Genomic DNA, 46,293 nt, shown 5'->3' with positions numbered 1-46,293 from the left:
TTCAGTCCGCAGCAGGTCATTCGCTATTAAGGGCTCCCTTTTCCTCCCTCACCTCTTCAAGCCGAAGATCGTGATGCATCTCGAACACCTCACGGGCCTCTTCCTCTTACCTGTCCCCGTCCTTTCTGTCCCTTTTGTCCTTCCCAAACCAGCCCGCAACCTCTCAAAACCCTGCGCCCCCGCCAAAAGGCCAAATCCCACCCAACCACTCCGCCTCCGCCAAACGATCCACTTGACCAAAACAAATCATCCCCCAAGTTAAACACCTGTTTATAAACACATGTCTAACTCTGCCCCCAGTCGCGAACGTGATGCTGAAGCCCGCAAGGAGCGGCTGCTCCAGGCCGCGACGCAGGTCTTCGCCAAGGACGGCTTCGCCAAGGGCAGCCTCCGGCAGATCTGCCTGAAGGCCCGCGCCAACCTCGCGGCGGTGAAGTACTACTTCGGCGACAAGCAGAGCCTTTACCGCGAGGTCCTCCTGGAAAACCATCGCCGTGCCCTGGAGCATGAGCCGCGCGTGCAGTTCGATACCACCCGCCCGCCTGAGGAAGTCCTGCGCGAATGGATCCATTTCTGCCTGCGCTTCATCCTGCTGAAGCGCAGCCGCCATCCCATGCTCGGCCAGCTCATGGCCCATGAGATGCGCGAGCCCACCCCCTGCCTCGACCAGTTCCTGAAACTCGTCGTCCGCCCCTTCCATGAGGAGCTCCGCCGCATCATCGCCGCCGTTTTGCGCAAGCCGAAGCCCGACACGCAGTGCGAGATCCTCGCGCACCACATCATCGGCCTCTGCATCCATTTCGATCACGGTCGCGTCATCATCGACCGCCTTGGCTCACCGGTCCCGAAGACCGAGCCCGAGATCGAAAACCTCGCCGCCGGCATCGCCGACTTCGCCCTGCACGGACTCGCCGGTCTGCGGGCCAATGCCGCCAAAAAGTAATCCCCCCAAAGTTAGTTATGAGCCCCCCCGCCCCCCTGGCTGCCACCGCCGCCGCCGCTGCCCTCCTGCTCGGCCTTACCCTCACCGCCTGTCACAAGCCGCCACCGGCTGAGAACATCACCCCGCCTGCGCCTGCGAAGCCCATCGACGTCACCTCCGCGAAGGTCGAGTCACGCGACATGCCACGCTACCTCCGCGTCACCGGCCAGCTCCAGGCCGCCTGGGATGCCATGGTCGCTTCCGATGCCGCAGGCAAGGTCGAGTCCACCCCCGTCGAACGCGGTGCCGTAGTGAAAGCCGGCGATGTGTTGGTGAAGCTGGATGAGCGCGTCTCGCAGATCAATCTGCGTGAGGCCGAGTCCTCCGTGGCTCTCGCCAAGGCCCAGGCTGATCTCTCCGGCAGCGAGTATGAGCGCAACCAGCCTCTCGCCGCCGCCAAGGCCATCGCTCAAGCCGACCTCAACCGCCTGCGCACTGACACCGCCGCCAAGGATGCCCAGCTCGCCGCAGCCGAGGCACGTCGCGACATGGCGCAAAAATCCCTGAAGGATGCCGTCATCCTCTCACCCTTCGCCGGCACCGTCGCCGAGCGCCTCGTCTCCCCCGGTGAATACGTGCAGCCCGGCAAGGCCGTCGCTCGCGTGGTGGACACCCACACGCTTCGCCTCCTGCTCAATGTTCCCGAGGCCGCCGTCGGCCGCGTGAAGGCCGGCCAGACCGTCGAGTTCACCGTCTCGGCCTATCCAAAAGTAACGTTTCAAGGCAAGATCAACTTCATCGGCGCCGCCGTGCGCGAAGCCTCGCGCGATCTCCTCGTCGAGGCCGAGGTCGACAACCAAGACGGCCGCCTGAAGCCCGGCCTCTTCGCCGAAGCCCGCCTGACAACGGGTGAGGAAAAGACCCTCGCCGTGCCTGCCGCAGCCCTTCGCATCGATGGCACGAAGCGCCGTCTCTACGTCATCAAAAACAACCAGCTCGAAGAGCGTCTCGTCGACATCGGCGAGAACGAAAAAGACTGGGTCGAGATCCGCCAGGGCGGCGTCTCGGAAGGTGAGGCCGTGGTGCTCAAGCCCGGTCCTGACGCCGCGGATGGCGTGCCTGTCGTCGCGAAGCCTTAACCTCCACTCATCACCCCCCATGCAGTGGCTCGCCGCCGTCTCCGTCAAACGTCCCGTCTTCGCCAGCGTCATCGTGCTGGTGTTCGTCGTCGTGGGTGTGCTGGGTTACACCCGCCTGCCCGTGGACCGCTTCCCGAAAGTGGACTTCCCCACCGTGGCCATCACCACCCGTCTCGTCGGCGCCACGCCGCAGGAGATCGAAACCCAGATCACGGACAAGATCGAGGAAGCCGTGAACACGGTGAGCGGCATCGACCAGCTCCGCTCCGTCTCCACGGACAGCATCTCCCAGGTCTACGTCGCCTTCCTCCTCGAGAAGAATGTCGATGTCGCCGCGCAGGAAGTACGTGACCGCGTGAACCGCATCCTCTCCACGCTGCCGGATGATGCCGACACACCCATCGTCGAAAAACTCGACCCCGATGCCACGCCCATCCTCAGCATTGCCGTGGTCGCGGACGCACCCACGCGAGATATCACCGAGTATGCGGACAAGGTGCTGCGCCGTCGTTTGGAAAGCGTGCCCGGCGTGGGCCAGGTCACCTTGTTAGGCGGCCAGAAACGCCAGATCAATGTCTGGCTGGACCCCATCCGCCTGCAGTCTTTCAACCTCACCGCGCTGGACGTGCAGCGCGCGCTGAAGATGGAGAACGTACAGATCCCCTCCGGCATGGTGAAGAACGCCGCGCATGAGGCCGGACTGCGCATCGTCGGCAAGGCGGAAAGCCTTAATGACATCCAGCGCCTCGTCATCCGCGAGACCGAGGGCAATATCGTCCGCATGAGTGATGTCGCGCGTGTGGAGGACAGCGCGGAGGAGCTGCAAACCGTGGCCCGTCTCAATGGCGTGCCCACCGTCACGCTCTCGCTGCGCAAGCAGTCCGGTGAAAACACCATCGCCGTCGTCGATGCCGTCACGGAGCGCATCAACGAAGTAAAACCCTTCCTGCCCAAAGGCTATGAAGTAAAGATCGTTCGGGACAACTCCCTCGTCATCCGCACCAGTACCGATGCGGTGAAGGAGCACTTGGTGCTCGGCTCGCTCTTCGCGGCCATCGTCGTGCTCTTCTTCCTTGGCAACATCCGCGCCACCTTCATCTCAGCGCTCGCCATTCCCACCTCCATCATCGCCAGCTTCGGCGTCATGTGGGCCGGTGACATCACGCTGAACTCCATCAGCCTCATCGCCCTCGCGCTCGCCGTGGGCATCGTGATCGATGACGCCATCATCGTCGTGGAAAACATCTTCCGTCATATCGATGAGAAGAAGGCCACGCCCTTCCAGGCTGCCATTGATGGCACGAAGGAGATCGGCATGGCCGTCATGGCCACCACGCTCTCCCTGCTCGCCGTGTTCGTCCCCGTCGCCTTCCTCAGCGGCATCGTTGGCAAGTTCCTCAGCAGTTTTGGTTATACCATGGCCTTCGCCATCGTGGTGTCGCTCATCGTCAGCTTCACGCTCACCCCCAGCCTTGCGGCGCGCATGCTCAGCGTCACCAAGCCGAACTGGCTGGAACGCAGCATGGAGAAGCTGGTGAACATTTTCTACCATCCGCTGGAAGCTCTCTACATGGCCGTGCTGCGCTTCTCCATGCGCCACCGCTGGCTCATCGTGCTGCTCAGCTTCGGCGCGTTGTATGCCGTCGGGCCATTGATGGGGAAGGTCCAAAAGGCCCTGCTTCCCGCGAATGAAGAAGCGCAGTTTCAGGTGAACCTGCGCACGCCGGAAGGCACCAGCCTCGCCGCCACAGACATCACCGCGGAGCGCGTGGCCCGCGAGCTTCGCGGCGTCCCCGGCGTGTCCTACACGCTCATGAGCATTGGCGATAACGACCAGCGCTCCCAGAACCAGGCCAGCATCTACGTCCGCCTCATTGATCCCGCTCAGCGCGTGGAAACACAGCAGGCGATGATGGACTTCGTGCGCAAGGAAATCGTGCCCAAATACCCCGCCGAGCTGCGTATGAACGTGCAGGAGGTGCCCGCCTTCAATACCGGCCAGTCCAGCGCGCAGATCCAATATCTCGTCGGCGGTCCTGACCTCGACCGCATCGCCCAGGCCGTGACCGCTTCGATGCCTGAGATCCGCAAAATTCCCGGCATCCGTGATGTCGACAGCACTCTCGTCACCGGCAAGCCGGAGATCCGCGCCGTGGTGGATCGCAGCAAGGCCGGACAGCTCGGCGTGAATATCGCCGATCTCTCCGTCGCCCTGCGCCTGCTTGTCGGTGGCGATGACGTCTCCACCTATGACGAGGGCGGCGAGCAGTATGACATCCATCTGCGCTCCGAAGAAGCTTACCGCAACAGCTCCGAAGCCCTGCAGCTCCTCTCTGTGCCCTCTTTGAAAGGCCCGCCAGTCCCTCTCTCAAATCTCGTCACACTCTCGCCACGCGAAGGCCCTTCGCAGATCGATCGCGCGAACCGCCGTCGTCAGGTCACCATCACCGCCAACCCCGCGCCCGGCGTCGGTGAATCCGAGATCATGAGCGCCGTCGAGGCCGTCTTGAAGAAGCAAAACCTTCCTCCCGAATACGCCATGGGTCCCGAAGGCCGCTCGAAGGAATTGAAGAAGGCCGGTGTCGCCTTCATCACCGCCTTCGCCATGGCCTTCATCTTCATGTACCTCATCCTGGCCGCGCAGTTTGAGTCCTGGGTGCATCCCTTCACCATCCTCATCGCCCTGCCGCTCACGTTGCCCTTTGCGATTTTGTCACTCATTTTGTTCGGCCAGTCACTGAACATCTTCTCCACCCTCGGCGTGCTTGTGCTCTTCGGTGTGGTGAAGAAAAACGGCATCTTGCAGATCGACCACACCATCCAGCTCCGAGGCAAGGGCATGACCCGGATCGAGGCCATCCTGCAAGCGAACAAGGACCGTCTCCGCCCCATCCTCATGACCACCGCCGCCTTCGTGGCCGGCATGATCCCGCTCATGCTTTCCAAAGGCATCGGCGCCGCCTTCAACACCGCCACCGCCGGCGTCATCATCGGCGGCCAGACCCTTTCCCTGCTGCTCACCCTCCTCGCCACGCCCGTGTTCTACTCGCTCTTTGACGATGCCATCACCTGGCGCCAGCGCCGCGCGGAAAAGAAGGCCGCCCGGCGTGCCGCGCGCGAAACAGCCCTGACCACGGCCACTGCCTGATCTCCTGCGTATGTCCCGCTTCCTGCTCATCCCCCTCACGCTCACTCTCAGCGCCTGCCTCTCCGGCCCGAACTACGAGCGCCCGGACCTCACCCAGGTCGCGCCCGCCTCATGGCGCTGGCAGCCCGCCGTGCCCAAAGATGAACTGCCCAAAGGCGACTGGTGGCTGGCCTTCAAGGACTCCGAGCTCACCCGTCTGGAAGAGCGCGCCCTAACCAATAATCAAGGCTTGAAAGCCGCCATTGCAAGGGTGGATCAATCCCGCGCCGCCGCCCGTGGCACCGCCGCCGATTTCTTCCCGGATGTCCGCGCGGTCTCCACGACACGCCGCGAACGCACCTCCGGCAATCTGCCCACCCCGGTGCCCGTCAGCATCCCCTCCTCGCAGATCAATACCTTCCGCAATGTGCTCGACCTCAGCTACGAGATCGACTTCTGGGGCAAGGTCCGCCGCACCTATGAATCTGCCCGCGCTCAGTCCGAGGCCAGCATCGCTGACTACCACGGCGTCATGCTCACCCTAACCAGTGATGTGGCATCCAGCTACTTCTTGCTCCGCGCTTACGATTCAGAGATCGCCGCGCTCCGCGAGACCAACGACCTGCGCACCCGCTCTCTCGGCCTCATCGAGCAGCGCTTCAAAGCCGGCACCATCCCCGAGGTCGACCTCGCCCGCGCCCGCACCGAGCTCGCTTCCGGCAAAGCCGAGCTCGTGGATGTGAGACGCAACCGCCAGGAAACTGCCGACAACCTCGCCATCCTCTGCGGTGAGCCTGCCAGCACCTTCACCATCGCCGAGCGCCCCATCTCCGGCTCACCTCCACGCGTCCCCGCCGGCATCCCTGCCGATGTGCTCGAGCGCCGCCCCGACGTCGCCGCCGCCGAGCGCCTCGTCGTTTCCAAAAATGCCGAGATCGGAGTCGCGAAGAGCTATTACTTCCCCTCCGTTAAACTCACCGCCGATGGCGGCTTCCTCACCAAGGAAACCAGCAGCCTCTTCAAAGCCGACAGCAAGGTCTGGTCCATCGGCCCCGAGATCAGCCTCCCCATTACTGGTTATGCCTTGATCGGCGCCCGCGTCCGTCAAGCCAAGGCCGCACGTGAAGAAGCCATCGCCAACTACCGTCAGGCCGTGCTCGCCGCCGTGAAAGACGTCGAGACCAGCCTTACCCAGATCCGCAGTCGCCGCGAGCAAGCCGCCGCCCAGAGCGAGGCCCTCGCCGCCGCCAACCAGTCCACTGGATTGATCCGCTCCCTCTACGAAAGCGGCAGCCTCAGCTACCTCGAGCTCCTCGATGCCGAGCGCACCCTCCTCCAGCTCCAGCGCCAGACTGCCCAGATCAACGCCCAGCGCTTCATCGCCTCCGTCCGCCTCATCAAATCCATGGGCGGCGGCTGGTAATAACAAAAGAAGTAAAAAGAGAGCTCCGCATCGCCCCCAAAGCCAAGCCCCACGCTCCCACGCCTTCACCTCGAAGACCCAAGCTTGCGCTGAGATGAGCACCTGCCACACTCGCGCACTTTATGTCCACCATCGTCGTCGCCCAGAAAAACGGCATCGCCTGCATCGGCGCTGACACCATGAGCTCCCTCGGCTCCGTCCGCCAGAAAGCCCACCACATCGTCAACAAGACCAAGATCACCAAGATCGGCGATACCCACATCGGCCTCACCGGCACCTCCTCCAGCCTCGTGGTGATGAACAGCTACTTCGCCAATCCCGAGCGCCCGCGCGATTTTTCCAGCACCTCCGCCATCTTTGAGACCTTCCGCCATGCGCATCATTGGATGAAGGCCGAGTACTTCATGTCCACCATGCCGGACAAAGGCGAGGAATACGAGACCACGCAGTTTTACGGCCTCGTCGCCAATCCCCACGGCATCTTCGCCCTCTACTCCTACCGCACCGCCCAGCAGTTCCACCGCTTCTGGGCCGCCGGCTCCGGCCGCGACTTCGCCCTCGGCGCCATGCAGACCGTCTACGATCACTACCAGGACGTGACCGACATCGTCAAAGCCGGCCTCTACGCCGCCGCCGAGTTCGATGGCTCCACCGCCGGCCCCTTCGAGATCTACACCTGCCCCCTCGCCCAAGTCGCCGAAGCCACCCCCTTCAAAGCCGTGAAGGCGACGAAGACCTCGAAGGCTACCAAGTCCACCGCGAAGAAAAAGCCCGCCCGGAAGTCGCGATAGCGTCCTGGAGTGCGGTGGCAGAGATGCACGGGCCACCGTGCATCGTCGACACCGCTCTCGTGCGCACCCCAAGCTCGCATGTGACCAAAACATGCCTTCGCACAACCGCGCCCTTCGACTGACCACAACACCGTCCAAAATCCCGCCACGTCGATTTTCCACTTTTCAGGTTTGTCGAATGGCGGGTTATTTGCTGTCTTCACGTCTTTCCCGACCTCATGCCTCCCGTCCGACCGTCCACGCCTCTTCTCTGGTTGCGTTGGGTGACCTGTCTCATCGCCCTGGGAGCCATCCTCTGGTTCGTCTTCAAAGACCTCGCCCCGCGCATCGACGACTCGGACCCTCTGAAGCTCACCATGGTGGAGGCCGCCAATCTGGAGCTCACCACGCAGACCTACCACGATCTGCAGCCCGACTTCACTCAGAGCTTCTCCGAGCCGCTGAACCGCATGATCCCGCACCGCACGGACGGTCTCGTGCAGCCGCTCTGGCCCTGGATCGCCGCCTGGATGCATGACCCGCAAAACGTCGGCGCCACCCTGCACGGCACCGGCATGTTCCGCCTCGGCCTCACCCTCGGCTTCCTGGCCGTGCTCGGCTTCGTTGCCGCGCGTTCCTTCTCGCTTCCCACCGCTCTTTGGGTCGTGCTCATGGCCGCCTTTCACGGGTTTGTCCCCGTGCTGCCCTTCTTCACCGGCGAGGTGTTCTTTCACATCGCCCTGCTCGCCTTCTGGCTGGGCTGCCTCTACTCGCTGCAAAGAAACTCCCTCTGGGTTTACGGCATCATCGGCATCACCGGAGCCCTCGCCTGGCTGGTGGAGGACCGTGTCGTCCTGCCCGTGCTGGTTGTCTTTGTCCTCGTCAGCTCCCTCCGCGCCATCTGGGGCTGGGTGGCCGCCCACTTCAGCAAGGTGCGCGGCATCTCCCTGTGGCGATGGCGCAACCATTGGTTAGGCCTGACTCTGCTAGCGGCCATGTTCTTCTTCGTCTCCGGTCCGCGTCTGGCCGAGTCCCATGAGCTGTTCGGCCAGGCTTTTTACAGCCATGTCGATCACGTCCGCTGGCTGGACACGCCGGAGGAGGCGCAAAAATGGATCGAGCAGCACCCGAATGCCGCCGCGTTGGCTCGCGTGCCCGTGCTGGAAATGCCCACCCCCGCCAGCGCGCTCGGCACCATCACCAGCGAGCAGCTCGCCACACGTCTTGTCCGCGGGGCAGCACTCGTCAGCCGCCAGCTCGGCTCCGCCCTGCCCCAGCTCCTGGCCATGCTCGGCCTGCTCATCCTCGTCACCCTCCTGACCTTGACCTGCTGCCCGAAAGCCGCCCATGCTGGCGAGCGCCTGCATCCAGAAACAGCCACCTCCGTGCTCTTCGTCACGGCCTCCATCACCATCTGCGGCGTCATCGCCCTCTGGGATGCCTCCGTGCTTCCCGTGAGGCACCTTCACGGCCTCGTCATGCTGCTCGCTCTCAGCCTCGCCTGGGGTGCCGAGAGCGTGCTGCGCCGTGCCAGACGTCGTGGGGTGAAACGTTGGATCGTCATCGCCTACGGGGTCGCCATGACCGGCATGGGCCTCTGGGTCGCCGCCTCGGCCCGCGCATGGTGGTGAGCATGGCATGAGCCTGCTTGACTCTAACCCCCGGCGGATGAACACCTAACGCAGTTCTCGCCCCCCGCTCAAACCGCCACATGGCCGCCCCCAAGCCCACCTTCATCCTCTGCTTCGATTTCGACGGCACCCTGATCAACCCCGAGGGAGATCCTGTGTTCCATCCCGTCCTCGGGCAGATGATCCAGCAGCTTCGGTCCCAAGGCGCCGCCTGGGTCATCAACACCGGCCGCAGCCTCCCGCAGACGATCAAGGGCCTCGCCCAGCATGGCATCTTCATGCAGCCGGACTACATCATCGCCCAGGAGTGCGATATCTACCGCCCCGGCATCTTCAAACAGTGGCGCGACTTCGGTTCCTGGAATCGTCAGGCCCGCAAAGCCCACGAACGCTTCGTCAAAGACCACCAGCCCTCCCTCACCGCCATCCGCGAACTGGTGGAGAAGCAGACCAAAGGCGAGTTCCTCTCTGGCGACTATGGCGAGCTCGGCATCGTCGGCAGCACCGAGGAGGAACTGGACATGATCTGCGCGTTTATCGATACCCACGCGCGTCAGTTCCCCGACATCGGCTACCACCGCAATGGCGTCTACCTGCGCTTCTCCCACAGCGGTTACAGCAAAGGGACCGCTCTCTCAGAGCTCGCCCGCATGCTCGGCATGGATGCCAGCCGCTGCTTCGCCGCGGGTGATAATCACAACGACCTCTCCATGCTCAATCCGCTCCACGCGCGCATGATCGCCACGCCTGGAAACGGCCTGCCTCCCGTGAAAGAGCACGTCCTTCGTCACGGCGGCTTCGTCGCCACCAAGCCCGCCAGCGAAGGCATGATCGAGGCCCTCGGCCACTACTTCGGCGCCCGCGCCTGAGGTTAGATTTGGTTGCCACGGCTTGGCGAGCCGGAGGCTCGATGGCCGGTAGCCGGTGGTGAAGCGCAACCGCGAAGCGGTGGAGCGAGAACCACCGGAGGACGATGCGAACACGTTAGTTCAAGCACGCATCCCGGAGGGATGCTGGCAGTCCGCGAGCATCTGGCCACGGGTGAAATCGCCACTTCTGGCGGGCCTCACGCATCATCAAACAGATGCCGGTTCTTCCAGAAATAACTAAACCCTGACACCACCGTCAGCACCGTCGTGATGCCCACGATCGTCGCCCCCACCCACCAATGCGCGGGAGATGGCTCCAGCCACGGCCGCAGGAAGCCAAACAGCGTCTCCGCCGAAGCTGCGCTGAGCAGGAAATATAGCACCGTCAGGATCTGCCAGAGCATCTTGTGTTTGCCCAGCCTCTCCGCGGCCAGCACCACACCCTTCTGCACCGCGATCAGCCGGATGCCCGTCACAAAAAATTCGCGTCCCAGAATCGCGATCGCAATCCACGCCTTCATCTCCGTGCGCTCCACCAGCAGGATGAAAGCCGCCGCGATCAGCACCTTGTCCGCCAGCGGATCAAAGAGCTTCCCGAAGTTCGTCACGATGTTCCGTGCCCGCGCGATCTTGCCATCCAGATAATCCGTGAACGACGCCACCGAAAAGACCAGCAGCGCCGCCGTCATCGAATGCGCCCACGGGATGTAAAAACACACCACAAACACGCCTGTCAAAAAAAGGCGGGCGACGGTGAGCTTGTTCGGCAGGTTCATGCGCGGTTGGGTGGGTGGTCAAACCTGTCTAGCTAGAGAAACGCCTGCCTGTCAAATCTCGGCTGCGCTTTGTGGCGAAAACATCACCTTCTTTGCCCCCACCTTAGATTTGCTGCCTGCGGTGAACCTTGGCTTGGAGCCTCAAGGAAGCGATCCTCCTAAGCTTTCCTCAAATCGTGATGCTCAGCCACTCTCAAAGCGCCAAGGGCGCGTCTCATCAAAGCCTGGGATTTCAACCCCAGGCCCCCGCAGCCGCACCACCGGGAAGCGCTGAAAGCGCGTCTCATGCACACCAAAGGTCGCCCACTCACGCGATCATCACGCATCTACTTCACCAGCAGATAATGCTTCGTCTTCCCATGTCGTTGCTTGTTCGTCAGCGGCGGCAGGTTCAGGTAGAAAAGCTGCCGCAGCGCCTTGCCGTGCTGCTTCAGTACCTTCCCGCACTCCTCCTGCAGCGCCTGCCAGCGCCGCCACGAATGCGTCGGCGCATGAATGATATGCCGCAGCAGGCTCAGCCACTCGATGTAAGCGCGCGAGATATCTCCCTCCGCCACGTCCTGCGGCATCTTGTCACGAGCGCTCTGGTCAGGATGCAGCAGCGCATCCAGCAGCTCCGCCGTGCCATCGCCATAGTCCGGCGGCAGGCCGTTCTCCAGATAGCCCTGATGATTGATGAATCCATACGTGTTCCGGCTCACTGCGCCGAGCCGCTCTGAATCACAGGTCATCGGCATGTCAAACTTCGTCCCGCCGCGCAGGTTCGCCAGATGCCGCACCAGATCATCGATGGGATAACCATCTTCCTCGAGCGCCGCCGCGATCGTCAGACCCTCGCCACCTTGGAAGAAGGAAAAAATTTCCCCGCGCCGCGTCGGCGCCCCATTCTCATCGATCAGGCCTAACGATCTCCACGCATGAATCGGCGACCCCGCACGCGGCTGCCGGTCCGTAGAACGAATCTCCAGATTCGTTCCCGCCGGATCATGCACTCCCGTTTCATTCCGCACCACCTGAGTCCTCTCCTGCACGCGAAACAGCGGCACGCCTAACGAATCACGTTGTACAGGCACCGAGAGCTCGCTCAAGTCAAAGACCGCAAAAACAAGCCCTTCCTTCTCCACCGTACGCACCAGCGCCGGCAGCCCCTGCGTCTCCTGATCAAAGCCGCTTTGATACGATGCGCGCAAAGCCTCTGCGAGCTCCTGCCCATGCAGTACCTCGATCTCCTCCACCGGCATCACCTCCAGCTTCCTCGGCAGCTTCAGCATCTTCCTCAAGCTCTTCGTAGGCCTAACAGAAAGTAGCACAGGCGTACCGCCTGTGAAGTGTGGCGCAGGCGTCTCGCCTGCTTCAGCCTCCACCTTCATCCCCAAAGGAATCTCCACCCCATAAAAAACCTTCCCGTTCCCTCCGGATCCCGGCCCCACCTTCCCCACGCGCCCGATCCCATGCGCAAAATGCGCCACAAAACCCGACACGCTCAACGCCGGAGCAATCTTCTCCACGCTCGCCACCCAGGCCTGTCCCAGCGGCAGCCATTCCGGCGGAAGGCTCGGCTTGCGCTCCCACTCACCGCGTGAGTTTAGCATCTGCTTCTCCGTCGCTTCCAGACCAAAGAGCGCCTTCGCTTCCTGCAATCCGCCTTGCAGCGCGCCTTCCGGGATCTCGGCTTCGAGCCCCAGCAGCGGCGGCACCTTGGCGAACAAACGTTGCGCAAATTTTTCCGCTTCCTCAAATGGGTTCTGCTGAGTCACCGCCGCATGCTTCATCACCCGCAGAAAGATCGGCCAGGCCAGAAGATTGCTGCGATGCAGCCTCGCCGGCCGCGCATCATGCAGCGACGGACTCTGCCGCGTCGTCACCACATAACCACGCTCATCCAATCCACGACGTCCCGCGCGCCCATACATCTGCAGCAGCTCATCGGGCGCCAGCTTGTGCTCGCTCTTGCCATCATGAAAGGTCGTCGCCGCCACATGCACACTGCGCACGGAGAAATTGATCCCCGCCGCCAGCCCCATCGTCGCTGCGATCACGCGCAGCTGTCCCGCCTTTGCCAGCGGCTCAATCACACCTGCACGTGCCGCATACGAAAGCCCGCTGTGATGATAGGCGATGCGCTTCTCCAGCAGATTCGCCAGATCCTTGCCACACACGGCTCTTTGCTCCGGCGTCAGATCCAGCGGATCCCCCGGCGGCAGATCACTCGCCAGCCTGCGCGCGATGTTCTCCGCTTCCTTGCGTCTCGGTGAAAAGATCAGCAGCGGTGCCAGGTCCGCTAGCATCACCGCCGAGGCAAACTTCGGCCAGAACTGCTCAAAGTGCCGCGCCATGCGCTGCGGCAGGGACTCCCACGGCATCTCATCCAGTGGCACTGGACGTTCCTTCGTCATCACCACCTCCGCCTCTCGTCCGAGACGTCGCATCCAGGTCACCACATCCTCCGGGTTCGCTACGGATCCACTTAGCAGCAAAAGACGCGTCTCCATCGGTGCCAGCGCAATCGCCGCTTCATAGTGCGAGCCACGCTGCCCGTCCCCGATCATCTGATATTCATCGATCACCAAAATGGCCGGTCCTTCACCGCGCACCAGCCTTTCCAGCTGTGTCTCCAGAGTCGCCACCAGCACCGGCGCGCTCACATTCTCGGACACATCTCCGGTGGCGATGCCCACATCCCACTTCGCCTCTTTCCACTCGGCATACTTGTCATTCGCCAGCGCCCGCGTCGGCACCGTATAAACGGCCTGCCCGTCCAGCGAGCGCGACTGATGCAGCAGCTCAAAGATGTACGTCTTCCCCGCCCCCGTCGGCGCGCTTACCACCACATCCACCCCCTCGCGGAGCAGGTTCACCGCCTGGTGCTGCCAGACGTCAGGAAGCTTGAGGTTGTTGATGGAAGGTAGCACGGGGAGAAATGACGAATGTCGAATTCCGAATGACGAACTAAGTCTGGTTACGAATGCCGGCGCTCCAACGCAAGACAGACTGTTACAATGCACGCGCCGATCATCTCAAAACCAAGGTTTCCGTTCAGGACCTCTGTGCTCCTCTGTGTCCTCTGTGGTGAAATCAACGGACATCCCGCCGTCAGACTGAGTCATCGCGAAACTGTTCCTTGGCAGTCGGCGTTCTTTGTGAGTAGCATTTAACCTCATGAGAATCCTCGCCACCACCCTGCTCGGCCTCGTTCTGGCTTCATCTCTCCACGCCGCCAGCCTCAAGGAACCGCTCGCGGACATCCGCGCCGTGGACAAGGAAGGCGCCGGCAATGAAAAAGCCACCGCCGCCTGGCAGCAGATCACCAAGGCCGATCCTGCCGCACTGCCAGAGATCCTCGCCGCCATGAACGGTGCCAATCCGCTCGCCGAAAACTGGCTGCGCGCCGCCGTCGGTGTCATCGCGGACCAGGCCATCGAAGCCAAAAAACTTCCTGTGGAGGCCGTGCAGGCCTTCCTCATGGACACCAAGAACAGCCCCGAGCCTCGTGTCGTCGCCTTTGATGTCCTGCAGCGCGCGAAGCCCGAGCTCGCCGAAGAAATCACCCCACAACTCCTCGAAGACCCGAGCAGCGAGCTCCGCCGCCATCCCGTGGCCAAGCTCACCAGCATGGGTGATGAAGCCCTGGCTCAGGACAAAAAAAACGCCGCCCTCACCGCCTACCAACAGGCCATGAAAGGCGCGCGCGATGAAGACCAGATCAAGGACCTCGCCAAGAAACTAAAAGACCTCGGCAGCCCCGTCGATCTTCCCACGCACTTCGGCTTCATCCGTAGCTGGAAGCTCATCGCCCCCTTCACCAATGTGGAGCGCAAAGGCTACGACACCGAGTTCCCGCCGGAGAAAGAGATCAAGCTCGACGCCACCTACCCCGGCAAGAATGCCGAGGCCAAATGGGTCGACTTCACCAGCACAGACGAATACGGCCAGATAGACTTCAACAAGCCCTTCACCATGCTGAAAGAGGTCACCGGCTATGCCTACACCGAGTTTGACTCCGCAGAGGAGCGCGACGCGCAGATCCGCCTGGGTTGCAAAAACGGCTGGAAGGTCTGGCTCAATGGCCAGCTCCTCTTCGCCCGTGATGAATACCACCGCGGCGCCAAGCTCGACCAATACAAACTTCCTGTTAGGCTGAAGAAGGGCAAAAACCAGATTCTCGTCAAATGCTGCCAGAACGAGCAGACCGAGCAATGGACCGTCGAATGGCAGTTCCAGCTCCGCCTCTGCGACGCCACCGGCACCGCCATCGTGGCAAAGAAGTAATCCATTCATCCCGCTTGAACCATGAAGCTCTCGTTCGCCCTCCTTTCGTCATTCGTCATTCTGCATTCGTCATTGGCCCTCGCCGCAGGCTGGCCGCAGTTCCGCGGCCCAAATGCCTCCGCCGTTTCCACGGAGGCAAATGCCCCAGGTCCGAAGCTCGACATCGCCTGGAAGGTCGATCTTCCAGGCCGTGGCCTCAGCAGCCCCATCATCGTCGGTGACAAAGTCTTCGTCACCTGCGCCAGCGGACCCGACCAGGCCTCACTGCACGTCTCCTGCTTCAGCGCCAAGGATGGCAAAAAGCTCTGGGAGCGTGTGATGAAAGCCACCGGCCGCACCATGGCGCACAACAAGACCAGCGTCGCCGCACCCACGCCCTGCAGTGATGGCGAGCGCGTCTTCGCACTCTATTCCTCGAACGATCTTTTCGCCTTCGACCTCGAAGGCAACCTGCTCTGGCTCCGTGGTCTCACTTTTGATTACGCCAATGCCAGCAACAGCCTCGGCATGTCCTCCTCCCCTGTCGTGGTGGGAGACACGCTCGTCGTGCAGGCGGAGAATGACAGCGAATCCCTCGCCTTCGGCATCGATGTCGCCACCGGCAAGAACCGCTGGAAAAAAGAGCGCCCGAAAGCCGCCAACTGGACCAGCGCCGTCGTCTTCAAGGAAGTCGTGGCCCTACAGTCCAGCAAAGGCCTCACTGGCTTGAATCCCCGCACCGGCGAGATCGAATGGGATTACACCGATGGTGCCGCCACCATCCCCAGCGCCGCCGTCACCCAGAACGCCATCTATGTGCCTTCCAATGGCGTCACCGCTCTCACCCCCGAGAAAGGCTCCGTCTCCCAGATCTGGCGCGCCGAAGGCCTGAAACCCGGCACCGGCAGCCCGCTGGTGCTTGGTGACTCGCTTTACGTGCTCAACGGGGCCGGTGTGCTGCTCAAAGCCAGCCTGACCAATGGTGACGAAGCCTGGAAGCTCCGCCTCAAAGGCCCCTTCAGTGGCTCCCCCGTCGCCGCTGGCAAATACATCTACATCGCCAGCGAGCGCGGTGACTTCCAGGTCGTCGACACCACCGCCAAGGAAGGCGAAGTCGTCCACACCCTCCCTCTCAAAGAGACCGTCCTCTGCACCCCCGCCATCAGCGATGGCGCCGTCTACCTCCGCAGTGACAAAACTCTCTGGAAGCTAAAATAAGAAGGCTCCAACGCCTCCGATCAGCGCGCCAGCAAAGTAGCCATCACACTCCGTGTGATGAGCTGTGGACGATTCAAGCACGCCCCCGTCATCGAATTCAAAAGGTCTGCTCGAATCAGCGGAGCTTTCTCGGTTTGGCTGAGGCTTGGTGTGGGAAGGGGGCTTCTCGGCGGAGATAGTGGTGTGAGGCCATGCGCTTTCGCACGAATGTCCTGGAGGGGAGGCTCGAGGGCGGCGGAGTTGGCCGGGTCGTCAGATCATCACACGGAGTATGATGGCTACTTTAGGGAGCCCACTCCCTAAGCATCGCCAGCCCCTCGCGAAACCGCGGCGCCAGCGCCAGGCAATCCAGCAAATGCTTCTTCGCCGCGCCTGCATCCGTCTCCCTCAAAAGCTGCGCTAACCGGAAGTGTGTCATCGCCGACCCACCCGGGTCCAGCACCAGCACGCGCTGATACGCCGCGATCGCCTCCGGCTTCTGCCCCAGCGCCTCGCTTGATTCCGCAAAGGCCTGCTGCGCTGTGCGCAAAAACGGATTCAGCGCCAGCGCACGCGCCGCGTTTGCCTGCACCTGCGGGAAGTCCTGCTTCTTCTGGTCCAGCTCCATGAGCCGCAGGAAAATCGCCATCGCGCTCGTCTCATGCTCGGCGATCTGCCGCAGCACCACGATCTCTTCATCATCACGCTTCAGCTCACGCAGGGCGGTGGCCTTGAGCTGATAACCACCGCTGTCGCTGAAATCCTCCGGCACCAGGGAGATCATCCGGTCGGCCAGCACCAGCACTTCCGCCCACTGATCTTTCTCCATCAGCGCGCCGCCTTGCTGGCGAATGACCCACAGGCTGTCCGGGTGCTTCTTGGTGTATTCAGCCAGTGAATCAGAATCCAGCGGGTTCACCTTGTCCGCCTCGGGCTTCTTCCAGTCCGCCTTCTCACCAAAAGCTTTGGCCTTCGCCTCGAGATGCTTCTCAAAGTCCTTCTCCAGCTTGTCCATCGGCTCCGTGTTCGCCGCGATCGCATCATTGATGCGCTTCCCGGCCGCGAGATCCCGCAGGATGCCCTGGAACTTCTCCGGACCAAAACGCTCCAGCAGATACCCCACCACCTGGCTGGACTGGAAGTAGGCGAACATCAGATGATCATCACTCTCCGCATTGAGGAAAGCACTGCTGAGCTGGCTGATCGGCGTCGAGTCATCATCTTCCAAAATCATTCGGCGGAAGGTCGCGTCCATCGGCATGCCCCAGATTGGATTCCGCTGGCTCTCCTCATGCACGCTGATGCCCTCGCTCAACCAGCGCGGCATCTTGTTCTGCGTGAGGCTGAGCGTCACCACATGGCAGAACTCATGCCAGAGCGTGCTCTGCCAGTTGTTCCGCCCATGACCGAGACCACCCGGGCTGTTCACCGTGATCACTGTGCCGAAGCACACACCTAACAAACCTTGTCCACCGAGGCTGCCGAAGGTGCGGATGGCGAAGTCCTGCTGCTCGCCAAAGAACTCCACCATCACCGGCCGGTTCATGGTCAGGCCATACTTCGCCGTCAGCACCGTCTTCGCCTCACGCAGCAGCGCCAGCGCCTGCTCACCATAGACCGGCCAGTCTCGCTTCGGCATTTTCAGGATGAAATCATCGAAGCTCTTCGTCGTGAAGCCGCGCATCTGCTGCTCCAGCAGACCGATATTGTGCGCCTGGATGTTGTACCCATCCTTCTCTCGTATCTGCGCCGCCAGCTTCCACGCCTCATCCTCTTCACCGAGCCTTAGAAGATCATGACACAGCGCCACCTTCGCCGGCAGATACTCAGGATCAAGCTCCAGCGCCCGCCGCTCATGCTTCGATCCCTCGGCAAAACGATATGCCCGCGACAGCACACGCCCGATGGTGTGATCCACCGCCGGATTCTTATCCCAGCGCTTCAAACCATTCGCACGCGTGGATTCATACTTCTTCACGTCTGACGCGCTTAGATTCGCGATCGCCGCCAGCAGCGCCCACGCCTCCGGACTGTTGTCCTGCACATCCAGCACCTTCTGCAAAAGACCTGCCGCATCCAGAAACTTCTCCGCGCCAATCAAACCCTCCGCCTGATTCAGCAGCGCGCCCGTGTGATGCGGATTCAGCTCCAGCGCACGCTTCAGGCTCTCGATCGATTTCTCACGATCACCGTTCGCATAAGCCAGCGCCAGACCTGAGCGCAGATCCGCGCTCTCACCGCAGGCCTTGATCCCTGCACGAAACACATCTGCTGCACGAGCCGAGTCATCTTTATCCAACGCCAGCTGGCCCTCCGCCAGATACGCCGGCTCAAACTTCGCATCCTTCTTCTGTGCGACCTGGAAGTACTGCTGGATCACCTTCTTCGCATCCGCGCCCAGCGCGATCGCCGCCTTTCCCAGCGCCACATAATCTGCTGCCGTGCGGTCTTTGACCGCCTTCGTCTTCGCCGCCTCATTCACGGCTTTCAGCGCTTCACTCGCGATATCCTTTCTTCCCAGCCGCAGCGCATTTTCATGCTGCAGCATCAGCATCTCCAGATGCCCGGGAAAGGTCTTCACCGCCAGCTGCACCTCATCTCTGGCCTCCGTCTCTCTTCCCAGTGCCATCAGCGCCTTCACCCGCAGCACGCGCCAGTCGGCGGACTTCATCCCCGCCTTGATCGCGCGCTCCCCCACCAGCGCCACATCCTCATAGCGCCCCGCCGCCAGGATGCGGCGCATCGGCTCCAGATTATCCTCCTCATAAATGCGCTCAAGATCCTGACCATGCAGGGCGGAACAGAGAGCGAGCAGAAGCAAAGCACGGCGCATAAAGCAAAGAACGCACCGCGCTGTGCCTTTTCTCATCCAGAACACCGACAACCCTCACATCAAAGGGACCTGGCGTATCAGAAGAGTCTCCCCTCCCCCAGCCCCAAAGGGGCGAGACAGCAAAGCGAAGGGCAAACGGGCGAAGCCCGAGCAGCCCTGGTAGCAAGTCGCCCTTCCACCTTCGATCTCGAGCCCTGAAAGGGCGAGACAGACATCTCACAAAACCCCGCCCCTCACGGCTTCCTCTCCAGTAGCACCGAGCCAGACAGCTTAGCACTGGTCGCTGGCGTGGTGCCAATAGGTGGCAGACCGTCCTTCGGCATCTCCTCCAGCAGGAAATGCCCCAGACCGACCTGGGCCGTGCCATCGTTTGTCAGGATGCCGTTGAAGGTCGCCGTGCGCTTGAGCTTCTTGCCCAGAAAGATGCCACCGCGCAGCTCATTGTCTTCCAGCAGGAGGCTGCCGGAGAAGACACCCGTGGCCGCACTCAAAGTCAGCTTCACCGTGCCCGGATTCACCGCGCCGACAAACGACACCTTGTTGCCCGCCAGAATATCAAACTCAGCCACATTCGGCTGGATCACCGCACCTGCCAGACCGCCATCAGCAAAGTTGATCCTGGCCTTGTCCACACCCACCGTCATGCCCAGGATCAGCGCAGGCGCCACCGGGGCCACATGCCGCGCGCCCACCGCCGTGATGTTGATCGGCCCAAAGCCGCCCGCATAGACCCGCGACTTCGCATTCACCGGACGCAGCCAGGAGAGCGTGCCCGCGAGAGCATTGTCCTCCATCACACCGTCATCATCATGATCGACGTCCAGCGCACCCAGCACGCTGCCCTTGGTCGTCGCAAAGGTCTGGAAAATCAGGATCTGCCCCTGCGGCCCGGCAAAAGCCGCGCAGGTATGCCCCTCGCCATCCGCCAGCTTGCCAGCCGCGGTGAGCTTTCCATCCTTCCCGAGCGTGAAAGAGCCGTAGCCATCTCCGCGGGGCACATCCGGCATGCCCGCCGGTGGCTTCAAAGCATAGGTGTAGAGCTTCGGCGCGGCCGTGGCGAGATTCGTCGCCGTCCACACATTCCTCCAGCCTTCGATGCTGGCCGAGTTTCCTCCGATGCCGTCATTCACCTCCGTGCTTGCCGCTAACTTGTTGTTAGGCGCATCCAGCTCCAGCGAAAGGAAAAGCGGCGGCTTGCCCGTTCGCGAAATGTTGATGAAGGCGCTTGGCGCATCGATCGGCAGCACGGTGTCGATTTGAATGTTGCCTTTGAAGGGATGCTTCAGCGTGCCCATTGTCATGGAGCCGGTGATGGCCCCTGCGGAGGTGATGGTGAAATCCACGCGGCCGCCGAGATTCGCATTCAGCGTGGGCTCTCGAGCCACCGAACCGACAAAACTCCCCGCGACACCCGCCGGCAGCGGATTGATGACCACATTCTGCTCCGTGCTGCTGGTGCTGCCCCTGAGATTGGTGGCCGTGACAGTGACCTTGAAGGTCTTGGCCACCGTCGGCATACCGGTGATGGCACCCGTCTTGGTGTTCAGCGAGAGGCCGGTGGGCAGGTTCTTCACCGAGTAACTCGCAGGCGACTCATTCAGCCCGCCATCCAACTTGATCTGATGGAAATAGAAGCTGCCGATGGCTCCCGGAGTCGGCAGATCCTGGTTCTTCGTCACCTGCGGCATCGCATTGAAGACACGGACGTCAAACTCACCTGCGGTGACTCCAAAACCACCTCCCGGTGGTGTGGCCTCGCAGGTGTAGACCCCGGAGCTTGTCGCGGCATCCAGCGTGCCGAGATCCAGCGTCCTGGCCGTCTGGCCCACAAGCGGAATTGTGATCACCGGAGCACTCAGCGTCTTCGTCCATGCCAGATTGGCCGTGCCCGTCACGGTGACAGTGACCTTCAGCTTCGTGCCCTGCGCCAGGACCAGTGTTTGAAACGTCTGCTTCACCGTGGCCAGCGTCACCGCCGCGCTCGTCACAGACTGCCCGCCGATGCTCACCACCACGGTGTAGCTGCCGGCATCCGCCGCTTTCACGACGGGGAAGCTCAGTGTGCTGGCCGTCGCATTCTTGATGTTCACGTTGTTCTTCTTCCACTGATAAAGGGGAGTCAGCGTGGGATGTGAGGCGCCGACTGAGAGAGTGGCCCCCTGACCCTCGATCGCCACAATCGAGCTCGGCTGTGTCTCGATCGTCGTGACAGTCGCGGTCACATTGATCTCAAATGAACTCTCGTCCGTGTCACCGTTGGCGAACTGAACCTTGGCCGTGCGCACCCCAATGTTCGCCGCCGAGAAGCTGATCGTGAAATTGACCTCCTCACCCGGCAGGAGCACGTTCACCAAACCGGTGCCGGAGGGGAAGAACTCGTTGAACTGGGCACCCGTGGTCGCAAAGCCGCCGAGGCTCAGATTTTCGGTGCCGTCATTGCGGATCTTGAAGGTCAGCGCATTGTCGTCATTCAGCAGGCGGGTGCCGAAGTTCACCGTGCCACCGCTCGTCAGCGCGGCTCCTCCCACCTGCTCGACCGTGATCTCCGAAAGGTTCGGTGGAACGACGGCCGTGCCCGTCAGCACCACGTCAAAGGGGTTTTCGTTCGCATCATTGCTCGCGATGTGCAGCGCCGCCGTGCGCGCCCCCAGGTTCGCGGCGGTGAAGGTGACCGTGAACGTCGTTTGATTGCCCGGCGCCAGCGTCGTGGCCCCCAGATTGGCCGCCACAAAGTCTCCCGGATGAGCTCCGTCCACAGTAAGCGCCAGACCGGTCAGATCCTCTGTGCCATCATTGCGGATGGTGAAGGTTTTCACCTCGTCATCATTCAGCGGCTTGCTGCCAAAGGCGACGGTGGAGCCACTGTCTGTCAAGGGAGTGGCCGCAGGCTGCTCCACGCTGATCTCCGCCAACACCGGCGGCGCGGCACTGGCCGTGATGGCCTTGACCTCGCCAAAGCCAAAGTCCTTGCCAGAGATGATGGGAGAGACCGACAGCAGGAAGTTTCCGACCGCAGGCGCGGTGAAGGCAAAGTTTGTCCCGGCGAATGCTGTGGTGATCGTGGCTCCCGTGAGGTCCACCATGTTCGTGAAGGAAATGGTGTCGACATACCAGCCCACCCCGGGATCGGTCTGGGGAAAGCCGCCACTACTAACCGAATAATTAAACCTGAGCAGCACATCCTTCCCGGCAAACGCCGCCAGACTGGCATTGCGGCTGTTGAATCCCGCCTCACCACTTGTGTCCGTACCCGCCTGGCTGTACACGGCTGTCCAGGACTTGCCGCCGTTGGTCGAGACCTCCACCCGTGCGCTCTGCTGCGGCCCCGACCAGCCGAGACGGCTGCGGAACGACACCGAGGCGCCCGCCTTGACGTGGAAGCCGCTGTTATAAGTGACGGTCTGGTCCACGAAGGTCGGATGCGCAAACCGGTAACAGCCAGTGCCGGCATCTTTGATCGAGGTGGACGTCACCAGGTATGTCCCGGTCGTCGCGGCGGTGACCCTGGTGGTGTTGTCAGCCCCATCGTTGGCAGCATTGGCATTCACCACGCTCCGCCCCTTGTAACCAGTGGCGCCGACGATGGTATTGAACGTATAATTGGTTGCCGCCGCCGTGCTGGCCACATCAGGACCCGAAAGCGCTGGTGGAGTGTACATCGGTTTGAAATCCACCTTCACATTCGCACCTCCTGTGATCACCGCATCACTGCCGCCGTTCGCATTGAGTCCTGTGAAGGTCACCGCGCGTGTGGCATTGGTGGTCGGCACAGGCACCGCGTAGCCGCCTGTGGCGGTCGTCACGGCATGGAAGGTGGCGCCGTTCACATTCACCGTCAGCCCGCCGATGCCCTCGCCCGGATCAAAGATGCTGTTCGCATTCAGATCGTAATAAGCCACGCCAGTGACGAAGGCCTGGTTATCCGTTGAAGGTGTGCCGAAATTCTGCGTCACCAGCTGAGGGCCCACCGTGTCCGCGCCCACGGTGTTGCTGCCCAGGATGACGCCGATGCCTACTTCACGAAAATTCCCATGGTTGTTCATGCGGTGGCCGCGACCCGCCTGCATCCCCCCCGTGCCTCCCGGCCCCCAGTCAATTTGGAAGCCTGCGTGACCATGAAACACATCTTTGGCGAAGCTAAACACACTTTCACCGACTCCTCCGCTATATCCGGCCGCGTCAGCACGCTGGCTCGGGTTGGATCCACCGGCACCAATGTGCCCCTGCGTGGCGTTGTCGAACTGCCATTGCGTATGCCCTCTCGCCGCATTGGTGAGCTTCTCATTCATCGCCAGCGGCTGCCTCACCGGCAGCGCGGCGAACTCCGCCTTCATCATGTTGAGGTCCACGCCGAACTGGGCGATGGCAGACACCACATTCGGATGCGTGGTCGTGGCCATCAAAATTCCCTCCGCCGTCGGGTTGGCGCGGGCCCGGTTGATCAGCTCCAGGTAATACTGCTCTTCATCCGTCGGATTGCCGATGGAGTACTGCGTGGTCTGCACCGTAAAATCCGGTCCATCCGGAGGAGGAGGCGGCGGCGGTGGAGCCGCCGGAGAGGAGGTGTATTCAATCGCCGGGGGCTTCGGAGGCGCGTGCTCGATTCCTTGAATGCTCTGGCTAAGAGCGGGTGTCACGAACAGCAGAGAAAACAGTACCGGTTTCATGGCGAGGCTGGGTTTCCAGCATTTATAGCACAGGTCGGCCCGGAGCGTTTCATCATAATTCGCCACCCGGCCCAGATTTCGCTCTTTCCATCCCCGCCTCGCCCGGCATCATCGCCCCGCCTCACCTACGCCGATCCATGCTCTCCGACATCGCCTCCGTCGCCCATTCCCTCAGCATTTCGAACGATCACCTCTCCCTCTACGGCACGGACAAGGCCAAGGTCTCTCTCAAGGCCCTGAAGGACCACCCTCAGCGTGGCAAGCTGATCCTTGTTTCAGCCATCACCCCGACCCCGGCAGGTGAAGGCAAAACCACTGTCTCCATCGGTCTTGCCCAAGGCCTAAAAAAAATCGGGCAAAATGTAGCCCTGGCCCTTCGCCAGCCCTCCATGGGCCCCGTGTTTGGCCGCAAGGGAGGTGCCACCGGCGGCGGCAAGAGCACCGTGCAGCCTGCACAGTCCATCAACCTGCACTTCACCGGTGACTTCCACGCCATCACCAGCGCGCACAACCTGCTCAGCTCGGTTCTGGATAACCAACTTTTCAACCAACAGACTCGCCTCTCGCCCAACGGACTGCTTTGGAAGCGCGTGATGGATGTGAATGACCGCGCCCTCCGCCGCATCCGCACCGGCATGGGTGCCGCCACGGAGCGCGCCTCAGGCTTTGACATCACCGCCGCTTCGGAGGTGATGGCCATCCTCTGCCTCTCTGAATCCCTCGCCGATCTCCGCGCGCGCCTCGACCGCATCGTCACCGGCTTCACACCGGAAGGCGAGCCCGTGCTGGCCAAGGAAGCCCGCGTCACCGGCGCGCTGCTTGCTCTTTTGCGCGATGCTCTGCAGCCCAACCTCGTGCAGTCCGTCGAAGGCGTGCCTGCCTTCCTGCATGGCGGTCCCTTTGCCAATATCGCCCATGGTTGTAACTCGGTGCTCGCCACGCGCATGGCCCTCACGCATGCGGACTACGTCGTCACCGAGGCCGGCTTCGCCTTTGATCTCGGCGGTGAAAAATTCATGCACATCAAGTGCCGCCAGTCCGGCCTGCAGCCGGAGGCCATCGTCATCGTCGCCACCGTGCGCGCCTTGAAAATGCACGGCGGAGTCGCCCTCGATGCGCTCACTCATCCTGATCCCGAGTCCCTCAAGCTCGGCCTCGAAAACCTTGCCGCACATTTGGACAGCGCACAGCAGTTTGGCCGCCCCGTCATCGTCGCCATCAACCAGTTCACCAACGACAGCCCTGAGGAGCTCGCGCTGATTCACGATTACTGCCAGTCACGCGGCGTCCCCTGCGCCACCGCCAATGTTTTCGGCGAAGGCGGTGCCGGAGCCACCAAGCTTGCTGAGACCGTGCTCGCCGCCCTGCCCAAAGGCCCTGCCGATCCCCTGCCCTTCCTCTACCAGCCTCACGAAAGCGTGGAGCAGAAGCTGCACGCCATCGCCACCCACATCTATGGAGCCGATGGTGTCACACTCACGGAGGAGGCGAAAGCCAAGTTTGCCCTCTTCGAGAAGAGCGGCTTCGGCCACCTGCCGCTATGCATGGCCAAGACGCAGAACTCCCTCTCGGATGATGGCACCAAGCTCGGCCGTCCACGCGGCTTCACCATCACCGTGCGCGATTTCGAAATTGCCAACGGCGCGGGCTTCCTCGTCGCCCTCACCGGCACCATGATGCGCATGCCCGCCCTCCCCAAAGTCCCCGCCGCCGAGCGCATTCAAGTCAGCGAAGACGGCGTCATCAGCGGAGTCTGATCGAAGGAATGGACTCAGCGTGCGCAGTCGTGGTAATGTGAAGGGGAATGAGAATAATCCCCCCTGCTCTCTTCCTATACTGCTGCTTTCGTCTCGCCTCTCTCCATGCAGCTGATGCCTACACCTTCCGCGTGGAGGGCAAAGACACCGATCCAGGTATTCTGCAACGCACAGGAGAGAACATCGCTCCCGGAGACATAGTCTTCATCCGTGATGTGCCTCTGATGCTTGGTGAACCGGGCGCCTATCACTTCACCTTCAAAGACGGTGTGGTTCAGCGCCTCATGTCTGACGGCAGCAGCGAGATTGTGGCCTGTGACATTGCAGACCAATACGATGAATCCGCACCGGTCGAGACTCGATTCCAGAGACGCTCTGGCGTGCGCAATCCCCTGGCGGACCTGGATGATGCAGCGCTGAAGAAACTGCGCGGTGTCAGCATCAGCACCTGGACTGAGGGACTGGAAAAGCAGCTCGCGAAACTGGACCTGGAGAGAGTCTGCCTTCGTCTGCAAAGCTCGGCGATCCAAGATCGCATTCCACCCCTGCCGACCGGCACCAGGACCCTCATCGTGGACTCCGGAGGAAGTTGGACCTGCAAGGACATGAGCGGTTTCGCACCACTCAAGGAACTTCGCTTTCTCGACCTGAACCGGACGTCGCCGGACGAGTTCGACTTCGCGCTGCTGAAAGGCATGCCGCTGGAATATCTGAGCCTGCCTTGGACTCAGCAAGCGGTCCACTTTGAGGAAGTCGCGCGTCTGACCAGTCTTGAAACACTGGTAGCAAACTACATCTCTTATCTGGATGACGGAAGGTGGATCGCCAGTTTGACCAAGCTGCGCACGCTGTATGCCAGCCACGTCGGCACCTTTGCTCGTGATGAACAACCGGTGGCACTAGATCTTGCCGCGCTTGGCAAGTTGGAAAAGCTGGAGGGTCTGCACGTCCAGTCCAGCGCTGTGAAAAGCCTGCCTGCTTCAACGATGCCATCCCTCAAAAAGTCTTCGTTGCTTCTATGTACTGCCCCTCCTGCGATGGTGGATGCTTTTGCCAGCGCCAACCCGCAGGCCACCATGCTCCGCAGCATGAATGCAGAGCTCTCCAAGCGACTGGAAAAAGCAGACAAGGTCCGGGCCAGAAGCGGCGGAGTCTGCCACCGGCAGGAGTCCGAGGAAAAAATCATCCACGAGAGCCGGGATAGCGCAGTCATCAAAGAGCTGGCTGCGCATTTCAAAGTGGCCGAGTCGGACAGTGGCGGTCACTGCATGTGCTGCGGAAACCCGACCTTTGAGTTTTATCAGGGCGACAAGCTCGTGGCCATGATCGCCTTTCATCACGGTCGTTCCGTCCGATGGGCGGATGGTGTCTGGCCCGGTGACGGAATGCTCACCCAGGACAGCGCCCGCTTTCTGGCCGACTGGCTCGACAAGCATGGCTATTCGGGTCCCAAAGATGAGATGCTCAGAAGCAGGAGAGCCCAGGAGGCCGCCAAGCGCCGGAATGACCGCTACAAAGCTCTCATGCCTCCCTCTCTCTACGAGGCCCTCGATACCGTGGATTCCCTGGAGGGTCTGAAGGCAGCCTTCCTCAAACACGTACCCGGAGCGCAGGACAGGGGGCGATTGTATCTGAAGCTCCTTGGTTGTGAGGACAGCACCTGGGGCTTGTACTCAAGCCTGGACAGCCCGCTGTGCGAAACCCTGGTGGGTGAGATCCCTGAAAAGGATCTGCGGGAAATCATCACCCAGGCACCAGCTGAGTCAGAGGAAGGCCTTGGTGCCGCACGCTGGATATTCGGAGAGAGTCACGTGGACCTCATCAAAGACGATCAGAAAACAATCGAACGCCTGGCGCGCTTTGCTCTGACCCATCCGCGCCAGAGGAACCGCTGGCACACGCTTACCGCATTGCGCGATCTCGACAGCCCGCAGGCGCTCACCCTGCTTCGTGAAGTCATGAAACAAGGCACGAAGCCTCGCAAACTCTCCGAAGACGAGCTCCATGAACCTGATGGCCAGGTCACTTATGGCCCCCGTGACATCGGCCTCCCCGCAGGAACTGCCGATGAGGCTGCCGCCGCCCTTTGTCTGGCTCTGATCAAAAGCGAGCCCGACAAAGCAGATGTTCAAGCGATTCGCTCGGGCCTTCCCGCCAAGACCGCCGAGGAATGGGACCAAACCCTGCAACGCGCGGAGGAAAGGGCGAAACGCGAAACAAAATAAATCTCGCTTCCCGGTTACTCACAACCAGCCGAGCCTAACCAACTTCACATCCGCCGGATCATCCGTCAGCGCCGCCAGATGCTCACGCACACTCTTCACATGCCCTGGCAGCACCAGCTCAGGCCGAATGTCCTCCAACGGCTGCAACACAAAGCGCCGCACATGCAGACGTGGATGCGGCACGATGAGCACCAGATCATCACTGACAAAATCCCCCGCATACAAGAGATCCAGATCCAGCGTGCGCGGCGCATTCTTCTCCCGCACCACCGCACGCCCCATCGCCTGCTCGATGGCCTGAAGATGCGCATGAAACTCCTGCGGTGAGCACGCCGCCTCGATCTCCACCACCGTGTTCAGAAACGCCTGCGTCCCCAGCGCACAATCCACCGGTTCCGTCTCATACAACCCGCCTGCAAGGATCACCCTCGCCTGCACCCGCTCGATCAACATCTCCAGCCCCTGCCGGAGATTCGCCTCCCGGTCTCCAAGATTAGAGCCGAGCGCGATGCCGAAGGCAGCGGGGAAGTTTACAGTCGATGACAATGGTTGACGATGGTTGACAGTTGTTTCTCAGAGCGGCGGAGCCGCCCAACGGATCGGAAAACAATCGTCAACAACTGTAAACAACCGTCAACCACCGTAAACGGATCCTACTTCAAGCCGAGCACGTCCTGCATGTCATACAGCCCTGCAGGCTTTCCATCCAGCCAGCGTGCGGCACGCACCGCGCCATTGGCAAAGGTGTCGCGGCTGCTGGCCTTGTGCGTCAGTTCCACGCGCTCGCCGACGTTCGCGAAGATCACCGTGTGATCACCCACGACATCACCGCCGCGCACCGCGTGCACGCCGATCTCACCTTTCGTGCGCGCACCAACATCGCCAAAGCGGCCATGACGGCAGTCGTTGTCATACTGTAGGTTACGCACATCCGCGAGGATCTCCACCAGCGTGCGGGCAGTGCCGCTGGGGCTGTCCTTCTTCAGGCGGTGATGCATCTCCACCACTTCGAGATCAAAGTCAGGGCCGAGCAGCTCGGCAGCCTTGCGGGTCAGCCAGAACAGCGTGTTCACGCCGACGCTGAAGTTCGAGGCAAACACGATCGGGATGCTCTTGGACGCATCCTTGATCGCCGCCAGCTCTTCATTCGTGTGACCAGTGGTGCCGATGACGAGTCCCTTCTTTTGCTTGAGCGCCTCCGCCAGCAGCTCGGTGGTGAAATGGTGAGAGGTGAAGTCGATCACGCAGTCAGACTTCGCGAGCGCATCCGGAAAGGAGTCGCCGAGATCGATAGAGGCACCGACATCGACACCCTGGGATTGGGCGGCGGCAAGCACAGCCTGACCCATGCGGCCTTTGCAGCCAGTGACGAGGAGTTTTGGGGAGGACATAAGAAGGGCCGCGAGGTTGGGACAGCGGCGGATGCTTTTCAACTGCGGAAACGAACTCTCGGAGACGCCCCCATGTAGAGGAACTCGTGAGAGTTCCTTCTTCGAAGGTCGCTTACACCCAAAACAAATGCCCGGCGGAACGAATCCCGCCGGGCATGCTGAGGTTTGGGGGTTTTGGGGGTCGGTGAATCAGTTCACCGAGATCTGTCGCGGAAGCGCCGCAGCTTTGACCGGCAGAGTCAGGGTGAGCACGCCGTCTTCCAGGCTGGCGCTGAGCTGGCCATCATCCACCGGGGTGTTCACCTTGAGGCGGAGCTGGTAGTTCAGGTTGGAAAGCTCCTGGTGGACCGGCTTCCAATCAGCCGGGGCCGGAGCGGAGCGCTCACCACGCACTGTGAGCACCTCGTCATGGTATTCCACCCTCACGCCAGCCTTCGGCACGCCAGGCATCTCCACACGGATGACAAAGGCGTCCTCCTTGCGGTCGATGTTAAAGCGCGGCTTTTGCAGGCTTTCCGTCGCGCCCACATTCGGGGCGGCGGCAGCGGCTTGAGTGGAGGCGCAGGCAGAGGAGGGGGAGCAGCAGGTATCGTTCATAGGATTCAAAAAGGTGAGTTGAGGGTAAAGAGGGGTTCAGTTGGGTGGATTAAAGAAGGGGGGTGATCAGGTCAGTCGGTTCAGTTCACGGTGATCTGCTTCGGCTTGGGCTGTTCCTGCTTCGGCAGGGTCACGGTGAGCACCCCGTCCTCGAGCTTCGCGCTGATGCCGTCCGCCTGGATGGTGTCCGGCAGGGAGATCGAGCGGCTGAGGGTCACGGTGGACTCGCTCTCGCTCGACTTCTCGGTGCGATCGGCAGCCACGGTGAGTACGCCTTCCTTCACCTCGACCTTCACGGCGTCCTTCTTCACGCCAGGAAGCTCAAAGCGGGCGTAATAGTTCGCCGCGTCCTCATGCACATCCACAGCGAGACGGCCCGTGAGGGCACTGGCGGTGGCAGGAAAGAAGTCCTCCAAAAGCTGGGCCACCGAGGGTAGACCAGCCAGCGGGTGGCGGGACCACGGACCAGCATTGGCGAAGGAACGGCCAAAGTTAAGGGCGGGGGTGGAACGAATGATTTTCATAGATGGAGTTAATGGGTTTTGTGTTGTCTTTCGGACGCCCTATTTCAGATGCAGTTCAGATGCCAACCTCGAAATTCAGAATATAACTCGTTGATAATGAATGTTATAATTCCAAGCAAAAGCTCCCAAAGCGTAAAGTATTGTGTATAATTGGCACTTGATGAGACGTTCAAGGCTCATCATAAAATGCCACTATGACATTTTAATCGTAACGACGAAATGGATGCCAAAATCATCTGGGCGGATGCCTGATCGCGGCCACAATCAGCCATGCTTGTTTCCGGCCAGTCCTATCGAACCATCTGGATGCCCGATGACGCCACCGTGCGCATCATCGACCAACGCCGCCTGCCCTGGAGCTTCGATCTCCTGGATCTCCGCACGGTGGCCGAGGTAGCCCACGCCATCCAGGACATGGCCGTGCGCGGTGCTGGCCTTATCGGTGCCACCGCCGGGTTTGGCATGGCCCTCGCCGCCCGTGAGTCCACCGATGAAGCACATTTGGCTAGGCTGGCTAGGTCTCTCATCGAAACCCGCCCCACCGCCGTGAACCTGAGCTGGGCCGTGAACCGTCAGCTCACCGCCATTCGCGAGGCAGGCTTCCCCAACCGCATCCGAACTGCCCGCGCAGAAGCCCAGCGCATCGCCGATGAAGATGCCGCCATGTGCGCCGCCATCGGCCAGCATGGTCTGGCCATCATCCAGGAGATCGCCGCGCGGAAACCCGGCCAAGTGGTGAACATCCTCACCCACTGCAATGCCGGCTGGCTGGCCTTTGTGGATCACGGCTCCGCCACCTCCCCCATCTACGCGGCCCATGCCGCAGGCATCCCCGTGCATGTCTGGGTGGATGAAACACGCCCGCGGAGTCAAGGCGCGCGCCTCACCGCCTGGGAGCTCGGCCAGCAGGGTGTGCCACACACCATCATCGCAGACAACACCGGCGGTCACCTCATGCAGCACGGCCTTGTGGATCTGGTCATCACTGGCGCGGACCGCGTGACCAGCCATGGCGATGCCGCGAATAAGATCGGCACCTACCTGAAAGCCCTCGCCGCGAAGGACAACGGCGTCCCCTTCTACATCGCACTGCCCACCTCCACGCTCGATCTCACCTTGGGAGATGGCGTGAAGGAGATCCCCATCGAGCAGCGCGGCGGCGATGAAGTCACGCATCTCGAAGGCATCGCCTCGGACGGCTCCGTGCAAACCGTGCGCATCGTGCCCGAAGGATCACGCGCCGTGAACTACGGCTTCGATGTCACCCCAGCCCGCTTGATCACAGGCTGGATCACCGAACGTGGCATCACCACGAACACGAATCAGCACCAGTCGCGCAGCGCCTCGATCTTCGCGTGAGCTGCCCCGCGATCGATCATCGACTCCGCCAGCGCCCTGCCTTCCGCCAAGCTCGGCGTCACGCCTGTGATCACAAACCCCGCCGCTGCATTCAGCACCGCGATGTCACGCTTCGGTCCCTTGTCGCGACCGCTCAGCACGTTTTCAATCGTTGCCGCATTCTGACTCGCATCACCACCCACCAGGTCTTCGATCTTCGCCGGAGCGAAACCGAGATCCTTCGCCGGATCCAGCAAGTCACTGGAGAGCTTGCCATCCTTCAATTGGCAAATCTGGTTAGGCCCGAGGGAGGACAGCTCGTCCATCCCGCCGCCGTTTTTCACCGTGCCATGCACCACCCAGGCACCCTTGCGGCCCAGCGTGAGCAGGATCTCTCCAAACGTGCGTGTCAGCGAGGGATCAAAGACCCCGATAAGCTGGAAGTCCGGCCGCGCCGGGTTCAGCAAGGGTCCCAGTAAATTGAAAATGCTGCGCTGCCCCTCAGCGGCCAGCATCTTGCGTGCTCCCGCCACGGCTTTAAAGGCGGGATGATACAGCGGCGCGAAAAAGAAACCGAGCCCGATCTCCTCCATGCCACGCGCCACGCGGTCCGTCGGCAGATCAATGCGGATGCCCAGCGCCTCCAGCACGTCAGCGCCACCGGCCTTGCTCGTCACACCACGGTTGCCATGCTTCGTCACGCACACACCGCCGGCAGCCAGGATGAACATCGCCGTCGTGGAGATGTTGAAGAGGTGCAGCTTGTCACCGCCCGTGCCCACCACATCCAGCATCGGGCCCGGCAGCTTCGCGCGGTCCAGCCCTGGATCGATGGCCAGTTTCAGGAACTCCTGCACAAAACTGGCGATCTCCGCCGGCGACTCGCCCTTACGCGCCAGAGCACGCAGCAGGCTGGCCTTCGTCTCGTCAGACTCATGCTCGTCCACCAGGAAGGCAGCAGCCTCCCGCACTTCACGTTCATTGAGTGCCTGGCCGTCCTGAAGAGTTTTGATGAGAAGCTGCATGGCCTCACTTTGGGGCATCAGGACCGTTTGGCAATATCCTACTACCGAACTTCCTGTCACGGGAGCCACCACAGCTCACTATCGCAGGAAAATGAGCTGAATCTAAATGACGAGTGGCCGACTCCCACCCACAGGTTCGCCTCTCCAACTTCGTCATTCGTTCATTCGGATTTCGTCATTCCCCATGTCCCCCATCCTCGGCATCGATCTCGGCACCACCAACTCCCTCGTAGGCGTGGTGGACAGTGGCTTTCCCATTCTGCTCGCGGATGAAGAGGGCAGCCGCCTCACGCCTTCCGCCGTGAACTACGCCCCGGATGGCAGCCTCATCATCGGTAGCGCCGCCTTGAGAAAGCGTGCCTTGGAGCCCAAGCGCACCGTCACCAGCGTGAAGCGCCTCATCGGCCGTCGCTCCGGAGAGGGCGACTGGCAGCCCGCCTACAATCTGCGCGAGCTCGGCACCTCTCCCATCCAGGTCTCCGCCGAGATCCTGAAGCGCCTCAAAGCCATCGCCGAGCGAGCGCTGGAGCAAAGCGTCGATCGCGCGGTGATCACCGTGCCCGCTTACTTCAATGATGCGCAGCGCAATGCCACGAAGCAGGCCGGTGAGCTCGCCGGACTCACGGTCGAGCGCATCGTTAGCGAGCCCACCGCCGCAGCCCTCGCCTATGGTTTGGACAAGCTGGACGAGCACCAAAAAATCGCCGTCTATGACCTCGGCGGCGGCACCTTTGACATCAGCGTGCTCGAGATGCGTGATGGCGTCTTCCAAGTGCTGAGCACCGCAGGCGACACCCAGCTCGGCGGTGATGACATCGACCGCGCAATCGTCAACTGGCTCGCCCAAAACGGCCCCGCAGAGATCCCTCTCGCCTCTCTCGAAGGCCAGGCCACACCTGCCGCCGAAGCCGCGAAGAAGCGCCTCTCCACCGAGGAAAGTACCCGCATCGAGCTGCCCTTCTACGATGGCAAAAACAGCCTCAGCGTTGAGCTCACCCGCGCTGAATTTGAAAAACTCATCCGTCCACTCATCGAGCGCACACGCGCTCACTGCCTGCGCGCCTTGAGTGATGCTGGCGTGAAGCCGGAAGAGCTTGATGCGGTCATCCTCGTCGGCGGCAGTACACGGATCCCGCTCGTGCGCCGTTATGTCGCCGAGGTCTTCGGACGCGAACCAGATGTTTCGCAAAATCCCGATGAAGCCGTGGCCCTCGGTGCCGTGATCCAGGCAGGCATTCTCAGCGGCTCGCTGAAAAACGTGCTGCTGCTGGACGTCACTCCACTCTCACTTGGCATCGAAACCTTTGGCGGCCTGATGAACATCATCATCCCGCGCAACACCACCATCCCCTGCAAGGCCGGCGAGATGTTCACGAACGCCGTCGCGAACCAGCAGGACATGCTCATCCGCGTGCTGCAGGGCGAGCGCGAGCTCGCGAAGGACAACTGGGAGTTAGGCCGAGTCGTCGTCCCCTTCCCTCCAGGTCCCAAAGGCAGCGCCAGAGTCGGCGTGCAGTTCGCCATCGATGCCAACGGCATCCTGCAGGTGCTGGCCCGTGACACCGCCACCAATACCGACACCCTCCTCGAGATCCAAAACACCGCCGTCGATGTCGATGACGAGCGCGTGGAGCAGATGATCGCCGAAAGTGTCGAGCATGCCTTCGAGGACATGAACGAGCGCGTCTGGACCGAAGCCCGGATGAAGGCCGAAGAGCTCCTCCCCGCCGTCGAAGCCGCGCTGGAGCAGTTCGGCGATGCCGTCAGCGCTGAAGAGCGCGCCACCATCGAAGCCGCCGCCGCCCAGGTCAAAGCCCTCCTCCACTCCCCCGACCACGACGCCCGCGCCCTCAAGTCCGCCAACCAGTCCCTCGACGACGCCACCCAGGAACTCGCCGTCCGCCTCGTCGAACGCGCCATGGAAGAGTCATTGGTTAGGCGCGGCTTGGTGTGACACACCCATCCGCTTACATTAGATCAAGCTTGCTTAGTGCAGCAATTCTCGCTTCTCGGTCGTGAAAGTAAAAATGGGCATCGATCGGATTCAGCCATCCATTCTTATCTTGAATGACATTGTTAGGGTGCAGATCAAAGACATCCACCTCTCCTAGCACTCCATCGTCAAAAATGAAGTTGCCTCCAAAAGATCTCGGAGCCGGATCACACAATTTGTGACGAGCCAGACCCGCTCGAAGTTCAGTCCAATCAGGATGAATTCCACTGATGTAGGGCTGGGTTGTGATAACCAGAAGCCTGTCTCCTTCCTGACAGAAGCCTTCAAGCTGGATGTCATCGTCAAAGTAGTGGTTCGAAAGCACCAGATCAGTCAGGTAGTCGAAAATTGACTCGGTGGCGAGCCGGCGAGCATCTGCCACTTTGAACACCCGCTTTTGATCCACCAAAAACGCGACACGATGTTCCTTGCCACCCTTCATCGGATTTGCCTCAAGCATCTCACGAACCGCCTCAGCCTTCATCCAGATACTCACACCATTGGCAAAGTTGCTCAAGGCACTGATTTCATCGTCAATTGATTCGCCCGCACCTCCTGCATGGTGACTTGCCCCTGCGTTTGCAAGGCTCTGCGCCGCGCATCGGAGAAGCTCTTGCGAACCGCCGAGATTGCGGTCGCTCTCAACGGGGGCGTCGGGCTCGGAACTGGAGGGGTGGGGTTCAATGCATGTAATAATGCGGCAAACGCCACCTCCTGTCAAAGCAGCATCATTTGGTATCCCCAGCCTCCCCATGCGTATTTTGCTCTCCTTGTGCAGCTCGGGTGACCATGCTAGGCAGCGGGGTGCCCCCCTCAACCGCCACCGTCCTCTACCCCTCCATTGCCGCCCTCGTCTACGCCTTCGCGGCGCTGGTGTTGAAGCGCTCGAGCAGCCTGGGGGTCGGCCTCTGGCGCACCACCTTTGTGGTGAATCTCATCGCGGCGGGCCTGTTCTCCTTCCTCTGGCTCCTGGGCGGACCGGAGGTGGAGCGCGAGCTGCTCTGGCAGCCGGGCGTGATCGCCCTGTGCCTCTTCGTCGGCCAGATCGCCCAATTCCTCGCCCTGGAAAAAGGGGACGTATCTGTGGCTGTGCCGGTGTTTGGATTGAAAGTCGTCATCGTCGCTTTCCTCACCCCCATCCTGGCCAAGGAAGCCGTGGGCATGAAGCTCTGGGCCGCCGCGCTGCTGAGTGTGGCGGGCATCACTTGCCTGAACCGCAAGGACGCCGGCAAGACTCCACGAGGTCTGCTCATCACCTTCGTCTCCGGCGGCATCGGCGCCATCGCCTTCGCCATCTTTGACGTGCTGGTGCAGATGTGGGGACCCACCTGGGGCGCGGGCCGCCTGCTGCCCTGCATCTTCTGGATCAATGCCATCCTTTCCTTCGGCCTCATCTTCCGCTTCTCCGCGCCTCTGAGCCAGGTGCCAAAGCAGGCCTGGAAATGGCTCACCAGCGGCGCGGCCCTGCTCAGTGTGCAGAGCATCATTTTTGTCGGCACCCTCGCGGTGTATGGAAAAGCCACCTCGTCAAACATTGTCTACGCCTCGCGCGGTCTGCTGAGTGTGGTGCTCGTCTGGATGATCGGCCACTGGTTTGCCAATCAGGAGCAGCACCTCGGCGCCTCCGTGCTGCGCTGGCGCATGATCGGCGCGGCCATGATGCTCAGCGCCATTGTGATGGTCGTCATTTAGCCTCGGGTGCCTTCTCAAACTCAATGGACTTCCACGCCCTGGACGTACAACCCCATTCCAATGGGGTTGTGTCCCGATTCACGAACGAGTTCGAACATAACTTACCGTGCCGAGTTCCGGCGACGCCGTCCCAGCAAGCATAGAGCTCCCGCAGCCAGCAACAGCGCCCGTGAAGGCTCCGGCACCACCGTGATCGAGATGGTGCCCAGCGTGTAAAACTGCGACATATCCCACGTCAGCCCGCCGCTGAGTTCTGGCAGGCTGAGTTCGCTGAACGTGGTCGTCGTGCTGCCGGTGAGAGTGCTCCAGTCGATCAACTTCCATTGATCACCCGCCGCCCATCCGCTCATGCTGCCACCACTGATGGTTAGCCTCGCGCCGGCATTCAGCGTCATCGTTCCGCCGATACGCAGCAGATCCGCGCTCGCGGCGATCCCAGTGTTGTCGCCCAGTCCCGCTCCGCTGATGAGATCAAAGGCCAGCTCACCACTGCCATCGATCACCAGCGCCCCCGTGCCACCCGTGAGGATGTCCATCGCCGTGGCCGTGCTCGGCAGTGCTCCGACACTCAAGGTGCCGATGACCATGACAGAGTTATCCAAAGCCGGCGCGATGCGCCCGCTGCCAGCGAGAGTTGCCCCCGTCATCACCATCACGCTGCCGCTCCCAGTCGCAGAGCCGCTCGCATTCGTGACCATGAGCACACCGCTGCTCACCGTCGTGCCACCGCTGTAAGTGTTGAGATTCGAACTGAGCTGCGTAGTGCCTCCAGTCGGATTCGCGACCACCACGCTGCCCGCGCCCGTAATGTTCTGCGAGATCATCAGCGTGTCACTGCGGTTCGTTTTCAAAATCGCCCCGCTGCTGATGGCGATGCCGCCTGACCCCACATTCCCCGCCGAACCACCATTGCCGAGTTGAAGCGTGCCATTGCTCACTGTGGTGCCGCCCGTGTAGGTGCTGTTGCCCGTGAGGGCCCAGTTCCCTGTGCCTGCCTTGTCCAGACTGACCACACTGGTGCCCGTCTCGCCGATGCTTACCATCTCATTCGCGCCGGTGTTCGTGCCACTGAGCCGGAGCGTGCGCGCAAGGGTCGTGTTGCCTTCCACCTTGAAGGCCGAGGTGAACTTCAGTGAGCCGGTGCCGTTGTTCTCCACCACACCGGTCAGGCTCGGCATCGTCACACCATCAGTGAAGAGCTTGATCGCACGATCCGTCGCCGCATCCGTCGAGCCCACATAACGCAGTGTGGACACCACGACCGCGGTGGAGCTCGTGTCATGCATCACAATGTCCGGTGAAAGCGTGCCCGTGCCGATGGAACTCGCCACTCCTGCATTGGCGAGCACAGTCGCCTCGATCGTGGCACGTCCGAGGTTCGTGCGGCCTGCATACGTGTTGTTCCCGCCCATCAGCGTGGTGCCGCCGGAGTATGCTTCGAAACTCAGGTTGTTCTCATTCGTGCCCGCGCCGCCGATCATCAACTCACGCAGATCCGTGGTCAGGCCGCTCTGCAGCCCGATGGTGTAGAGACCGCTGCCACCACCCACCAGCGAGTTCCCCCGGCCGAGCACATACAAGCCTGCGAATGACTCCGCACCCGCTGTGGCCCCGTTTCCAAAGGAGATCTTCGTGCTCGTCGTGGCCGAACCAAAAAAGAGCGTCGGATCCGCGCTTCCATTGAATGGATTCGATCCCACAAAGTTCAGCGCACCTTCCGTGGCACGGATCTGCACGCTGGTCGTGGAAACGGTGCCCGCAAAGTTCATCGTGCCTGCGCCTGTCTTGGTAAAGGCCGTCGCATTGGACAGCGTCACAGTCGGGGCAATGGTCAAGGTGCCCGTCCCATGATGATGCACCGTGAAGTCCGCCAGCGTGCTGCTGGAGAGGGTGCGGATTGTGCCGGTGTTGCTCTGGATCATCACATCACCCGTGACATTCGAGGTGACCAGGATGCCACCGCTTGTGTTGGTCAGGTTGCCGCTCAGGCTCAGCGTGGTTCCGCCGGTGGCATTGAAGCGCACGGAGTTGGTGGTGATAACCCCCTGGCTCACCGCGCCCCCTGCCACATCCACATTCGTATTGGCGGCAAAGGTCGTGCTGTAGCTGCCATCCAGCAGGCCCGTGATGGCGCCCGCTGTGTTCATGGTGCCGGTTGTTCCATTGTTAGTGAGGGCAATCGCCGTCCCGCCTTCCGTCGCAGCGAGCTGAAAATTACTGCCCGTGGCATTCACTACATAGTAGCCGACACCCGCCGTGAGTCCCGCAGGTGCGGTGCCGCTGAAGCTGACCTGCTGGCCGTTGGAATACCCCGCCAGCGTGATGGTGTCGCCCGTGTCCGCCCAGGCCACATTGGCGCTCTGCGTGGCCGCGGAGGTGGCCCAGGTCGTCTGCCCCACTGTCATGCCACCATTGAGGATGCTATTGGTATTGAGCGACGTCGTCGTGATGCTGCCCGTCGCTGGCAATGTAAGCACCAACGCGCTTCCAGAACTGGCAGCCCGTGTGATCGGGCCCAGCGCGAGATTCACCGAGCCACCTGCGCCAGATGTCGCGGTGATGGCGCTGCGTCCAGCCGCCAGTGTGGTGCTGGCAAAGTTCTGTACGTTCGCTGTTCCAGCCTTGCCGCTGATCAGCAGCGTGCCACCGCCCAGGCTGCTGCCGCCTTGGGAAAGCGTGCCACCGCCCATGGTCAGGTTGTTCGTTCCCAGGATGAGTCCGTTGGAGACCGAGGCGCTCGCATAGTCCAGGTTCAGCGTGCCACCGCGCACGTTCACCAGGCTGGCCGTCGGCGCAGTGGTGTTCGGTGTGAAGGTGCTGGCCGTGCGGAGGTTCAGCGTGCCGCTCTCGATTTTCGCAATGCCCGTGATGAAGGTCCCCGCCGTGGTGCCGTTGGTGATCACGCCCGTCACGTTGATGGTGCCTGCTCCGCCAAACAAGCCCGTGCGAGTGCCCGAGGCAGTGGCTGCGCTGCGGATCGTGCCGCTCAGCGTCAGAGTAGTGTCCGCATCCGCGGAAACACGCGGCCCCGCCGTATCCAGACCAATGCCGACAATTCCACTGAGCGTGTTGTTGCCGGAGATGTTTCGGATCGCGCCCGAACCGTTGAGACTGTTCACCCCATTGATGCCGCTGCCGTTAAAGGTCACCGCATTCGCCACCGTGATGCCGCCGCTCAACTCCAGTGCAGCTCCCGTGGTCACATCATTCACCGTGATGAGAGAGGTGCTGCCCAGACCATTCCCGCTGGTCATGCGCACGATGCCCCCATTGATCGTCGTGGCGCCCGTCAGTGCCGTGCCGCCATCACCGCTCACCGTCAGCATGCCCGTGCCTTCCTTCGTCACCGTGCCGCTGCTGGTGTTCAGCCGGCTGCCGAGCACGATGTTGCCGCTGCCGCTGAAAATCAGGTTCTGCGTGCCGGTCACAATGTTGGTTGCCGCGCTGGTGCTGTGACTCAGTGTCAGCGTGCCCGCATCGGAATGAAAGCGCACTGGCGCGAGGGCGGTGATGGTGTTCGTCCAGCTGTTGTTCCCCGCGATATTGCGGATCGCACCCGTGTTTGATACCCCGCTGCCAGCCAGGCTGATCGCACGATTCGCCACAATGCCACCACCAAGCTGAACCGCGGCGCCTTCCATCACCACCACGGTCCCAGTCGTCCCAAAAGCTGCGGCATTCTTAATCTCCACGCTGCCAGACAGAACCTGCGTGCCGCCGGTATACGTGTTTATGCCGCTCAGCGCCACTTTGGAACCCGTGTTACCATTGATGAAAAGCGTCACCGCACCCGTTCCATTATTCGCGATCACCGAGTTCACCGTCATCGTGGAACTGTTGGAACCATTCGTGAGGAATAGCTGTCCCGCCGTGCTGTTGCCAGGCCCGCCCGAGGTCAGCGTGCCCGCGGATCCTGGAACCCCGATCGTGAGGTTGCGTGAGTCAGAAGTCATCAGCACACCGCCGACTGAGGTCGTGCCGGTGGAGCCCAGCCTCAGCGTCTGTCCGGCCAGATCCACGGTTCGATCATACCCTTGATCGTTCATGGTCAGCGTGGCCAGGTTCGTGGTGCCCGCAGCCACGGTCACATTGCCCGTCGAACCATCCGCGACTTCCAGGTAACTCGCCGCCGAGTATCCAGCGTGGGTGGAAATCGTCGTGCCCGTCGCGTGCATCAGATCAGAGCTGAAGGCACCCACCACACCGGAAGTCACACGCGCCCAGGTCATCGCTCCAGCTGCCGTTTTGTAAGTCGCCCAAGGTCCTAGAAACCCATCCGCCTGTGTGGTGGAAATCGTGCCAGAGGCAGGTGCCACAAAGGCTAGCGTGGTCATCGTGCCCGTGCGTGTGATCGTGCCCAGGTTCAGATTCATCTGGCCTCCCGCACCTGAGGTCAGGCTGATGACCGCTGTGCCATTCGTGGTGGTGGAGGACTGGTTCAGCGTCAGGTTGCCAAAGCTCTGCGTGTTCGTGGCGCCCGCCTTGCCCGTGAGCTGCAGCACGGTGGAGGAGTTGTTGCCACCGATCATGTTCAGTGCGGCTGCCGTGCCCGCCCCATTGTAAAGAATGTTATCCGTCGGAGCGCCCGCCGCGCTGAAGTCGAGGATGGTCACGCCACCCGCGAAGGCTCCGGCGCGGCCCAGGGTGGTCGTGCCTGTGTAAGTGTTCGCCGCTTGAAAACTCAGCGTCCCCTGGCCGCTTCCCGTGGCGAAGCGTGTGAAGCCGAAACCACCGCTGACCACACCCGAGATGACAGTGTTCGTCACCCCACCTGTGTTTGTCTGGATCCCGGCGTCCGCCGTCAGCGTGATGGCATTCGCGATGGTGATTCCGCTCGTGTCCACGCGCAGAGCTCCATACTGGCCGCCGCCGCCCGTGCCCGCGATGCTCATGGGAATGTTGTAAGTGCCCGCCGTGACCAGCGAAAAACAACTGTCCGTCTCCACCACGATATTCGACATCGCTGCAAAAGTGCCGGGAGCCCCACTGCGGAAGAAGAGGCCGCCTCCGGTGCCTTTGAGCGTCAACGTGCCTGTCAGCCCGGGGTTGGCCACCATGTCAAAGCGCATGAATTGCTGCGCCGTGCTGCCGGCCGCCTTTTGAAAGGTGAGGCCGTTTCCCGTCACCACCAGGCTGCTGGCGAAGGTGATGAAATTGCTGCCCGTGCTGGTCAGATCTCCCACGGTGACAGTGGAGTTTGCCGCAAAGTTCAGCGTGCCTGAGGAGCCTGCGATGGTGTACTGCTGCCCCGAGGTGAGTGGCGATGCGGTGAAGGGCATGAAGACCATGCCTCCGACATTTGCGGTGTTGCTGGTGATGGTCACCGTGTTCGGGCTCACCAGGGCCGAGGGCGTGGTGGCACCCATCTGCGCGATCACGGAACCGCTGTTGTCCCAGCTCACGTTGCTGGATCCGTTATACCATTGGTTAGTCCCAAACCACTGTCCTGACCCGTTCAACTGGCCGGCACCCGTGTTGTTTGCATCCCAGACGAGCTGGGCATGCAGCAACGGCGCGGAGAGCGTCAGGCATGAGGCGAAAACGAGGCGATGGATCAGGGCGCGACGGCACGCGGCCGCGATGAGGCAGTTCGAGGACATGATTGGGGGGCAAGTCGTGTCCGTCGAGAGGTGGTCCTCAGGCACTGAAATCCTCCGCCACGAGGGCAAAGGTCACGGTTTCCAGCACGCAAGGCTCAACAGATGGGGCGATGTGACCTCCTGTGTATGCACAAGCCATGCCAGCCTTGAGCCACGATCACTTCAAAGCCGCCTCAGCATCGCTGCTGAGCGCTTTTGTATCACTTGAGCGTTTACTTTCTCATCGGTCTACATGCCAGGCACGCTCAGTGGCTGCCCGTTGTCCTTTGGGTCGAGCTTGATCAGAAAGGGCACCGCTCGCTTCGCCCACGCCGTGGCATCCGGAAAGCCCGCCGCTTCAGCGCCAAAGCAACTGCGCAGCATGTCGGTATCGATGATCCCTGGATTGAGCGGGATGATCGCCACCTTGCCACCTGTCTCTTGCGCAGCCGCCTGGGAAAGACCCTCGATAGCATATTTGGTTGCGCAGTAAGGCGCCACTTCAGGTGCCGTGCAGCGTCCCCAGCCCGAGGAGAAATTCACCATCACACCACTGCCGCGCTTCAGCATCACCGGCAGCAGATGCCGCATCACATTCGCCGGCCCTTTGATGTTGATGTCGATCACACGGTCAAACTCCTCGGCGCTCACCTGCCATGCCGGGGCATTCTTGTTCACAATCGCCGCATTGTTCAGCACCAAGTCCGGCACACCGCAATGCTTGACCACCTTTTCACCAAAGGCAGCCACCTGGGCATCATCACGCACATCACAGGTCCCGAAATAATTGGGGGCGGCATGCTCAGCCTGCAAGGCGGCGATCAGTGCGGCATCACGGCCACAACCAGCCACCGTCCAGCCACGGGAAGTGAACTCAGAGACCATGGCGCGGCCGAGACCACGTGTGCAGCCAGTGATGAGGACGATTTTAGAAGGTGTCATGGTTTTTATTAGGCAACAGGAACGTGCCCTTCGATGGCCCAGATTCGAGAAAAGAAAAGCGCCCGGCTTTTCATTCGTGGTCGTAAATCCCGCTACCCAAAACCAACCACCCCCGATTATGATGAGTGCTCCCATGACCACCGTTCAGTCCTCGGCCGACAGCCGCCAGTTCCCGAAATTCGATCTCTATCGTCTGCTACATACCGTTTTTCAGCCCACCTTTGGCTGTAAGATTTGCATCCTCATCGATCTTCCTGATCTGAGCGAGGCCAAGGGCCTGGCTTTCCTGAACAATCCGGCCCGTGCCATCCAGCAGCGTGCCCGCCAGTATTTCTATGAAGGCCTGAAGAATGGGGTGATGGACGAGCTCGCCCTCAAAGGCGGCGAAATGTATGCCTATGTGCAGACCGGCGGCAGCAATCTGGACCTGCCAGATGAGTGTGTGGACATGGAGGGCAAGCGCCTCAGCCTCGAGAAGGACATTTATCCGAACTACGACATCATCCTGGCCATCACCACCTTCTCCGCCACCGCTCCGCTGACCGCTTTTGCGAAGCAGTACGGCTTCCGCGGGGCCACGCTGCATGGCGTGAATGAGATCATCCTCAACAGCGGTCTCGCCGTCGACTATGATGAAGTCAGCCGCGATGCTGAAAAGCTCCGTCTCGCGATGACCAAGGCCGACTCCGTGGAGATTGATTTCGGTCTCGAGAATGGTGAAGTGCTCACCGCGAAGCTTGAGCTCAGCGGCCAGGAGGCGCAGAAGTCTCACGGCCTCTGTCGTGGAACGACTCCAGATGTGGCGAACCTGCCTGCCGGTGAGGTCTACTTCGTTCCCACCAGCGCGGAAGGTTTCTTCCCCATGAAGTATGAAGACGGCACGCTCGGCAAACTCACCGTCACCGAAGGCCGCATCATCAAGAGTGAGCTCATCGAGGGCAATCAGGCCACGATCGACACTCACAATGCTCGTCTGCTGGATGACCCCATGACGGGCGTGCTCGGTGAGCTCGGCTTCGGCACCCAGGTGCTGCCCGTCTCTGGCTCTGACATCCAGGATGAAAAGGTGCTCGGCACCTGCCATCTCGCCACTGGTCGCGATGACCATCTCGGCGGTCACATCACGCCAGCCCAGTTCAAGCGGCATCAAAACGCCACGCATGATGACATCCTCTTCGCGCCACACAAGACACCGAACTTTGACATCAAGCAGGTCCGCATGACCCGCGGCACCCAGAAAGAGATCCTCATCGAGCACTTCCAGCCCGCCAAATACCTCCTCGACGCCCTCGCTGCCAAGTGAGTTTATACATCACAACCTATCTTTAGTTAGGCCAAAAGATTCAAGGGTAGAAAGATTTTCTGGAAATCTTTCTACCCTTAATTTTTCTACCAAAATCTAAGCCTGAGTCTGCGACGGCCTCTACTTTTCCTTTGTCTCCCCACGCCCAACTCGCCATTCTCCGCGCATGAAACGCAACCGCCTCGGCCGCACTGGCATCGTCGTCACGGACATCTGCATGGGCACGATGACCTTTGGTCTTCAGTCTGATGAGAAGACTTCTTTTGCCATCATGGACCGCGCCATCGAGGCAGGCATCGACTTCTTCGACACCGCCGAGATGTATCCTGTGCCGCCAAGCGCCGAGCTCTTTGGCGTGACAGAGCAGATCGTCGGCAAGTGGCTCAAAGGCCGCACACGGGGTGAGCTCATCATCGCCAGCAAGGTCACCGGTCCGGGTCATGGCTGGTTCCGCCCACCCATCCGCGGCGGCTTCACTGCTCTTGACAGGAAGCAGATCTTCCAAGCCTGTGAAGACAGCCTCCGTCGTCTGCAGACGGATTACATCGACCTCTACCAGACTCACTGGCCTGATCACGGCATGGAGCAGGCGGAGACACTCGGCGCGCTCACCGACCTCATCCATCAAGGCAAGATCCGCGCCTGGGGGAGCAGCAACGAAACGAGCTGGGGCGTGATGAAAAACCTCTGGGAAGCCGAGAAGCATGGCCTGGCCCGCATGGCCTCCGTGCAGAATAATTTCTCCCTCATCAACCGCCGCTGCGAAAACGAGCTCGCGCAGGTCTGCCGCAAAGAAAACGTCAGCCTTCTGCCTTACTCACCGCTCGGCGGCGGCGTGCTCACCGGCAAATACAACGGTGGCGCATTGCCCAAAGGTGCACGTTTCACCGACTACATCCAGAACGGCGGCCCGCGCCAGAAACGCATGGCCAACCGCTTCGTGAATGAGCGCACACTCGAGACCACCGCCCGTCTGCAAACGATCGCCGCCAGCCTTGGCGTCAGCGTCACCGCGCTCGCACTCGCCTGGAGTCGTCAGCACGACTTCGTGGCCTCCACCATCGTCGGTGCCACCACCGTCGCGCAGTTTGAAGAGAGCCTGAAAGCCGCCGACCTCATCCTCACCGAAGACACCCTCGCCCGCATCAACGAGATCGACGAAGCCATCCCGAATCCCATGACCGAAGACGGCCTGCGCCGCCTCTGACGTAGTCCGCGAGAGGACTCGCAGACTACTTCCCGGCCTCCGCCTTCGGCTGAAACAGCTCATCCGCTACTTTCTGCCCAGATTCCTCCACCGGCGGATTCAGCGTCAAAATATACCCCACCACATTCTTCATCATTTGTTCGTCCTCGATGAAGAGCGTGGCCATGTTCACCATCTTGGCGCCCTTCTCATCGCCCTTCATCGAGCCGCGATGCAGCCCCTTGAATTTTTTCAACTGCGCCACCAGATACCAGCCCTGCCTGCCCACGAGCGGCGGGCTGCCAAAGAGCATCTCACCGCTGGCGTTGTAGCGATGGCACTCCATGCAGCGCTCGTAAAAAAGCTGCTGTCCGCGCTGCACGTCCGCTCCGGCGATCTCGCGCTCCTTCGGCGGCACCAGAGCCAGGCTTTCCACATGCTTCGCCACCGCCTCAATCTGCTCAGACGTCAGCACCTTGGCGATGGAGGCCATCAGCGCTCCCTGCGGGTCTGCCGCCGTGTTAAAGCCGCGCTTGCCATCGTGAAAATTCTGGAGCTGCGTCTTCACATACCAAGCCGGCTCATTGGCGATGGAGGGCGACTTCACCTCGATCTTGCCCTCCCCTTTTTCGCCATGGCAGTTCGCGCAGACGTTTTTAAACAAGATCGTCCCCTGCTCGTCAGCGATGACGGGCTGGGCCAGAAGGGCGAGCAGAAGGAAAACGGATTGGAGACGCACGGAGCCTGGTTTCAACGCGCCAATCTCGCGGTCTTTGGCGGCAGAACAAGAGCCGCGCACTAAAGGACAAGCGTAGATTTGCCCTTCCCCTCAGGCTTTTCCTCGCCTTTGGTGGGCTTCGATGCCCTCCCTGTCCATTGATGTCGCGAATGTCACCGTTGCCTACCCGAACGGCCACACCGCCTTGCGCGACGCATCGTTTCATTTGCATCAGGGAGTCATCGCCGCTCTCGTGGGGATCAATGGCAGCGGCAAAAGCACGCTCTTCAAGTCCCTGATGGGCTTTGTGAAGCCCGTCGCGGGCACCATCAGCATCGCCGGAAACACGGTGGAGCAGGCGCGCAAGCTCAAGCTCGTGGCCTACGTGCCGCAGAGTGAGGAAGTGGACTGGACCTTCCCC

At 61.4% G+C, this 46,293-nt stretch carries 30 protein-coding genes (1 of these 30 only partly in view); 17 read left to right on the top strand and 13 right to left on the bottom strand.

Annotated elements, in window-relative coordinates; translation table 11 throughout:
• Positions 1 to 280 precede the first annotated feature (280 nt).
• From BGE01nite_RS04065 to BGE01nite_RS04035, 7 genes are all read left to right on the top strand, one after another.
• Positions 281 to 943: a CerR family C-terminal domain-containing protein gene (locus BGE01nite_RS04065; protein WP_146848990.1), complete on the top strand. Its 663-nt coding sequence runs from the start codon at positions 281 to 283 to the stop codon at positions 941 to 943.
• Between the two features lie 17 nt (positions 944 to 960).
• On the top strand, positions 961 to 2,061 hold the full coding sequence (locus tag BGE01nite_RS04060) for an efflux RND transporter periplasmic adaptor subunit (protein WP_146848989.1): 1,101 nt from the start codon (positions 961 to 963) through the stop codon (positions 2,059 to 2,061).
• Between the two features lie 19 nt (positions 2,062 to 2,080).
• A complete protein-coding gene (locus BGE01nite_RS04055; protein ID WP_146848988.1) occupies positions 2,081 to 5,209 on the top strand; it encodes an efflux RND transporter permease subunit in 3,129 nt (1,042 codons plus the stop codon).
• Between the two features lie 10 nt (positions 5,210 to 5,219).
• Entirely contained in the window at positions 5,220 to 6,611 is a 1,392-nt protein-coding gene (locus BGE01nite_RS04050) for an efflux transporter outer membrane subunit (RefSeq protein ID WP_146848987.1), read from the top strand.
• 122 nt (positions 6,612 to 6,733) lie between these two features.
• Positions 6,734 to 7,402, top strand: coding sequence for an MFS transporter (locus tag BGE01nite_RS04045; RefSeq protein ID WP_146848986.1), 669 nt, complete (start codon positions 6,734 to 6,736; stop codon positions 7,400 to 7,402).
• Between the two features lie 218 nt (positions 7,403 to 7,620).
• A complete protein-coding gene (locus tag BGE01nite_RS04040) occupies positions 7,621 to 9,012 on the top strand; it encodes a hypothetical protein (protein ID WP_146848985.1) in 1,392 nt (463 codons plus the stop codon).
• An 80-nt stretch (positions 9,013 to 9,092) separates the two neighbouring features.
• On the top strand, positions 9,093 to 9,881 hold the full coding sequence (locus BGE01nite_RS04035) for an HAD family hydrolase (RefSeq protein ID WP_146848984.1): 789 nt from the start codon (positions 9,093 to 9,095) through the stop codon (positions 9,879 to 9,881).
• A gap of 197 nt (positions 9,882 to 10,078) precedes the next feature.
• Here the strand turns inward: BGE01nite_RS04035 and pgsA are convergent, their stop codons facing one another.
• Positions 10,079 to 10,657, bottom strand: a complete 579-nt coding sequence (pgsA, locus tag BGE01nite_RS04030; RefSeq protein ID WP_146848983.1) for a CDP-diacylglycerol--glycerol-3-phosphate 3-phosphatidyltransferase — start codon at positions 10,655 to 10,657, stop codon at positions 10,079 to 10,081.
• 326 nt (positions 10,658 to 10,983) lie between these two features.
• Positions 10,984 to 13,569 carry a DEAD/DEAH box helicase gene (locus BGE01nite_RS04025; RefSeq protein WP_170266575.1) on the bottom strand — a complete coding sequence of 862 codons (2,586 nt, stop codon included), beginning with the start codon at positions 13,567 to 13,569 and terminating at the stop codon, positions 10,984 to 10,986.
• Positions 13,570 to 13,816: 247 nt separating this feature from the next.
• On the opposite strand from BGE01nite_RS04025, the gene BGE01nite_RS04020 reads away from it, so the two are divergent.
• Together BGE01nite_RS04020 and BGE01nite_RS04015 are read left to right on the top strand one after the other, a co-directional pair.
• Positions 13,817 to 14,926, top strand: coding sequence for a hypothetical protein (locus BGE01nite_RS04020; RefSeq protein ID WP_146848981.1), 1,110 nt, complete (start codon positions 13,817 to 13,819; stop codon positions 14,924 to 14,926).
• A gap of 21 nt (positions 14,927 to 14,947) precedes the next feature.
• Positions 14,948 to 16,123 carry an outer membrane protein assembly factor BamB family protein gene (locus BGE01nite_RS04015; protein ID WP_146848980.1) on the top strand — a complete coding sequence of 392 codons (1,176 nt, stop codon included), beginning with the start codon at positions 14,948 to 14,950 and terminating at the stop codon, positions 16,121 to 16,123.
• A gap of 283 nt (positions 16,124 to 16,406) precedes the next feature.
• On the opposite strand, the gene BGE01nite_RS04010 is transcribed toward BGE01nite_RS04015, so the two are convergent.
• Complete coding sequence (locus tag BGE01nite_RS04010) at positions 16,407 to 18,935, bottom strand: peptidase MA family metallohydrolase (protein WP_170266574.1); 2,529 nt, start codon at positions 18,933 to 18,935, stop codon at positions 16,407 to 16,409.
• A 233-nt stretch (positions 18,936 to 19,168) separates the two neighbouring features.
• Positions 19,169 to 23,602: a choice-of-anchor D domain-containing protein gene (locus tag BGE01nite_RS04005; RefSeq protein WP_146848978.1), complete on the bottom strand. Its 4,434-nt coding sequence runs from the start codon at positions 23,600 to 23,602 to the stop codon at positions 19,169 to 19,171.
• Positions 23,603 to 23,739: 137 nt separating this feature from the next.
• On the opposite strand from BGE01nite_RS04005, the gene BGE01nite_RS04000 reads away from it, so the two are divergent.
• Together BGE01nite_RS04000 and BGE01nite_RS03995 are read left to right on the top strand one after the other, a co-directional pair.
• Positions 23,740 to 25,359, top strand: coding sequence for a formate--tetrahydrofolate ligase (locus BGE01nite_RS04000; RefSeq protein WP_146848977.1), 1,620 nt, complete (start codon positions 23,740 to 23,742; stop codon positions 25,357 to 25,359).
• Positions 25,360 to 25,406: 47 nt separating this feature from the next.
• Positions 25,407 to 27,584: a leucine-rich repeat domain-containing protein gene (locus tag BGE01nite_RS03995; protein ID WP_146848976.1), complete on the top strand. Its 2,178-nt coding sequence runs from the start codon at positions 25,407 to 25,409 to the stop codon at positions 27,582 to 27,584.
• A gap of 18 nt (positions 27,585 to 27,602) precedes the next feature.
• On the opposite strand, the gene folK is transcribed toward BGE01nite_RS03995, so the two are convergent.
• The 4 genes from folK to BGE01nite_RS03975 form a co-directional block, all read right to left on the bottom strand.
• Positions 27,603 to 28,130, bottom strand: coding sequence for a 2-amino-4-hydroxy-6-hydroxymethyldihydropteridine diphosphokinase (gene folK, locus BGE01nite_RS03990; protein ID WP_146848975.1), 528 nt, complete (start codon positions 28,128 to 28,130; stop codon positions 27,603 to 27,605).
• 107 nt (positions 28,131 to 28,237) lie between these two features.
• Positions 28,238 to 28,975, bottom strand: coding sequence for a 4-hydroxy-tetrahydrodipicolinate reductase (gene dapB / locus BGE01nite_RS03985; protein WP_146848974.1), 738 nt, complete (start codon positions 28,973 to 28,975; stop codon positions 28,238 to 28,240).
• A gap of 189 nt (positions 28,976 to 29,164) precedes the next feature.
• Complete coding sequence (locus BGE01nite_RS03980) at positions 29,165 to 29,572, bottom strand: Hsp20/alpha crystallin family protein (protein WP_146848973.1); 408 nt, start codon at positions 29,570 to 29,572, stop codon at positions 29,165 to 29,167.
• 80 nt (positions 29,573 to 29,652) lie between these two features.
• Positions 29,653 to 30,096, bottom strand: coding sequence for an Hsp20/alpha crystallin family protein (locus BGE01nite_RS03975; RefSeq protein WP_146848972.1), 444 nt, complete (start codon positions 30,094 to 30,096; stop codon positions 29,653 to 29,655).
• Positions 30,097 to 30,366: 270 nt separating this feature from the next.
• On the opposite strand from BGE01nite_RS03975, the gene mtnA reads away from it, so the two are divergent.
• On the top strand, positions 30,367 to 31,455 hold the full coding sequence (mtnA, locus tag BGE01nite_RS03970) for an S-methyl-5-thioribose-1-phosphate isomerase (protein WP_146848971.1): 1,089 nt from the start codon (positions 30,367 to 30,369) through the stop codon (positions 31,453 to 31,455).
• Here the strand turns inward: mtnA and trpD are convergent.
• Entirely contained in the window at positions 31,419 to 32,459 is a 1,041-nt protein-coding gene (gene trpD / locus BGE01nite_RS03965) for an anthranilate phosphoribosyltransferase (protein WP_146848970.1), read from the bottom strand. The two genes, mtnA and trpD, sit on opposite strands and share 37 nt — an antisense overlap.
• 184 nt (positions 32,460 to 32,643) lie before the next feature.
• On the opposite strand from trpD, the gene BGE01nite_RS03960 reads away from it, so the two are divergent.
• Positions 32,644 to 34,413, top strand: coding sequence for an Hsp70 family protein (locus BGE01nite_RS03960; RefSeq protein WP_146848969.1), 1,770 nt, complete (start codon positions 32,644 to 32,646; stop codon positions 34,411 to 34,413).
• Between the two features lie 13 nt (positions 34,414 to 34,426).
• Here the strand turns inward: BGE01nite_RS03960 and BGE01nite_RS03955 are convergent, their stop codons facing one another.
• A complete protein-coding gene (locus BGE01nite_RS03955; RefSeq protein WP_146848968.1) occupies positions 34,427 to 34,969 on the bottom strand; it encodes a putative polyvalent protein kinase domain-containing protein in 543 nt (180 codons plus the stop codon).
• Positions 34,970 to 35,256: 287 nt separating this feature from the next.
• Here BGE01nite_RS03955 and BGE01nite_RS03950 point away from each other — a divergent pair, with 287 nt between their 5' ends.
• The gene (locus BGE01nite_RS03950; RefSeq protein ID WP_170266573.1) at positions 35,257 to 36,144 is read left to right on the top strand and encodes a DMT family transporter; all 888 of its coding nucleotides are present in this window, start codon (positions 35,257 to 35,259) and stop codon (positions 36,142 to 36,144) included.
• 101 nt (positions 36,145 to 36,245) lie between these two features.
• On the opposite strand, the gene BGE01nite_RS03945 is transcribed toward BGE01nite_RS03950, so the two are convergent.
• The gene (locus tag BGE01nite_RS03945) at positions 36,246 to 41,744 is read right to left on the bottom strand and encodes a beta strand repeat-containing protein (protein WP_146848966.1); all 5,499 of its coding nucleotides are present in this window, start codon (positions 41,742 to 41,744) and stop codon (positions 36,246 to 36,248) included.
• A gap of 228 nt (positions 41,745 to 41,972) precedes the next feature.
• Positions 41,973 to 42,665, bottom strand: a complete 693-nt coding sequence (locus BGE01nite_RS03940; protein ID WP_146848965.1) for an SDR family oxidoreductase — start codon at positions 42,663 to 42,665, stop codon at positions 41,973 to 41,975.
• A gap of 133 nt (positions 42,666 to 42,798) precedes the next feature.
• Between BGE01nite_RS03940 and BGE01nite_RS03935 the strand changes: the two genes are divergently transcribed.
• Together BGE01nite_RS03935 and BGE01nite_RS03930 are read left to right on the top strand one after the other, a co-directional pair.
• Positions 42,799 to 43,968, top strand: coding sequence for a M29 family metallopeptidase (locus BGE01nite_RS03935; protein ID WP_246145661.1), 1,170 nt, complete (start codon positions 42,799 to 42,801; stop codon positions 43,966 to 43,968).
• 166 nt (positions 43,969 to 44,134) lie between these two features.
• Complete coding sequence (locus BGE01nite_RS03930) at positions 44,135 to 45,175, top strand: aldo/keto reductase (protein ID WP_146848963.1); 1,041 nt, start codon at positions 44,135 to 44,137, stop codon at positions 45,173 to 45,175.
• A 25-nt stretch (positions 45,176 to 45,200) separates the two neighbouring features.
• Here BGE01nite_RS03930 and BGE01nite_RS03925 read toward each other — a convergent pair whose 3' ends face one another.
• Positions 45,201 to 45,893 (bottom strand): c-type cytochrome, encoded by a 693-nt coding sequence (locus BGE01nite_RS03925; protein ID WP_146848962.1) that lies wholly within the window; start codon positions 45,891 to 45,893, stop codon positions 45,201 to 45,203.
• A 121-nt stretch (positions 45,894 to 46,014) separates the two neighbouring features.
• Here BGE01nite_RS03925 and BGE01nite_RS03920 point away from each other — a divergent pair, with 121 nt between their 5' ends.
• Positions 46,015 to 46,293 carry the start of a manganese/iron ABC transporter ATP-binding protein gene (locus BGE01nite_RS03920; protein ID WP_146848961.1) on the top strand. It continues 618 nt past the right edge of the window, so the window shows 279 of its 897 coding nt (coding positions 1-279); the start codon lies at positions 46,015 to 46,017; its stop codon lies off the right edge, out of view.

The sequence above is a fragment of the Prosthecobacter gellanilyticus genome (assembly GCF_007992435.1).
In the GTDB taxonomy this organism is placed as follows: Bacteria; Verrucomicrobiota; Verrucomicrobiia; order Verrucomicrobiales; family Verrucomicrobiaceae; genus Prosthecobacter; species Prosthecobacter gellanilyticus.
This window is presented reverse-complemented; position numbering and strand designations above follow the sequence as displayed.

Excerpts from the sequence above, each read along its gene's own strand:
- BGE01nite_RS03930 (WP_146848963.1), top strand. The coding sequence starts at position 44,135 with ATGAAACGCAACCGCCTCGGCCGCACTGGCATCGTCGTCACGGACATC.
- BGE01nite_RS04015 (WP_146848980.1), top strand. The coding sequence starts at position 14,948 with ATGAAGCTCTCGTTCGCCCTCCTTTCGTCATTCGTCATTCTGCATTCG.
- BGE01nite_RS03975 (WP_146848972.1), bottom strand. The coding sequence starts at position 30,096 with ATGAAAATCATTCGTTCCACCCCCGCCCTTAACTTTGGCCGTTCCTTC.
- BGE01nite_RS03945 (WP_146848966.1), bottom strand. The coding sequence starts at position 41,744 with ATGTCCTCGAACTGCCTCATCGCGGCCGCGTGCCGTCGCGCCCTGATC.
- BGE01nite_RS03980 (WP_146848973.1), bottom strand. The coding sequence starts at position 29,572 with ATGAACGATACCTGCTGCTCCCCCTCCTCTGCCTGCGCCTCCACTCAA.
- BGE01nite_RS04005 (WP_146848978.1), bottom strand. The coding sequence starts at position 23,602 with ATGAAACCGGTACTGTTTTCTCTGCTGTTCGTGACACCCGCTCTTAGC.
- BGE01nite_RS04060 (WP_146848989.1), top strand. The coding sequence starts at position 961 with ATGAGCCCCCCCGCCCCCCTGGCTGCCACCGCCGCCGCCGCTGCCCTC.
- BGE01nite_RS04065 (WP_146848990.1), top strand. The coding sequence starts at position 281 with ATGTCTAACTCTGCCCCCAGTCGCGAACGTGATGCTGAAGCCCGCAAG.
- BGE01nite_RS03935 (WP_246145661.1), top strand. The coding sequence starts at position 42,799 with ATGACCACCGTTCAGTCCTCGGCCGACAGCCGCCAGTTCCCGAAATTC.
- pgsA (WP_146848983.1), bottom strand. The coding sequence starts at position 10,657 with ATGAACCTGCCGAACAAGCTCACCGTCGCCCGCCTTTTTTTGACAGGC.
- BGE01nite_RS04010 (WP_170266574.1), bottom strand. The coding sequence starts at position 18,935 with ATGCGCCGTGCTTTGCTTCTGCTCGCTCTCTGTTCCGCCCTGCATGGT.
- mtnA (WP_146848971.1), top strand. The coding sequence starts at position 30,367 with ATGCTTGTTTCCGGCCAGTCCTATCGAACCATCTGGATGCCCGATGAC.
- BGE01nite_RS04000 (WP_146848977.1), top strand. The coding sequence starts at position 23,740 with ATGCTCTCCGACATCGCCTCCGTCGCCCATTCCCTCAGCATTTCGAAC.
- BGE01nite_RS04020 (WP_146848981.1), top strand. The coding sequence starts at position 13,817 with ATGAGAATCCTCGCCACCACCCTGCTCGGCCTCGTTCTGGCTTCATCT.
- trpD (WP_146848970.1), bottom strand. The coding sequence starts at position 32,459 with ATGCAGCTTCTCATCAAAACTCTTCAGGACGGCCAGGCACTCAATGAA.
- BGE01nite_RS04035 (WP_146848984.1), top strand. The coding sequence starts at position 9,093 with ATGGCCGCCCCCAAGCCCACCTTCATCCTCTGCTTCGATTTCGACGGC.
- dapB (WP_146848974.1), bottom strand. The coding sequence starts at position 28,975 with ATGTCCTCCCCAAAACTCCTCGTCACTGGCTGCAAAGGCCGCATGGGT.
- BGE01nite_RS04050 (WP_146848987.1), top strand. The coding sequence starts at position 5,220 with ATGTCCCGCTTCCTGCTCATCCCCCTCACGCTCACTCTCAGCGCCTGC.
- BGE01nite_RS04040 (WP_146848985.1), top strand. The coding sequence starts at position 7,621 with ATGCCTCCCGTCCGACCGTCCACGCCTCTTCTCTGGTTGCGTTGGGTG.
- BGE01nite_RS04055 (WP_146848988.1), top strand. The coding sequence starts at position 2,081 with ATGCAGTGGCTCGCCGCCGTCTCCGTCAAACGTCCCGTCTTCGCCAGC.
- BGE01nite_RS03960 (WP_146848969.1), top strand. The coding sequence starts at position 32,644 with ATGTCCCCCATCCTCGGCATCGATCTCGGCACCACCAACTCCCTCGTA.
- BGE01nite_RS03940 (WP_146848965.1), bottom strand. The coding sequence starts at position 42,665 with ATGACACCTTCTAAAATCGTCCTCATCACTGGCTGCACACGTGGTCTC.
- BGE01nite_RS04045 (WP_146848986.1), top strand. The coding sequence starts at position 6,734 with ATGTCCACCATCGTCGTCGCCCAGAAAAACGGCATCGCCTGCATCGGC.
- BGE01nite_RS03995 (WP_146848976.1), top strand. The coding sequence starts at position 25,407 with ATGAGAATAATCCCCCCTGCTCTCTTCCTATACTGCTGCTTTCGTCTC.